General features: G+C 64.2%; 53 protein-coding genes and 3 pseudogenes (2 of these 56 running past the window's edge). 23 read left to right on the top strand and 33 right to left on the bottom strand.

The window, feature by feature from the left end:
• From ACQCSW_RS06525 to ACQCSW_RS06425, 21 genes are all read right to left on the bottom strand, one after another.
• On the bottom strand, positions 1–662 hold the beginning of the coding sequence (locus ACQCSW_RS06525; RefSeq protein ID WP_426990020.1) for an NAD(P)/FAD-dependent oxidoreductase. 838 nt of this gene lie to the left of the window's left edge; 662 of the gene's 1,500 nt are visible here — the first part of the coding sequence; its start codon is at positions 660–662; the stop codon falls past the left edge of the window.
• 38 nt (positions 663–700) lie between these two features.
• A complete protein-coding gene (locus ACQCSW_RS06520) occupies positions 701–2,074 on the bottom strand; it encodes a S8 family serine peptidase (RefSeq protein ID WP_426990019.1) in 1,374 nt (457 codons plus the stop codon).
• Positions 2,075–2,108: 34 nt separating this feature from the next.
• A complete protein-coding gene (locus ACQCSW_RS06515) occupies positions 2,109–3,056 on the bottom strand; it encodes an exopolyphosphatase (RefSeq protein WP_426990018.1) in 948 nt (315 codons plus the stop codon).
• Positions 3,053–3,724 (bottom strand): DUF501 domain-containing protein, encoded by a 672-nt coding sequence (locus ACQCSW_RS06510; RefSeq protein WP_426990017.1) that lies wholly within the window; start codon positions 3,722–3,724, stop codon positions 3,053–3,055. The genes ACQCSW_RS06515 and ACQCSW_RS06510 overlap by 4 nt, the downstream gene beginning before the upstream one ends.
• A gap of 28 nt (positions 3,725–3,752) precedes the next feature.
• Positions 3,753–4,418, bottom strand: a complete 666-nt coding sequence (locus ACQCSW_RS06505) for an FtsB family cell division protein (RefSeq protein WP_426990016.1) — start codon at positions 4,416–4,418, stop codon at positions 3,753–3,755.
• A gap of 134 nt (positions 4,419–4,552) precedes the next feature.
• A complete protein-coding gene (eno, locus tag ACQCSW_RS06500) occupies positions 4,553–5,833 on the bottom strand; it encodes a phosphopyruvate hydratase (RefSeq protein WP_056343550.1) in 1,281 nt (426 codons plus the stop codon).
• 131 nt (positions 5,834–5,964) lie between these two features.
• Complete coding sequence (locus ACQCSW_RS06495) at positions 5,965–6,534, bottom strand: MazG nucleotide pyrophosphohydrolase domain-containing protein (protein ID WP_426990636.1); 570 nt, start codon at positions 6,532–6,534, stop codon at positions 5,965–5,967.
• Between the two features lie 115 nt (positions 6,535–6,649).
• Positions 6,650–7,801, bottom strand: a complete 1,152-nt coding sequence (locus ACQCSW_RS06490; protein ID WP_426990015.1) for an adenosine deaminase — start codon at positions 7,799–7,801, stop codon at positions 6,650–6,652.
• Positions 7,802–7,828: 27 nt separating this feature from the next.
• On the bottom strand, positions 7,829–8,569 hold the full coding sequence (locus ACQCSW_RS06485; RefSeq protein ID WP_426990014.1) for a DedA family protein: 741 nt from the start codon (positions 8,567–8,569) through the stop codon (positions 7,829–7,831).
• Positions 8,570–8,675: 106 nt separating this feature from the next.
• Positions 8,676–9,305, bottom strand: coding sequence for a DedA family protein (locus ACQCSW_RS06480; RefSeq protein WP_426990013.1), 630 nt, complete (start codon positions 9,303–9,305; stop codon positions 8,676–8,678).
• A 5-nt stretch (positions 9,306–9,310) separates the two neighbouring features.
• On the bottom strand, positions 9,311–10,621 hold the full coding sequence (locus ACQCSW_RS06475) for a thymidine phosphorylase (protein ID WP_426990635.1): 1,311 nt from the start codon (positions 10,619–10,621) through the stop codon (positions 9,311–9,313).
• Complete coding sequence (locus ACQCSW_RS06470) at positions 10,621–11,037, bottom strand: cytidine deaminase (protein ID WP_426990012.1); 417 nt, start codon at positions 11,035–11,037, stop codon at positions 10,621–10,623. The genes ACQCSW_RS06475 and ACQCSW_RS06470 overlap by 1 nt, the downstream gene beginning before the upstream one ends.
• 5 nt (positions 11,038–11,042) lie before the next feature.
• Positions 11,043–12,368, bottom strand: a complete 1,326-nt coding sequence (locus ACQCSW_RS06465) for an ABC transporter permease (protein WP_426990011.1) — start codon at positions 12,366–12,368, stop codon at positions 11,043–11,045.
• Positions 12,365–13,732, bottom strand: a complete 1,368-nt coding sequence (locus tag ACQCSW_RS06460; RefSeq protein WP_426990010.1) for an ABC transporter permease — start codon at positions 13,730–13,732, stop codon at positions 12,365–12,367. The genes ACQCSW_RS06465 and ACQCSW_RS06460 overlap by 4 nt, the downstream gene beginning before the upstream one ends.
• A complete protein-coding gene (locus tag ACQCSW_RS06455; RefSeq protein ID WP_426990009.1) occupies positions 13,725–15,323 on the bottom strand; it encodes an ABC transporter ATP-binding protein in 1,599 nt (532 codons plus the stop codon). The genes ACQCSW_RS06460 and ACQCSW_RS06455 overlap by 8 nt, the downstream gene beginning before the upstream one ends.
• A gap of 175 nt (positions 15,324–15,498) precedes the next feature.
• The gene (locus ACQCSW_RS06450; RefSeq protein ID WP_426990008.1) at positions 15,499–16,608 is read right to left on the bottom strand and encodes a BMP family lipoprotein; all 1,110 of its coding nucleotides are present in this window, start codon (positions 16,606–16,608) and stop codon (positions 15,499–15,501) included.
• 295 nt (positions 16,609–16,903) lie between these two features.
• Positions 16,904–17,926 carry an NADP-dependent oxidoreductase gene (locus tag ACQCSW_RS06445; protein WP_426990007.1) on the bottom strand — a complete coding sequence of 341 codons (1,023 nt, stop codon included), beginning with the start codon at positions 17,924–17,926 and terminating at the stop codon, positions 16,904–16,906.
• Entirely contained in the window at positions 17,923–18,354 is a 432-nt protein-coding gene (locus ACQCSW_RS06440; protein WP_111906248.1) for an organic hydroperoxide resistance protein, read from the bottom strand. Before ACQCSW_RS06440 ends, ACQCSW_RS06445 begins: the two co-directional genes overlap by 4 nt.
• 46 nt (positions 18,355–18,400) lie before the next feature.
• Positions 18,401–18,835 carry a MarR family winged helix-turn-helix transcriptional regulator gene (locus ACQCSW_RS06435; RefSeq protein WP_426990006.1) on the bottom strand — a complete coding sequence of 145 codons (435 nt, stop codon included), beginning with the start codon at positions 18,833–18,835 and terminating at the stop codon, positions 18,401–18,403.
• Between the two features lie 206 nt (positions 18,836–19,041).
• Positions 19,042–20,241 carry an amidohydrolase gene (locus ACQCSW_RS06430; protein WP_111906246.1) on the bottom strand — a complete coding sequence of 400 codons (1,200 nt, stop codon included), beginning with the start codon at positions 20,239–20,241 and terminating at the stop codon, positions 19,042–19,044.
• A 77-nt stretch (positions 20,242–20,318) separates the two neighbouring features.
• Positions 20,319–21,452, bottom strand: a complete 1,134-nt coding sequence (locus ACQCSW_RS06425) for a mannose-1-phosphate guanylyltransferase (RefSeq protein WP_111906245.1) — start codon at positions 21,450–21,452, stop codon at positions 20,319–20,321.
• A 256-nt stretch (positions 21,453–21,708) separates the two neighbouring features.
• Between ACQCSW_RS06425 and sdhC the strand changes: the two genes are divergently transcribed.
• The 5 genes from sdhC to ACQCSW_RS06400 all read left to right on the top strand — a co-directional run bounded on the left by sdhC (position 21,709) and on the right by ACQCSW_RS06400 (position 26,116).
• Entirely contained in the window at positions 21,709–22,089 is a 381-nt protein-coding gene (gene sdhC, locus ACQCSW_RS06420; RefSeq protein ID WP_354249327.1) for a succinate dehydrogenase, cytochrome b556 subunit, read from the top strand.
• A 3-nt stretch (positions 22,090–22,092) separates the two neighbouring features.
• Positions 22,093–22,554: a succinate dehydrogenase hydrophobic membrane anchor subunit gene (locus ACQCSW_RS06415; RefSeq protein ID WP_354249328.1), complete on the top strand. Its 462-nt coding sequence runs from the start codon at positions 22,093–22,095 to the stop codon at positions 22,552–22,554.
• Between the two features lie 104 nt (positions 22,555–22,658).
• Positions 22,659–24,467, top strand: coding sequence for a succinate dehydrogenase flavoprotein subunit (gene sdhA / locus ACQCSW_RS06410; protein ID WP_426990005.1), 1,809 nt, complete (start codon positions 22,659–22,661; stop codon positions 24,465–24,467).
• A gap of 1 nt (position 24,468) precedes the next feature.
• The gene (locus ACQCSW_RS06405; RefSeq protein WP_058929685.1) at positions 24,469–25,251 is read left to right on the top strand and encodes a succinate dehydrogenase iron-sulfur subunit; all 783 of its coding nucleotides are present in this window, start codon (positions 24,469–24,471) and stop codon (positions 25,249–25,251) included.
• 94 nt (positions 25,252–25,345) lie between these two features.
• Positions 25,346–26,116, top strand: coding sequence for an alpha/beta hydrolase family protein (locus ACQCSW_RS06400; protein ID WP_426990004.1), 771 nt, complete (start codon positions 25,346–25,348; stop codon positions 26,114–26,116).
• Here ACQCSW_RS06400 and ACQCSW_RS06395 read toward each other — a convergent pair.
• The 5 genes from ACQCSW_RS06395 to ACQCSW_RS06375 are packed head-to-tail and all read right to left on the bottom strand — an operon-like array spanning position 26,073 to position 30,319.
• Positions 26,073–27,122 (bottom strand): YihY/virulence factor BrkB family protein, encoded by a 1,050-nt coding sequence (locus ACQCSW_RS06395; RefSeq protein ID WP_426990633.1) that lies wholly within the window; start codon positions 27,120–27,122, stop codon positions 26,073–26,075. The two genes, ACQCSW_RS06400 and ACQCSW_RS06395, sit on opposite strands and share 44 nt — an antisense overlap.
• A 37-nt stretch (positions 27,123–27,159) precedes the next feature.
• A complete protein-coding gene (locus tag ACQCSW_RS06390; RefSeq protein WP_426990003.1) occupies positions 27,160–27,777 on the bottom strand; it encodes a 2'-5' RNA ligase family protein in 618 nt (205 codons plus the stop codon).
• Between the two features lie 4 nt (positions 27,778–27,781).
• Entirely contained in the window at positions 27,782–28,894 is a 1,113-nt protein-coding gene (gene trpS, locus ACQCSW_RS06385; RefSeq protein WP_426990002.1) for a tryptophan--tRNA ligase, read from the bottom strand.
• A gap of 17 nt (positions 28,895–28,911) precedes the next feature.
• On the bottom strand, positions 28,912–29,745 hold the full coding sequence (locus ACQCSW_RS06380) for an exodeoxyribonuclease III (RefSeq protein WP_426990000.1): 834 nt from the start codon (positions 29,743–29,745) through the stop codon (positions 28,912–28,914).
• A 10-nt stretch (positions 29,746–29,755) separates the two neighbouring features.
• Entirely contained in the window at positions 29,756–30,319 is a 564-nt protein-coding gene (locus tag ACQCSW_RS06375) for a hypothetical protein (protein WP_426989999.1), read from the bottom strand.
• A 147-nt stretch (positions 30,320–30,466) separates the two neighbouring features.
• Here ACQCSW_RS06375 and ACQCSW_RS06370 point away from each other — a divergent pair, with 147 nt between their 5' ends.
• Entirely contained in the window at positions 30,467–30,907 is a 441-nt protein-coding gene (locus ACQCSW_RS06370; RefSeq protein WP_354249335.1) for a CHRD domain-containing protein, read from the top strand.
• Positions 30,908–30,999: 92 nt separating this feature from the next.
• Here the strand turns inward: ACQCSW_RS06370 and ACQCSW_RS06365 are convergent, their stop codons facing one another.
• A complete protein-coding gene (locus ACQCSW_RS06365) occupies positions 31,000–31,899 on the bottom strand; it encodes a bifunctional methylenetetrahydrofolate dehydrogenase/methenyltetrahydrofolate cyclohydrolase (RefSeq protein WP_426989998.1) in 900 nt (299 codons plus the stop codon).
• 3 nt (positions 31,900–31,902) lie between these two features.
• Positions 31,903–33,201, bottom strand: a complete 1,299-nt coding sequence (gene glyA, locus ACQCSW_RS06360; protein WP_426989997.1) for a serine hydroxymethyltransferase — start codon at positions 33,199–33,201, stop codon at positions 31,903–31,905.
• A gap of 257 nt (positions 33,202–33,458) precedes the next feature.
• On the opposite strand from glyA, the gene purU reads away from it, so the two are divergent.
• Positions 33,459–34,319, top strand: a complete 861-nt coding sequence (gene purU / locus ACQCSW_RS06355; RefSeq protein WP_426989996.1) for a formyltetrahydrofolate deformylase — start codon at positions 33,459–33,461, stop codon at positions 34,317–34,319.
• Positions 34,320–34,362: 43 nt separating this feature from the next.
• On the top strand, positions 34,363–35,049 hold the full coding sequence (locus ACQCSW_RS06350; RefSeq protein WP_426989995.1) for a class I SAM-dependent methyltransferase: 687 nt from the start codon (positions 34,363–34,365) through the stop codon (positions 35,047–35,049).
• 659 nt (positions 35,050–35,708) lie between these two features.
• Here ACQCSW_RS06350 and ACQCSW_RS06345 read toward each other — a convergent pair.
• The gene (locus ACQCSW_RS06345; protein WP_426989994.1) at positions 35,709–35,993 is read right to left on the bottom strand and encodes an SHOCT domain-containing protein; all 285 of its coding nucleotides are present in this window, start codon (positions 35,991–35,993) and stop codon (positions 35,709–35,711) included.
• A gap of 186 nt (positions 35,994–36,179) precedes the next feature.
• On the opposite strand from ACQCSW_RS06345, the gene istA reads away from it, so the two are divergent.
• The 4 genes from istA to ACQCSW_RS06325 all read left to right on the top strand — a co-directional run bounded on the left by istA (position 36,180) and on the right by ACQCSW_RS06325 (position 40,423).
• Complete coding sequence (gene istA, locus ACQCSW_RS06340; RefSeq protein WP_426989993.1) at positions 36,180–37,736, top strand: IS21 family transposase; 1,557 nt, start codon at positions 36,180–36,182, stop codon at positions 37,734–37,736.
• Positions 37,733–38,482, top strand: coding sequence for an ATP-binding protein (locus tag ACQCSW_RS06335; protein WP_160670425.1), 750 nt, complete (start codon positions 37,733–37,735; stop codon positions 38,480–38,482). Before istA ends, ACQCSW_RS06335 begins: the two co-directional genes overlap by 4 nt.
• Before the next feature lie 460 nt (positions 38,483–38,942).
• Positions 38,943–39,467 (top strand): RNA polymerase sigma factor, encoded by a 525-nt coding sequence (locus ACQCSW_RS06330; RefSeq protein WP_426989992.1) that lies wholly within the window; start codon positions 38,943–38,945, stop codon positions 39,465–39,467.
• The gene (locus ACQCSW_RS06325) at positions 39,464–40,423 is read left to right on the top strand and encodes a hypothetical protein (protein WP_426989991.1); all 960 of its coding nucleotides are present in this window, start codon (positions 39,464–39,466) and stop codon (positions 40,421–40,423) included. Before ACQCSW_RS06330 ends, ACQCSW_RS06325 begins: the two co-directional genes overlap by 4 nt.
• Positions 40,424–40,580: 157 nt before the next feature.
• Here the strand turns inward: ACQCSW_RS06325 and ACQCSW_RS06320 are convergent, their stop codons facing one another.
• Positions 40,581–41,723, bottom strand: coding sequence for an ISAs1 family transposase (locus tag ACQCSW_RS06320; RefSeq protein ID WP_426989990.1), 1,143 nt, complete (start codon positions 41,721–41,723; stop codon positions 40,581–40,583).
• Positions 41,724–41,858: 135 nt separating this feature from the next.
• Between ACQCSW_RS06320 and ACQCSW_RS06315 the strand changes: the two are divergent.
• Together ACQCSW_RS06315 and ACQCSW_RS06310 are read left to right on the top strand one after the other, a co-directional pair.
• Positions 41,859–42,230, top strand: a pseudogene (locus tag ACQCSW_RS06315) (integrase core domain-containing protein); the annotation flags it as partial.
• A 246-nt stretch (positions 42,231–42,476) separates the two neighbouring features.
• Positions 42,477–42,995, top strand: coding sequence for a gamma carbonic anhydrase family protein (locus ACQCSW_RS06310; protein WP_354249340.1), 519 nt, complete (start codon positions 42,477–42,479; stop codon positions 42,993–42,995).
• Here ACQCSW_RS06310 and ACQCSW_RS06305 read toward each other — a convergent pair.
• Positions 42,992–44,686 carry a flavin monoamine oxidase family protein gene (locus ACQCSW_RS06305; protein ID WP_426989988.1) on the bottom strand — a complete coding sequence of 565 codons (1,695 nt, stop codon included), beginning with the start codon at positions 44,684–44,686 and terminating at the stop codon, positions 42,992–42,994. The two genes, ACQCSW_RS06310 and ACQCSW_RS06305, sit on opposite strands and share 4 nt — an antisense overlap.
• Positions 44,683–46,221: an amino acid permease gene (locus ACQCSW_RS06300; protein WP_426989987.1), complete on the bottom strand. Its 1,539-nt coding sequence runs from the start codon at positions 46,219–46,221 to the stop codon at positions 44,683–44,685. Before ACQCSW_RS06300 ends, ACQCSW_RS06305 begins: the two co-directional genes overlap by 4 nt.
• Positions 46,222–46,320: 99 nt before the next feature.
• On the opposite strand from ACQCSW_RS06300, the gene ACQCSW_RS06295 reads away from it, so the two are divergent.
• Positions 46,321–48,012, top strand: a complete 1,692-nt coding sequence (locus ACQCSW_RS06295) for a PucR family transcriptional regulator (protein WP_426989986.1) — start codon at positions 46,321–46,323, stop codon at positions 48,010–48,012.
• Here ACQCSW_RS06295 and ACQCSW_RS06290 read toward each other — a convergent pair.
• On the bottom strand, positions 47,991–48,785 hold the full coding sequence (locus ACQCSW_RS06290; protein ID WP_426990632.1) for a nitrilase-related carbon-nitrogen hydrolase: 795 nt from the start codon (positions 48,783–48,785) through the stop codon (positions 47,991–47,993). The genes ACQCSW_RS06295 and ACQCSW_RS06290 overlap by 22 nt on opposite strands.
• Before the next feature lie 207 nt (positions 48,786–48,992).
• On the opposite strand from ACQCSW_RS06290, the gene ACQCSW_RS06285 reads away from it, so the two are divergent.
• The 8 genes and pseudogenes from ACQCSW_RS06285 to ACQCSW_RS06250 form a co-directional block, all read left to right on the top strand.
• Positions 48,993–50,183: an ROK family transcriptional regulator gene (locus ACQCSW_RS06285; protein WP_426989985.1), complete on the top strand. Its 1,191-nt coding sequence runs from the start codon at positions 48,993–48,995 to the stop codon at positions 50,181–50,183.
• Positions 50,184–50,312: 129 nt separating this feature from the next.
• Positions 50,313–51,869, top strand: coding sequence for a multiple monosaccharide ABC transporter ATP-binding protein (gene mmsA, locus ACQCSW_RS06280; RefSeq protein WP_426989983.1), 1,557 nt, complete (start codon positions 50,313–50,315; stop codon positions 51,867–51,869).
• Positions 51,870–51,916: 47 nt separating this feature from the next.
• Positions 51,917–53,200, top strand: coding sequence for a multiple monosaccharide ABC transporter permease (gene mmsB / locus ACQCSW_RS06275; RefSeq protein ID WP_426989982.1), 1,284 nt, complete (start codon positions 51,917–51,919; stop codon positions 53,198–53,200).
• Positions 53,201–53,247: 47 nt separating this feature from the next.
• Complete coding sequence (locus ACQCSW_RS06270; protein ID WP_426989981.1) at positions 53,248–54,345, top strand: substrate-binding domain-containing protein; 1,098 nt, start codon at positions 53,248–53,250, stop codon at positions 54,343–54,345.
• 306 nt (positions 54,346–54,651) lie between these two features.
• A pseudogene (locus tag ACQCSW_RS06265) lies at positions 54,652–54,927 on the top strand (FtsX-like permease family protein); the annotation flags it as partial.
• Between the two features lie 23 nt (positions 54,928–54,950).
• Positions 54,951–55,194 (top strand): annotated as a pseudogene (locus ACQCSW_RS06260) (ATP-binding cassette domain-containing protein); the annotation flags it as partial.
• A gap of 40 nt (positions 55,195–55,234) precedes the next feature.
• On the top strand, positions 55,235–56,305 hold the full coding sequence (locus ACQCSW_RS06255) for a Gfo/Idh/MocA family protein (protein WP_426989980.1): 1,071 nt from the start codon (positions 55,235–55,237) through the stop codon (positions 56,303–56,305).
• Positions 56,306–56,511: 206 nt separating this feature from the next.
• Positions 56,512–56,761, top strand: the 5' portion of a protein-coding gene (locus ACQCSW_RS06250) for a hypothetical protein (RefSeq protein WP_426989979.1). 482 nt of this gene lie beyond the right edge of the window; the window shows 250 of its 732 coding nt (coding positions 1–250); it begins with the start codon at positions 56,512–56,514; its stop codon lies off the right edge, out of view.

The following is a 56,761-nucleotide window of genomic DNA, read 5'->3' as shown; positions in this document are numbered from 1 at the left end:
TCGGGCATGATGCGGCCCATGGCTTCAACCAGGACGAAGCGTACTTCTTCCTGGCGGATACGGGGGTTGTTCTTGACCGCGGCGCGGGCCAGGTCTTCCATTTCGGTGATGCACTCGATGCCGGCGAAGCCGCCACCGACAACCACGAATGTCAGTGCCTTGGCGCGGGCAGCGGGGTCCGCGATGGTGGACGCGGCTTCGAGACGCTCCAGCACCTTGTTGCGAAGGGCCACAGCCTCTTCGATGGTCTTCAGGCCGATGCCCTTGTCCGCCAGGCCCTTGATGGGGAATGTGCGGGTGATGGCGCCTGCGGCCACCACGATGTCGAAGTAGGGGATCTCGATGTGCTCTCCGCCGTCCGCGGGCGCCACGACGGCGGTGCGGTTGGCGTGGTCGATCGAGGTGACGCTGCCCTGAATGAGTTCAGTCTGCTTCAGGTGCTGGCGGTGCGAGACCACCGCGTGGCGGGCCTCGATGTTGCCGCCGGCCACTTCGGGCAGGAAGGGCTGGTACGTCATGTAGGGCAGTGGATCCACGAGGGTAACGATGCCACCGGCATTCGCGATCTTCTTCTGCAGTTTGAGTGCTACGTACAGGCCGACGTACCCGCCGCCGACGACGAGTACCCTGGGACGGTCCTGGAGCTCTGGGGTGGTTGCCATGATTTAAGGATACAACAGTTTGTGAAAATCTTCACTAACTACGTTTTGCCTCCTGAATCAACGGTTTGAAACGCACCGGTATCGGGTTCCTCGCGCGCCGTTCCTGGGTTTCGGGCCGCCCGGCGCAACTGGAAGACAGCTGCCGCGATGATCACCACAAAGAGGGCCACTGAGCCGATCACGACGGCGGCGCCAACGGCACTGTCACGCTGTGAGGGCGCCTTCGCCGCGGGCACGGTGGGCTCGGGCAGCGTGGGAACGGCACTTGCCACTTCGTCAGTGGGCACCGGTGCCGGCGCACCAAGGTTTCCGCGGCGGTGCACCCGGATCCAGTCCGAGATGGAGCCGAGCGGGTTGGCAGCGGCTTCCGGGACGGAGTCCTTCAGGGCAGCCTCGGCGTTCAGCACGCCAAAGCCGTACAGCGGGTCTTTTCCTGCCGGACCGGCGTCCCTGGCGGTCGTGACGATCCGGTTGATGACCTGCTTGGCGCTCATCTCCGGCCACTTGGAACGGATGAGTGCGGCCACACCGGCAACGATCGGAGCAGCTCCGGACGTCCCCGCCCACTCTGCGTAGCCGCCGCCGGGCATCCCGCCCAGCAGGTTTTCAGCCGGGGCCGCCACGCCGATGCTGATCCCCTGCGAGGACGAGTCGACGCTCGCCACGCCCTTGCGGTCCAGGCCTGCGACAGTGAGGACGCCGGGGATGGTGGCGGGCGCGCCGACCTGGAGGTTGCCGCCTATCCGGTTTCCGGCGGCGGCCACGATTACCACATCCTTCTGTTCGGCATACAGGAAGGCCGCATCCCAGCTCTGGGGCCACTGCGGCGTGGCGCTGCCCAGCGAAATATTGATGACTTTGGCCCCGTTGTCCACGGCCCATCGGACCGCTTCCGGGATCTGGTCCTGATCGCTCTTGCCTGCGGGGTTGGCCGATCCGAGCCACGTTGACACGGACAGGATCTCGGCTTCAGGAGCCACGCCAATCATGCCGTCCGGTCCGGCAGCAGCCGGGCCCGGACTCGGCGAAGCGGTGGCGCCGGCCGGCTGGTGCCCGCGACCGGCCAGTATGGTCGCTACCAGGGTTCCGTGTTCCGGCTTGACACCCAGGCTTTTCTGCCCGTTGGGGCTGCCGGCCCCGGACGCGTCGAAGCCTCCGGTGACGGCGCCCTTCAGGTCAGGGTGCTGGGCATCCACGCCGCTGTCGATCACCGCGACCTTGACACCGGCGCCCTTGGAAACCCCCCAGGCCTTCGTAATTCCGGATTCGCCAAGCCAGTACTCTTTGTCCCGGTCAGCGTCGGCCGTGGCCGCAGGCGCCAGGATCAGTCCGGCGGCCAGGCTGATGCCTGCTAGGGTCATCGCCAGGAGAGCTGACGCGGCCCGGTGGAACCGTGCGGTTGCTCTGGTCATGTGGGTTCCCATGCTTGGTTGGCTGATGGCCTGGTTAGTGGAGGCTCAGGGCAATTCCGTCAAGAATATCGTGTTCGCTGGCCGTGGCCGTCACGATCCGGCCCGCGGTGAGTTCATTCAGCCGTTCGAGGATGCGCCGCCACACCAGCCCTCCGGCGCCCATAACGTCGACGCGGCCGGGGTGCATGTACGCCAGTTCGGCACGTTCGCCCCTGGTCATGTGGAGGAGGTCGGTGGCGGCTTCGGTGATGGTGCCGATGGGCAACTCCGTCCCGTGGATCGCCTCCGGCGAATACTTCGGAAGCCGCAGGGCATGGGCGGTGATGGTGGTGATCGAGCCGGCCACCCCGACGACGGCGGTGGCGCGGTCCAGCGGAACGTCCAGCCCCGCCAGGGTGATGGCGGCGTCGACGTCGGCTTCCGCGGCGGCGACCTGCTCCGCCGTGGGCGGATCGTCCTGCAGGTGCCGTTCGGTCAGTCGGACGCAGCCGACATCCACGGACTTGGCGGCCGTGACACCGCCAGCGGTACCGAGGACGAACTCCGTGCTTCCGCCGCCGAGGTCAACCACCAGCACTTGCTCCCCGTCAAGGATGGGCAGGACGCTGCTGGCTCCGGCGAAGGACAGGGCAGCTTCTTCGTCTCCCGAGATGACCTCCGGCTCAACGCCCAGGAGGTCCCGGATCCCGTCGACAAAGACCTGGCGGTTGCGTGCGTCCCGGCTGGCCGACGTTGCGACAAAACGGATGGACTCCGCACCGTGTTCGCGGATCATTGCCGCGTAATCCGCGGTGGCCGCGAAGGTTCGCTCCAGCGCTTCAGGGGCGAGTTCGCCGGTGGCGTCCACGCCCTGGCCCAGCCGGACAACCCGCATTTCCCGGACCACGTCGGTGAGCTTCGCTGTCCCGTTGCTGCGGTCGATGTCGGCGATGAGCAGGCGAAGCGAGTTTGTGCCGCAGTCGATGGCGGCGACCCGGGTCATGCCCCTGCCCCGTCAGTGCCGGCGGTCTTGCGGACCGGGGCGGGCCGGCCCACGATCTCCGGCAGGCCCTGGGGTCCGTGGCGGCTGAGATCCTTGAACGGGGCCTCCCCCGCGGTGTCCCAGGCGCCGTCGCAATAGCAGCGGTCCGCGGTCCACCATTCGCTGATGCCGGCGACGGCCTCATCCCCCAGCGGATTCACGCCGGGCCCTGCCGCGAGGGAGTGGCCCACCAGGACGTGGAGGCATTTGACCCGCGTAGGCATGCCGCCGGCGGAGATCCCGTCAATTTCCGGGACGGCGCCGATGCCGGAACGTTCGCCGATGGCCGCGCGGGCCCGGAGATAGTCCTCGTGCGCTGCACGGTAAACGGCCGCGAGCGGCTCATCGGCGATCAGGCGTTCATTCATGTCGTTCATCAGCCCGGCGGCTTCCAGCCGGGAAACCGCCGAAGTGATGACGGGGTGCGTCAGATAGAACGTGGTGGGAAACGGTGTCCCGTTACTCAGCCGCGGCGCCGTGGCGGCCACGAGGGGGTTGCCACAGACGCAGCGCGCCGGGATTTCCACCACATCGCGCACGGGCCGTCCCAACTGCCTGCTGAGTACTTCAAGATCATGTGCTGATGGCTGGCGGGACTTCTCCGGCGCAGTCGCCGTATTCTCTTCCACTGGCGCGGGCCATCCTTCCTCTAGCTGTTCAGTCTGTGGCCGCACGCCTGATGGACTCCCACAGGGAATCCACCCACGGCAGGTCGGCGGGGTCTTGTGCTGCTGTGGCGGTCAGGCTACTGCTTGTTCCGGCCGGCAGATCGCTGCCGAAGACCCAGTAGCCGGATTCACCCGGCATAACCATGTTAATGCGGTCGCGGGCCTGCTGTTTCACGTAGTTCGGATCCTGCCACCGCGAGATCTGCTGCCGGAGGCCGTCCTGCTCGGCCTGGCGCGCGGCAATATCGGCACTGAGGGCGTCGAGTTCGGCGCGTTTGTCGAAGAAGATCTTCACGGTGGGTGCCAGCATGATAGTGATGGCAATCATGACCACCGCCAGTGCCAGCATGCGGCCGGAGAACGCCTTGGCAGGTACGGGCTGGGTGTCATCCCGCGCTGGGCCAGGTTTCGGCGACTTGCCTGCGGTCTGCACGCTGTGCCCGCTCCCCGGCCCTTCGGTGGCCGGAGGCCTGGTGTCCGATGTGGACGTTCCGGCGCTGAACACCGGGCCGGTTTTGCCCTTGGTCCCGCCCTTTGTGCTGCCGGCTGTTCCGCCAAAATCCGCGCGGATGACGCCGCCGGCTTCCGTGGCTGGGTCCGTTGTGGCCTGATGCCTCGAAGCGGCCTTGGGAACTTTGGGACGGCGGGTAGCCATGACACTCCTGAAACGTGCGGCCTGCCTCTGGCCGCAACTCTGCGCTTGATGCCGGCTCGATCAATGCCAGCTAAACAAAAACCGGTGGCTATGGTCTTTCAACCATAGCCACCGGTTAGAGGTTTGCGCGGCTACTAGCCCTTGAAACGCGGGAAAGCGCTGCGGCCGGCGTAGCGTGCAGCGTCGTCGAGTTCTTCTTCGATGCGCAGCAGCTGGTTGTACTTCGCAACGCGCTCGGAGCGTGCCGGGGCACCGGTCTTGATCTGGCCGGCGTTGGTGGCCACCGAGATGTCGGCGATGGTGGTGTCCTCGGTTTCGCCGGAGCGGTGCGAGGTGATGGTGGTGTAACCGGCGCGCTGGGCCAGGCTGACGGCGTCCAGCGTTTCGGTCAGTGAACCGATCTGGTTGACCTTGACCAGCAGCGAGTTGGCGGTCTTGGTGTCGATGCCGCGCTGCAGGATGGCCGGGTTCGTGACGAAGAGGTCATCGCCCACGAGCTGGACCTTGTCACCGATGCTGTCGGTGAGGGTCTTCCAGCCGTCCCAGTCGTTCTCATCCAGGGGATCCTCGATGGAAACCAGCGGGTAGTCTGCCACGAGCTCGGCGTAGTAGGCGCTCATCTCGGTGGCGGACAGTGCCTTGCCTTCGAACTGGTAGGCGCCGTCCTTGAAGAACTCGGAGGAGGCGACGTCCAGCGCCAGGGCGATGTCCTTGCCCGGGGTGTAGCCGGCGTTCGTGATGGCTTCCTGGATCAGGTCCAGGGCGGCACGGTTGGACGGCAGGTTCGGCGCGAAGCCACCTTCGTCACCCAGTCCGGTGGACAGGCCCTTGGCCTGCAGGACGGACTTGAGGTTGTGGTAGACCTCAACGCCCCAGCGGAGGCCCTCGGAGAAAGTCTCGGCGCCGATCGGGACGATCATGAATTCCTGGATGTCCACGTCGGAGTCGGCGTGGGAGCCACCGTTGAGGATGTTCATCAGCGGAACCGGCAGGACGTGGGCGTTGGGGCCGCCCAGGTACTTGTACAACGGCAGGTCTGCGGAGGCGGCAGCCGCATTGGCAACGGCCAGCGAAACGCCCAGGATGGCGTTGGCGCCGAGCTTGGCCTTGTTGGGGGTGCCGTCCAGGTCAATCATGGCCTGGTCGATGCTGCGCTGGTCGGTGGCGTCGAAGCCGGTCAGTGCCGGAGCGATCTGGTCGATGACAGCGTCAACGGCCTTCTGGACACCCTTGCCGAGGTAACGTCCCTTGTCTCCGTCACGGAGCTCAACAGCCTCGTGCTCACCGGTGGAGGCACCGGAGGGTACTGCCGCGCGGCCGATCTGGCCATCGGAGAGCAGTACTTCAACTTCTACGGTCGGGTTTCCGCGGGAATCGAGGATTTCGCGGGCGTGGATGGCATCGATAAGCGCCATGGATGTGCTCCTTATGGGCGATTTTGGGGGAACGAACAGCTGGAAAAAGCGGAAAATCTGGGACGTCCTCGTCAGGACCAAGCCTAGTCGAGAGTGGTGCAGGTTACGGAACCCTATCCATCACCCGGACGTCATGATGGTGACGCGAACCGCCGCCGGATGGCGCCCCGAAGGGCACGTTCGGCGTCGAACCCCCTGGCACGTGCAGAGCCGACGACGGCGAGCAGCAGGTCGCCGAGCTCCTCTTCCGTTTCGACGTCCTGGGTTTCGACAAGCTCAACCACCGATCCGGCGCGCTCGGCCCGGTCGAGGAACTTCTGCGCCTTCGCCAGGGCCGGCAGGGCGTCCGGGATCCCTTCAAAGGGCCCCGTTCGCTCCGGACGTTCCGCAGTCTTCACGGCGTCCCACTTCCGGACAATCTCCGCCACCGAGGCAGGGAAGCTGTCCTGCAGCGTGCCGTCGGGCCGGAAGACATGGGGATTGCGGCGGACCATTTTGGCACTCAGCCCGCGTGCGACGTCGTCGAACGTGAACGTGCCGCGCTCCTCAGCGAGCCGGGCGTGCAGCACCACCTGAAGCAGCACGTCGCCCAGTTCGCCGCGGAGCTCGGCGTCATCCGCACCGGTCTCGATGGTCTCGGCGACCTCGAAGGCCTCCTCCAGGAGGTACTCCACCAGCGACGCGTGGGTGAGGGCGCCCATCCAGGGGCAGTGCTCCCGCAGCTGGGCTACGATCCCCAGCAGCTCCCCCAGCTCGCAAGCTCGCCCGGGGACCCCTGCTGCCGTGGGCCCAACCAGCCGATCGATGGAAGCCTGCTCAGCCAAGGTTGTTGTAGGCGTCGTTGATGTACTCCACCAAAGCTTCCTTCTCTTCAAGCGGCAGGAAGGATGCCTCGGCAGCGTTGAGCGTGAGCTCCAGCAGATCGTCGAGGTCGTAGTCGAAGCTTTCCACGAGGAGCTCGAACTCGTCCGTCAGGGTGACGCCGCTCATCAGCCGGTTGTCGGTGTTGATGGTGACGTTGAAGCCCAGCTGGTAGAGCATGTCCAGCGGGTGGCTCTCGATGCCCTCGCCGAAACCGGCGATCGCTCCGGTCTGCAGGTTCGACGACGGGCAGATCTCCAGGGCGATGCCGCGGTCGCGGATCCAGCTGGACAGGTCGCCCAGGGTCACCAGGCCGATGCTGTCCTCGTCGCTCACCGTGCTGTCGTCGTCTTCGTCGTCGAACTCCACCATGATGTCCTCGGCGATGCGGACGCCGTGGCCCAGGCGCAGTGCCCGGCCGTCAACGAGGGCAGACTGGATGCTTTCGAGTCCGGCGGCCTCGCCGGCGTGCACCGTGGCGGGGAAGTTGTGCTGGGCGAGATAGGTGAAGGCGTCCTTGAACCGGGACGGGAGGAAGCCGTCTTCAGCTCCGGCGATGTCAAAGCCCACAGCGCCCTTGTTGCGGTGGCGGACGGCCAGTTCGGCGATTTCCTGGCCACGGTCTGCGTGGCGCATGGCGGTGATCAGTTGACCCACCTGGATTTCGCGGCCGCTTTCGGTCACGGCGTCCACTCCGGCTTCGAGGCCTTCCTGGACCGCTTCAACAACCTCGTCCAGGGACAGGCCCTTCTGGAGGTGCTGCTCCGGTGCCCAGCGCACTTCGCCGTACACCACGCCGTCGTCCGCGAGGTCCTCCACGAATTCCTTGGCGACGCGGATGAGGCCTTCCTTGGTCTGCATCACGGCGACTGTGTGGTCGAACGTTTCCAGGTAGCGGACCAGCGAGCCGGAATCCGCGGACTCGCGGAACCACTCGCCCAGGGCCACCGGGTCGGTGGAGGGCAGCGTGTGGCCAACGGCCTCGGCCAGTTCGATGATGGTGGCTGGACGGAGACCACCGTCCAGGTGGTCGTGGAGCGAAACCTTGGGCAGGCTCTTCAGGTCGAAATCGATGGCAGGGGCAGCGTCAACAATAGGCTCAGTCACCTTCCAACCTTAGGGTCGACAGGCGGCTTATGCCAGCCGCTGCTTTCCGCGCTGCTCCGCCTCAGCCGGGGATGACGCCAGCAGCGGGGAAGCCGCAGTGTGCGCGGGCAGGGCACCTTCCGCGCCGCCGTCGAGCCATTCATCCACAGTTTCGGCGTCATTGCGGGCCAAGTGCTTGTGCCACCAGCGCAGGAGGTGGTCGATCAGGATGCCCAGCACGATGGCAAACACCACGGCAATGCCTGCGCTGAGCAGCGGGTTGTTGTGGAGCCAGGGGAAGGAACTGGCCAGGATCCCGATGCCGATGGAGTACCCCACCCACGTGATGCAGGCGAAGGCGTCCAGCAGGAAGAAGCGGCGATGCGCAAAGCCGGTGCTGCCGGCCACATAGTTGACCGCCACCCGGCCCCAGGGAATGTAGCGCGCCGTGAAAATCAGGACGGCGCCGCGTTTTTCGAGTTCATACCGCGCCCAGCCGAAGGCCTTCTGCACTTTGGGACGGCGCATCCACTTCCAGCGGTCAAGGCCGATCCTGCGGCCGAGCATAAAGGCCATGTTGTCACCGGCGATGGCCCCGATCAGTGCTGTCGCGCCCAGGATCCAGAGGTTCGGTTCACCGCTGTGCCGGGAAAACGCGGCCAGTGCCACAATAAGCGTCTCGCTGGGAAGCACCATGGCGAAGCCGTCAATGAAGAAGAACACAAGAAGGACCGGGTAGATCCACCATTGGCCCGCTGCATGGAGCACGGCCTCATTAATAAACTCCACGCGGGTCTTGCTCCTAGACGAAAATGATGCAGCCGGAAGTGACGTAAGTCGCTCTTCAGTGTCCCATGCCCGGGACCCCGCCCGCTACGCCCGGACGACGCAAACCCTAGGCGTCCGGATCCTTCAGCCGCTCCACCACAGGAACCTTTCCCCGGATGCGGTTAATGATCAGATCCACCACGATTCCAAGGCCCACGGCGCAGACGATGGCGATCGCCGCGCCGAGCAGGTGATTGTTTTCAAACCACTGGCCGAAGAACAGCCCGATACCCACCGAGTAGGAGGCCCAGAGCGTGGCGGAAAGGACCGTGAGGCCAACGAAACGCAGGTGCGGATAGTGGGTCACGCCCGCGGTGAGGTTAACGGCAACGCGGCCGATTGGAATGAACCGTGCCACGAGGATGAGCGACGCCGGCCGTTTCCTCAGCTCGTCTCCCGCCCAGCGGAAGGCACCTTGCATACGCGGTCCACGCATCCAGTGCCAGCGACGCGTACCCACCCGGCGCCCGATGAGGTAGGCGATGTTGTCGCCTGAGAAGGCGCCGAGGCCCGCGACGGCCATCAGCAGCCAGGGATTGGGGACGTCCGCGGTGGCGGCCACAGCGGCCAGGCCCACCACCACGGATTCGCTGGGGATCGGCGGGAAAAACCCGTCGATCACGCAGCAGGCCAGCACAAGGAAGAGCACCCACGGCTGCCCGGCGGCAGCGAGGATGAATTCGTTGATGGCCTGCATGATCCCTATGCTATTCGGTCGATGATGAGCCGCTGCGCCGGGCGCGCCCCTTCCGGGGCGATCGTGACGGCGTGTTCAAGGGCTTCCTTGGCGCGCGCGAACTTCTCCGGCGTGTCCGTGAGCAGCGTCATGAGCGGCTCACCGGCACGGACCATGGCGCCTGGCTTTGCGTGCATGCGGATCCCGGCACCTGCCTGGACGGCGTCCTCCTTGCGGGCTCGCCCTGCCCCGAGGCGCCACGCCGCAACACCGACGGCCAGGGCATCGAGCTCAACCAGGACACCGTCGGCCGGGGCGTAAATGACCTCGGATTCCTTGGCGACCGGCAGCTTGGCGCGCGGATCTCCGCCCTGCGCTTCGATCATCCGGTTCCAGACGTCCATGGCCCGGCCGTCCTTCAACGCGGCGCGCACATCGGCGTCGTGGACGCCCGCGCAGGCCAGCATCTCTTCGGCCAGCCGGACAGTGAGTTCGACGACGTCCTCCGGGCCACCGCCGGCCAGGACCTCCACGGATTCCTCCACTTCGATCGCGTTGCCCGCGGTGAGGCCGAGCGGTGTGCGCATGTTGGTCAGCAGCGCCACGGTGTTAACGCCCGCATCCTTGCCGAGGGCCACCATGGTTTCGGCCAGTTCGCGTGCCCGGGCCTCGTCCTTCATAAAGGCTCCGCTGCCCACCTTGACGTCCAGGACCAGGGACCCCGTGCCTTCGGCGATTTTCTTGCTCATGATCGAGGAGGCGATCAGCGGGATCGCCTCCACCGTGCCGGTAACGTCACGCAGTGCGTAGAGCTTCTTGTCCGCCGGCGCCAGCCCAGCCCCGGCAGCGCAGATCACGGCGCCGATGTCCTGAAGCTGCGCCATCATTTCGTCGTTGCTCAGTGCCGCCCGCCAGCCTGGAATAGATTCCAGCTTGTCCAGGGTGCCGCCGGTGTGGCCAAGTCCGCGGCCGGATAGCTGCGGCACGGCAACGCCGAACACCGCCACCAGGGGTGCCAGCGGCAGCGTGATCTTGTCTCCCACTCCCCCGGTGGAATGCTTGTCGCTGGTAGCCTTCACGCCGCCGTCGGGCCGCCGGAGCCCGCTGAAGTCCATCCGTTCCCCCGAGGCGATCATGGCGGCCGTCCAGCGCGAAATTTCGGCGCGGTCCATGCCGTTGAGCAGGATGGCCATGTTCAACGCGGCCATCTGTTCATCCGCGATGACCCCGCGGGTGTACGCGTCAATGGTCCAGTCGATCTGCTCAGGGCTGAGGACTCCCCTATCCCGCTTGGTGCGGATGATGTCGACGGCGTCGAATGCCTCAGTTGCCTGTATCACCTTGGATCCTCCAGGTTTTGGGGACCAAATGCGTCGGGCAGCACCTGGTCCATGGTTTTGATGCCTTGGGTGGTCATAAGCTCCATGTCAGGCGCGCGGAATTCATAGAGAAGCTGCCGGCAGCGGCCACACGGCATCAGAACGTTTCCGGCGGAGTCCACACAGTAAAAGGCGCGCAGCAACCCACCGCCGGTCATGTGCAGGTTTCCCACCAGGGCGCATTCAGCGCACAGGGTGAGCCCGTAGCTGGCGTTCTCCACGTTGCAGCCGCTGACCAGCCGCCCGTCCTCGGTGAAGGCCGCGGCCCCCACCGGGAATTTCGAATACGGGACGTAGGCCTTTTTCATAGCGCCTACGGCCGCGGCTTCGAGGGCCCGCCAATCGACGGGAGGCGAAACCCGATCCAGTTCCATGGCCGTCATCCCTTGACGTACGGGATGCCGCTGGCCGCCGGTGGCCTGGACCGGCCCACCAGCCCGGCCACGGCCAGCACGGTCACCAGGTAGGGCAGCATGGCCATGAACTGGCTCGGCACCGGGGTTCCGATGATGGTCACGATGCTCTGCAGGTTGTCTGCGAAGCCGAACAGCAGGGCAGCGAAGAATGCTCCGATAGGGTTCCAGCGCCCGAAGATCAGGGCGGCGATTGCGATAAAGCCTCGTCCGCCGGAGATCTCCTTGGTGAAGCTGTCGATCGCCACCAGGGTGAAGAACGAGCCGCCGATGCCAGCGACGGCGCCACCCAACGTGACGTTCCAGAAGCGTGTGGCGTTAACCTTGATACCCATCGTGTCGGCGGCCTGCGGGTGTTCACCGACAGCGCGGACCCGCAGGCCCCACTTGGTTTTGAACAGTCCAACCCAGACAACAATGACGGCAACGTACATCAGGTAGCCAACCACCGACTGCTTAAACAGGATGGGGCCGAGGATCGGGATTCCGGACAGGATGGGAATCTCGACAATGTCCAGGCCGGGCGGTGAGTTGAACTTGGCTTTGTCCGCCTGCATAACGGTGCTGAACAGGAAGCCTGTGACGCCGGAAACCAGTACGTTGAGCACTACGCCGACGATGATCTGGTTGACCAGGTACCTGATGCTGAACACCGCGAGCACCATGGACACCGCCGCGCCCGCCACAGCGGCCGCGAGCAGGCCCGCAAAGGGGTTCTGCGTAATGCTGGCCACGATCGCCGCGGTGAAGGCACCGCCCAGGAGCTGGCCTTCGATGGCGATGTTGACTACCCCGACCCGCTCGCACAGCACGCCGGACAAGGAGCCGAACACCAGCGGGACGGCCAGGGTGACCGAACCGGCGATGAGTCCGGCCAGCGAAATGCTGGGCGTCCGGGCACCGCCCACCACCCAGATGAGGAAGGCTGCCACAAACAGCACAGTAAAGGTGATGGTCAGCCAGGCCGGGGCCGGCCGGGCCTTGGTCTTCAAATAGACCGCATAGGCCGCCAGTCCAAGCATCAGGACCGAGAGGACGATGCCGCCCGGCATCGTTGGAACTTCAAGCGCGGGCAGCTGGAAAAAATCCCCGCCGGTGGAAATTCCGAACCTTGCGGTCTGCGCTGATCCCATCAGGCCAAAGAAAATGAGAGCGACGAGTCCCAGTGCCGATAGGAGGACTGGGGTTTTCCAGAGCACCGGTTTGCCGGATGTTGCCTGGGCCTCATCGGCCTCGGGCGCTGTTCCGGGCGTTCCGCGTCCCGGCAGGGGCGATGTTGCTGTTGCGCTCATGCTGCGCCTCCGGTGGTTGCTGCCTGCTGGGATTTTCCGGCCTTGGCCGGCTTCTTGCGGCGGGGGTTCAGCCCGAAGACTGCCCGCACCAGCGGAGGTGCCGCGATAAAGAGGACAATCAGCGACTGGACCACCAGGACAATGTCGATGGGGGTTCCGGTCTGGATCTGCATCTGCACGGCGCCGGCGCGGAAGGCGCCGAAGAGCAGGCCGGCAGCGAACGTGCCCCACGGCGTCGAACGTCCCAGCAGCGCCACCGTGATGGCGTCAAACCCGTATGTTGCCGCGACCCCATCCGTAAGGACCTTTTCCGTGCCCGCCACCTGGGCCACGCCGGACATTCCGGCGAGCGCGCCGGCTATTGCCATGACCAGGATGGTGGACCGCGAGACGTTGATTCCCGCGGTCAGCGCGGCCTTTGGGTTGGCGCCGACGGCCCGGAATTCAAAGCCGACGGTGGACCGGTTCAGCAGCCACCACACCAGGACGGTGGCCGCAATCGCCAGGACAAAGCCCAAGTGCAGGCGGTACTGGGAGCCGAAAATCTGGGGGTAGATGGCGGTGGGATCCAGGATGGGCGAGATGGGGTTGGACTCCCCCGGGCGCTGGAACGCCGGTGTGTTCAGCAGGTACCGCAGGAAGTAGAGCGCGATGTAGTTGAACATGATGGTCAGGATGACTTCGTGGGCACCTGTCCGGGCCTTAAGGAAACCAACCAGGCCACCCCAGATGGCGCCGCCGATGATCCCGGCCAGCAGGACTAACACCAGGTGCAAGCCCAAGGGCAGGTGCAGGGCGAAGCCAACCCAGGCCGCCAGGATGCCGGCCATGATGATCTGGCCTTGGGCGCCGATGTTGAACAGCCCGGCCCGGAACGCCAATGCCACGCCGAGGCCCGCCGTGATGAGCGGCGTTGCGATGGTCAGCGTTTCCATGAGCGGCGCGAACTGGACGGCGAGGCCGGAACCGCGGGGGTTGAAGACGGCTCCTTGGAACAGTGCGATGTATGAACGGGTGGCCGCGTTCCAGACAGCCGAGAGGAAGTCCGCGGGCCGGGCAAACAGGTAGCTGGAAGTGGTTCCCACTTGCTTGTCGGTGCTGGCGATCAGAAGGCCGCCGATGAAGAGAGCCAACAGTACGGCCAGGACTGAGACCATGCCGCTACCCGTGAAGATCTTCCGGACCAGGGTGTCCGGGCCGCCGGGGAGCTTCCCACTTTGGGCTGTGGCGGGTACTGCCGACGGGCTGATGGCCCCTCCAGCGGTATCCACGGCCACCACGGCGGCAGTTTCTTCGGCCGCTACGCTCGGCTCGTGCGGCTTGGCATGCGTCCCATCATGTTTGGGGGGATGCTCTTCACGCATGATCGCCTCCTTCGGCGCCGGAGGTCCCGCGGCTTTCTGCAGCAGCGGAGTCAGTCTTCTCTGCCGTGAACTTGTCTGCGCCCGCAGCGTCGGCCGGTGAGATTCCGGCCATCATCAGGCCAAGCACGTTCCGCCCGGTTCCTGCCGGCACAATGCCCACCAGCTTGCCCTTGTACAGGACAGCGATCCGGTCGGCGAGTTCCATGACCTCGTCCAGCTCAGTGGAAATGATCATGACGGGTGTGCCTTGATCCCGCTCGGCCACAATCCGCTTGTGCAGGAATTCGATGGATCCGACGTCCACACCACGCGTGGGCTGCGAGGCGATGAAGAGTCGAAGCGGCCGGGACAGCTCCCGTGCCATGACCACTTTCTGCTGGTTGCCGCCGGACAGGGTGCCGGCGGCAACCAGGCCCGACGGCGTCCGTACGTCGAACTCGTCGATCCGCGTTTTCGCGTTCTCCAGCACCTTTGCCGGGCTCATGCTGATTCCCTTGGCGAACGGTGGCTGATCATAACGGTCAAGGATCAGGTTTTCGGCGATTGAGAACGTGCCGATGAGGCCGTCAACAGACCGGTCTTCCGGGACGAAGCCGACGCCCGCGTTGAGAACGTCCTTCACGCTGCGGCCAACGAGTTCCTCACCGTCCAGCAGGATGGAGCCATGAACGCGGTCCTGCAGGCCAAGGATGGCCTCGGTGAGTTCGGTCTGGCCGTTGCCCTGGACTCCCGCGACGGCGAGGATCTCGCCACGGGCGATGTCGAAGGTGATGCCGTCGACGGTGTGCTGCCCGTTCGGGGCAATGACGGTGAGGTCTTTGACCTGGAAGGTGGTCTCCTGCGGTTTCGCGGGTGCCTTGTCCAGTGTCAGGTTCACGGCACGTCCTACCATCATGGAGGCCAGTTCCGTGGTTGAGGCGCCGGGGTTGGCGGACCCCACCACCTTGCCCCGCCGGATCACCGTGATGGTGTCCGAGACGGCTTTCACTTCACGCAGCTTGTGCGAGATGAAGACGATTGAAGTGCCGTTGGACTTGAGCTGGCGCATGATGTCCAGAAGTTCGTCCGTTTCCTGGGGAGTCAGGACGGCCGTGGGCTCATCCAGGATGAGGACCTTGGCGTCGCGGACCAATGCCTTGATGATTTCCACGCGCTGCTGGACGCCCACCGGAAGGTCCTCCACCAGCGCATCGGGATCGACGTCGAACGAGTAGCGGTCAGAAATCTCCTTGATTTTCCGGCGGGTATCGTCCAGGTTGAGGAAACCGCCGGCCGTGGTGGCCTCAGCTCCAAGGGCCACATTCTCGGCGACGGTAAAGACCGGAACAAGCATAAAGTGCTGGTGCACCATGCCGATGCCGGCCGCCATGGCGTCGCCGGGGCCGCGGAACGAAACGGGTTTGTCGTCAACGACGATTTCGCCCTCGGTGGGCTCGTAGAGCCCGTACAGCACATTCATCAGGGTGGACTTGCCGGCCCCGTTCTCGCCCAGCAGACAGTGGATCTGTCCAGGTTCAACCACCACGTCAATGTGATCGTTGGCGAGCAGGGAGCCGAAGCGTTTGGTGATCCCTCTGAGTTCAAGTTTCAAAACTCTGACCAATCTCGAAGCGTCCGTACACGAACCGGACGGGATATGAGGCTGCAGCACCAGCCTAGTGCCTGCAGTCCCGGGTGGGCGGTCTTGCTGGGCAGCGGACTCCAACGAAAAGCGCCACCAACCGGCCAGTCTGTGACCATCCGGGGGTGGCGCTTATCGAGGATGACTAAGCCTTGGGGCTCGCCGCAGACTCGACCTTAACCTTGCCGTCCATGATGTCCTTCTTGAGCTGGTCCAGCTCGGACTTCAGATCGGCTGAAACCTGGGAATCGAAGCTGTGGAACGGTGCCAGCTGGACGCCGTCGTTCGCCAGTGTGCCCACGTAGGGCGTGTTGGTGAACTTGCCTTCCTTGTCTTCCTTCACCACGGTCTCAACGGCCTCGCCCATGAGCTTCATGACCGAGGACAGCATGATGTCCTTGTATTCCGGTGCAGTCAGGAAGCCATCGGAGTCAACCCAGATGAGCTTGACGTCCTTGCCGGCCGCTTTCGCTTCGTTCAGCGCTGCGCCGGCACCCTTGCCCACCGGACCGGCCACGGGCATCACGATGTCCGCGCCCTGGTCCAGGAAGTTCTGGGTGAGCTGCTTGCCCACGTCCTGTTTGGTGAAGTCGCCGGTGAAGCTTCCGTCCTGTGCAGCCTTGTCCCAGCCGAGGACCTTGACGTTCTTGCCCTTTTTCTCGTTGTAGTACTTCACGCCGTCGGCGTAGCCGTCCATGAAGATGGTCACGGTGGGGATCTTGATGCCGCCGAACGTGGCGACGGTACCTGTCTTGGTGGATCCGGCCGCGAGGTACCCTGCCAGGAAGGCAGCCTGGGCGGTATCGTAGATGATCGGCTTGACATTACTGATCGGCGTCGCGTAGCCGAAGTCGATGATCGCAAAGTGGCTGTCCGGGTTTGCGGTCGCCTGGGCCTTGGTGGCGTCACCGAGGAGGAAGCCAACCGTGATTGTGAGGTCGCAGCCGGCGGTGACCATGGCACGGAGGTTCGGCTCAAAATCGTTGTTGGTCTGGGATTCAACCTGGTTGACCTTGATGCCCAGGTCCTTCTCGGTCTTCTTCAGTCCATCGTAGGAGGACTGGTTGAACGACTGGTCATCGAATCCGCCGGAGTCGGAGACGATGCAGCCGGTGTAGTCGCTCGCCGTGTTGGAGGCCGTCCCTCCGGCGTCGGGTGCCGCGCCGCAGCCGGTCAGCAGGAGTGCCGTGGCACCCACTGAGGCCACGCCGACCATTGAACCGCGCTTGAACTTAGCGCGCAGTGTGTTCTTCAAATTTCCTCCAGGAGAGAGTGGCGCTACGACTCGAATTCAATGAGTGTCCGTTTCTACACTGAAATTCTGTTTTCACTGACGGCTTCGCAGCACTGCGCCGAAGCGCACTGATACAAGCAACATTAGTGGGCTGCAACACGTCCGATACCACATCGGAGCCGGATCCTGAAGATTGTTGAGAATTTGTTACCAACCAGTAGAAGTCGGCCTGTCGGCACCCCTCCCATTAAGCGCGAACGGACACTTGGGGCATTCCGGGCGGGGCCTCAAGTGTCCGTTAGCGCTGGAGGGGAGGTTAGAGGCGCACCAGCATCTTGCCGGTGTTGGCGCCGTCGAGCAGATCCATGAAGGCCTGGGGCGCATTCTCCAGTCCATCCACCATGGTCTCGTCATACCGAACTGAACCGTCCGCCAGCCAGGCTGACATCTTGCCGAAGAATTCAGCGCTGTGCTGGCGCTGTCCGCTGACCAGGAACCCCCGCAGGGTGAGCTGCTTGCCGATGGCAAGCACGAGGTTCCGGGGCGCCGGCGTGGGTTCGGTGGAGTTGTACTGGGCTATCGCACCGCACATGGCCACGCGGCCGCCCACATTCAGGACCGCCAGGGCAGCCTCCAGATGATCGCCGCCCACGTTATCGAAATACACGTCAATACCTGCGGGCCCTGCGGCCTGTACAAGCTGTTCCCGCACGGGCCCGTCGTTGTAGTTGAACGCTGCGTCGAAGTTCAGTTCCAGGAGCCGCGCCACCTTCTCCGGGGTTCCCGCGCTGCCGATGACCCTGGAAGCGCCCATCGCCTTGGCGATCTGGCCCACAAGTGAGCCCACGGCACCCGCCGCACCGGACACGAATACGGCATCGCCGGGTTTGAACTCGGCCACTTTGAGCAGGCCGGCGAACGCCGTTAGTCCGGTCATGCCAAGCGCGCCAAGGAACGCCGACGCCGGCGCAAGGTCCGTGCGGGCAACCGCGGTTGCCTCTGCGTCCAGTACGGCATATTCCCGCCAGCCCAGTTGATGGACGACGGCGTCCCCCACCCTCCGCCCCTCGGCCCTGGACGCGATGACCTCACCGATGGCGCCGCCGTCGAGCGCTGCATCCAGCGCGAACGGCGCCGAGTACGACTTGATGTCGTTCATGCGGCCGCGCATGTAGGGGTCCACGGAGATGTAGAGGTTGCGGACCAGGATCTGGCCGTCCTGAAGCTCCGGCAGCGGTGACTCTGCCAGCCGGAAGTTTTCGGGAACGGGACGCCCTATCGGACGTGACACCAGGTGGATTTCCCGGGTGGATGTTGGAAGTGCCGTTGTCAGGCTCATGCTGCGAACTCCAGGATCTTGATGTCCACCGTCATGTTTCCGCGGGTGGCGTTGGAATACGGGCAGATCTGATGTGCTTTGGCCACCAGGGACTCGGCCGTGGCGAGATCCAGAGCCGGTACGGCGATCTCCAGTTCAGCAGCAAGGCCGTAGCCCGCGCCGTCGTTCAGCGCGCCAAAGTGGATCTTGGCCGCGACGGCTGAGTCGGTCAGGTCTGCGCGCTCCTTGCGCCCCACGAGGCGGAGCGCCGAGTGGAAGCAGGCCGCGTAACCGGCGGCAAATAACTGCTCCGGGTTGGTGCCCTGGCCGTCACCGCCCAGCTCCACAGGGCTGGCCAGGCTGACATCCAGCTTGCCGTCGTTGGTGCGTGCGTTGCCGTCCCGGCCTTCGCCAGAAGCCAGGGCCTCGGCAGTGTAGAGAGTCTTCATATGTGGTCCGTCCTGTTGGATTTGGAAAACGGAAAATCTTGGGCGCTCAGTGCGCGCGGTGAAGGGCTTCGGTGAGCCTTTCCAGAGTGGTCCGAAGCTGTTCCAGCTCATCGGCTGACAACCCGGCGGCGTCCGCAAGGTGCCGTGGAATCCCGCTGGCCTTGCTGCTGAGCGAGCGTCCGGCCGGCGTCACATGGACTGCAACACGGCGCTCATCCTCCCCGGACCGGCGGCGCTCCACGAGCCCCATGGCCTCAAGTCGCTTGAGCAGCGGCGACAGCGTGCCGGAGTCAAGGCCCAGCTCGTCGCCGAGCTCCTTGACTCCCTTCGGCTCTGATTCCCAGAGGACCAGCATCACCAGATACTGCGGGTACGTCAGGCCGAGGTCGTCCAACACGGGGCGATAAACCGCTGTTGCCGCGCGGGAGGCGGAGTACAGGGCAAAACACACCTGGCGGTCGAGGCGGGGGGCTTCAGTCATATCTTAGACGGTAGTCCACAATTCAATTGTGCACAACTTAACTGGCCAAAGTGATGCGCGAACTGGCAGGTAACACCCTCAAAACCGGGATTTGAGGGTATTTGCTGCCAGTTCGCGCGCGAGGGTGAGGGCTTAAGTGTCCGTTCGCGCCAGGGGCCAGGGGCCAGGGGCCAGGGGCCAGGGGCCAGGGGCGCGGGGCGCGGGGGCTAGAGGTCGCGGATGGTCCGGAGGGCTGCTGCCGTGAGGACCTGGATACCCAGGCCCAGGGCGCGTTCGTCCAGGATGTAGTCACCGCGGTGCAGGTCATACTCTTCGCCGCCCGGGGTCTTGGTGCCCAGGCGCATCATCGCGCCGGGACGCTCAGCCAGGAACCAGGCGAAGTCCTCGCCGCCCATGGACTGCGGCGTCAGCACTACGGCGCCCTCACCAATTTCGGCGCGGGCTGCGGCCTCAATGAGCGCAGTCTCGTGCTCCGAGTTGACCACCGGTGGCACTCCCCTGGTGTGTTCCAGATGGACGTCCACACCATAAGGCGCGGCCACCTGCTGCACCACCTCGTCCAGGAGCTTGCCGGCATCATGCCAGGCGTCGCGGTCAAGGCAGCGCATGGTGCCGGCCATATAACCCGTGCCGGGAATGGCGTTGGGTGCCGAACCTGCGTTGATCTGCCCCCAGACCACGGACACCCCGCTGCGGACATCCACCCGGCGGGACAGCACGGCGGGGACATTGACGGCGATCTGCGCCAGGGCGAACACCAGGTCCTCGGTGAGGTGCGGCCGGGAGGTGTGGCCGCCGCGGCCGCTCAGTTCGATCTTAATGGTGTCCGAAGCAGACGTAATTGCGCCGATGCGCGTACCGATGCGTCCGACGTCGATCCTCGGGTCACAGTGCAGCGCAAAGATGCGCGGCACACCCTCCAGGACGCCCTGCTCGATGCAGGAAAGCGCGCCACCGGGCATGGTTTCCTCGGCCGGCTGGAAGATAATCCGGACGGACCCACCGAGCGGTGACTCCTGGTGCATGTTCTGCAGGACCAGGGCAACGCCGAGCATGGTGGCAGTGTGGACATCGTGGCCGCACGCGTGCGTGACGCCATGGTTCTTTGAGGCAAACGGCAGGCCGGTTTCCTCGATGATGGGCAGGGCGTCAATATCGCCGCGGAGTGCAGCTGCGATGGGCCCCTCGCCGATATCGACCGTGAGGCCGGTGCCTTCAAGCCTGCGGGGCGCGAGGCCCGCCGCTTCGAGCCGCTCCACGAGCTTGTCAGTGGTGCGGAATTCCTTGAAGGAAAGCTCTGGATGCGCATGCAGGTCCCGGCGGAAGTCGATCAGTTCCGGAAGGAGCGGCTCCAGCCATGGACCCACCAACGCGGTGGGCTCAGTTTCAGTAGTGTAGTTGCGCACAGATTTACTCTAGCGAGGGTCCACGGAATAGCGGCATCACGGTCGGCGCGTTACGGTTTGACAGCGGTCCGCGCTTGCTAGAGGACGTCTGTATCGCCGCTTGCCTTCAGAGCGTCCACTGCACCCTTGACGCGCTGGGCATGCTGCTTGGTAGTCACCAGGAGGGCGTCCCCGGTGTCCACAATGACAACGTCCTTGATGCCGATCAGCGCAATAACGCGCTTCGTGTCTGAAACCACCACGCCGCTGGCGTTTTCGGTGAAGACGCGCGCGCCTTCGCCGATGACAGTGACATCGTCCACTTCACGGGCGCTGTTGAGGCGGCCCACCGAAGCGAAGTCCCCGACGTCGTCCCATCCGAAAGTGCCAGGCACCACGGCGACGTCGCCCGCGGCGGCGGCAGGTTCGGCCACCGCATAGTCGATGGCGATCTTGGGCAGCGTGGGCCAGACCCGCGCCGTGACTGCATCGCGCTCGGGGGTGTCCCAGGCCTGGGCGATCTCCTGCAGGCCCTTGAACAGCTCCGGCTGGTTGGCCTCGAGGTGCTTGAGCATCAGCGCGACGGGAGCCACGAACATGCCGGCGTTCCAGACATACTCACCGCTGTCCACGTACTGCTGGGCATCTTCCTCGTCCGGCTTCTCAACGAACTCCACCACGGCCTGGGCGCTGGGCGCACCTTCGATGTGGAGTTTCTCGCCAGCGCGGATGTAGCCGAAGCCGGTGGACGGGTGCGTCGGCTTGATGCCGATGGTCACGATCTTGCCGGCGGCGGCCGTGTGGATCGCTTCGCGGACCGCTTCCTGGAACAGGTGGTCCGGGCTGATCACCTGGTCAGCGGCGAAGGACCCCATGATGGTGTCCGGATCCCGCTCGTGCAGGATGGCGGCGGCCAGGCCGATCGCGGCGCCGGAATCCTTCGGCTCGCTTTCCAGGACCAGGTCCGAGTCCTGGACCTCGGGCAACTGGCGGCACACGGCAGCGCGGTGCGCAGTGCCCGTGACCACCAGGACGCGCCGGCCCGCGAGGGGCTGCAGCCGGTCATACGTGGCTCGCAGCAAGGTGCTGCCCGACCCCGTGAGGTCGTGAAGGAACTTGGGAGCTGCTGCGCGTGACAGGGGCCAGAGGCGGGTCCCCACTCCGCCTGCCGGAATCACCGCAATAAAGCGGTTCAGGGGTGAATCCGGGCTTGTCACTTTGTCTGTACTCATCACGGCTACTTTAGCTGACGAGCGGTGAACTGCCCTTTCGGAACCTTCCGCCAACTCCCGCAGGCGCGCCATGGTGTGGTGTTCGTCTCATCTGCAGTCAAAACGCGGGGATTGCGGGGTCACCAAGGAGTTCCTAAATTGAATAAGCTGTGAGCGAAGCCTAGATTTAGGCCTGAGCTACGAGTTGCTCTCGCAGCAGGCGTTCCCCCCGCGTGGATCTCATGCCAGCGCCGCTGTGTTGCAGGGAGGTTTATCAGTGCCGACAAAACCAGCTGGCACCTTGTACCGCGGCCGTGAAGGCATGTGGTCTTGGGTAGGACACCGGATTACCGGTGTAGTGATCTTTTTCTTCTTGTTGGTCCATGTGCTGGACACCTCATTGGTGCGAGTGTCCCCCGAGGCCTACACGGCCGTCATCGGTGCCTACAAGAACCCCCTCATGGCCCTGGGTGAAACGGGCCTGGTTGCCGCGATCGTCTTCCACGCCTTTAATGGTTTGCGGATCATCGCCGTCGACTTCTGGAAGAAGGGCGCCAAGTACCAGCGCCAGATGCTGTGGACCGTCCTGGCCCTGTGGGTAGTTGTAATGGTCGGCTTCTCCATCCGCCACCTTTCCCTCGCTTTCGGAGGTCACTAAGCCATGACTGCAACAATCGACAGCCCACGCAGTGGGAAAAACTCCCCCCAGTACCGCCGCACGGGCGCAAGCCGGGGCAACTTCGAAATGCTGGCCTGGCTGTTCATGCGCCTGTCCGGCGTAGTGCTGGTGGTGCTCATCTTCGGGCACCTCTTCGTAAACCTCCTGATGGGCGAAGGCGTCCACGCCATCGACTTCGGCTTCGTCGCCGGCAAGTGGGCTGACCCGTTCTGGCAGATCTGGGACCTGGCCATGCTGTGGCTGGCCATGCTGCACGGCACCAACGGCGTACGCACCATCATCAACGATTACGCCGAGAAGGATTCCACCCGCCTCTGGCTCAAGATCGTCCTCTACGCGGCCACCACCGTGATCATCGTCCTTGGCACCCTGGTGATCTTCACCTTCAACCCGTGCCCCGTGGTTGACGGTGTTCCGCTGCCCGGCGGCTTCTGCCCCGCGTAGCCCGTTCATCCGCTGCCCGCGGTGAGCCGCAGGCTGTATTTTGCGGTGCAGGCAACGCCCGCCCGTTGTTTTATAGCGAATTTTGAGAGAAAGAGCGCCCAAGTATGCAGGTCCATAAGTACGACGTCGTCATCGTCGGTGCCGGTGGCGCTGGCATGCGCGCCGCGATCGAGTCCGGTCAGCGCGCGCGCACAGCAGTACTGACCAAGCTCTACCCCACCCGCTCGCACACCGGTGCGGCGCAGGGTGGCATGTGCGCGGCCCTTGCCAATGTCGAAGAAGACAACTGGGAATGGCACACGTTCGACACCATCAAGGGCGGCGACTACCTGGTTGACCAGGACGCCGCCGAGGTCATGGCGAAGGAAGCCATCGACGCCGTGCTGGACCTGGAAAAGATGGGCCTGCCGTTCAACCGCACGCCCGAAGGCCGGATCGACCAGCGACGCTTCGGTGGCCACACCCGCGACCACGGCAAGGCACCCGTCCGCCGTGCCTGCTACGCAGCAGACCGCACCGGCCACATGATCCTACAGACGCTGTACCAAAACTGCGTCAAGCACAACGTGGAGTTCTACAACGAGTACTACGTCCTTGACCTCCTGACGGTCGAGGAAGACGCTGTCCGCGAGGACGGCACGCCGTACAAACAGAAGCGTGTTGCCGGCGTCGTGTCCTATGACCTCGCCTCCGGTGAGCTGCACGTGTTCCAGGCCAAGTCCGTGATCTTCGCTACCGGCGGCGCCGGGAAGGTCTTCAAGACCACCTCCAACGCCCACACCCTGACCGGCGACGGCATGGGCATCGCGTTCCGCCGTGGCATCCCGCTGGAGGACATGGAGTTCTTCCAGTTCCACCCGACAGGCCTCGCCGGCCTGGGCATCCTGCTTTCCGAAGCCGCACGCGGTGAGGGCGCCATCCTGCGTAACTCTGAGGGCGAGCGCTTCATGGAGCGCTACGCCCCCACCATCAAGGACCTCGCACCGCGTGACATCGTGGCCCGCTCCATGGCCAACGAAGTCCGTGAAGGCCGCGGCTGCGGCCCGAACAAGGACTACGTCCTCCTGGACCTGACCCACCTGGAGCCGGCTCACATCGATGCCAAGCTCCCGGACATCACCGAGTTCGCCCGCACCTACCTGGGTGTGGAACCGTACACGGAGCCGGTTCCGGTGTTCCCCACGGCGCACTACGCCATGGGCGGCATCCCCACCAACATCACCACCGAAGTCCTGCAGGACAACGACACCGTCATCCCGGGCCTTTACGCCGCCGGCGAGGTTGCCTGCGTTTCGGTCCACGGCTCCAACCGCCTGGGCACCAACTCACTGCTGGACATCAACGTGTTCGGCAAGCGCGCCGGCATCGCCGCCGCGGAGTACGCCAAGACTGCCGACTTCGTGGACCTCCCGGAGGACCCGGAGGCCTACACCATCGAGCTGCTGGACATTGCCCGCAACGGCAACGGCGACGAGAAGGTGGCGGTAATCCGCAAGGAACTCCAGGACACCATGGACGCCAACATGCAGGTCTTCCGTACGGCTGACACGCTGAACCAGGTCCTGACAGACATCGAGTCCTTCGAGGCGCGATACAAGCGCATCAGCGTCCAGGACAAGGGCAAGCGCTTCAACCTGGACCTGCTCGAGGCCGTTGAGCTGGGCTTCCTGCTGGAACTGGCCAAGGTCATGACCGTGGCTGCCCTGCACCGTGAGGAATCCCGCGGCGGACACTTCCGCGAGGACTTCCCGGAACGCGACGACGAAAAATTCATGAAGCACTCCATGGCGTACAAGGATGACCACGCCCCGGCCGACGGCACCGCGGGGACCGCGGAAACAACAGCCGGCATCCGGCTGGGCACCAAACCGGTTGTGTTTACCCGCTACGAGCCGATGGTGAGGAAGTACTAAAATGACCGCTGAACTTGCTGAGCCAGCCTCCAAGATCGAACTGCCCGCACACATCGGAGGCGGCGGAGAGATCCCCACGTTCGACGTCACCCTGCGCGTACGCCGTTACAACCCTGAGGTGTCCGAGGACGCCACGTGGGACGACTTCAAGGTGACCATGTACGGCACCGACCGTGTGCTGGACGCCCTGCACAAGGTCAAGTGGGAAATTGATGGCAGCGTTTCGTTCCGCCGTTCCTGCGCCCACGGTGTCTGCGGTTCCGATGCCATGCGCATCAACGGCCGCAACCGCCTTGCCTGCAAGACGCTCCTGAAGGACTTGGACACCACCAAGCCCATCACCGTTGAGCCCATCAAGGGCCTGCCGGTGGAGAAGGACCTGATCGTGGACATGGAGCCGTTCTTCCAGTCCTTCCGCGAAGTCATGCCGTTCCTGATCAACAAGGGCCACGAGCCCACCAAGGAACGCCTGCAGTCCGCCGAGGACCGTGAGCGCTTCGACGACACCACCAAGTGCATCCTCTGCGCGGCGTGCACGTCCTCCTGCCCGGTGTTCTGGACCGACGGCCAGTACTTCGGCCCGGCCGCGATCGTCAACGCCCACCGCTTCATTTTCGATTCCCGTGATGATGCCGGCGACATGCGCCTGGAAATCCTGAACGACAAGGAAGGCGTGTGGCGCTGCCGCACCACCTTCAACTGCTCCGAAGCATGCCCCCGAGGCATCCAGGTGACCCAGGCAATCGCCGAAGTCAAGCAGGCAATTCTCTCCCGCAAGATCTAATCCAGGTTTTTGCGTACGACGGCGTCGCTCACCTTTAAGGTGTGTGGCGCCGTCGTGGTTTAACACCTCACGGCAACAACGAAAGCAGGCCGCGATGTCCCGTTCCGAAAGAGTCAGCTTCGAAGGATCCACCGGCGAGGTCCTGTCCGGCATCCTGGACGTCCCTGAGGGGCCCGTCAGGGGTTGGGGCGTCTTCTCCCACGGCTTCACGCTGGGCAAGGACAGCCCGGCCGCCTCACGGATGTGCAAGGCCCTGGCTGACACCGGCATCGGCATGCTCCGGTTCGACAACCTGGGCCTGGGTGATTCCGCCGGCCTCTGGTCCGAAGGCTCCTTCAGCCACAAGGTGGCCGACACCGTCAAGGCGGCCGAGTTCATGCGCGCCGAGGGCAAGGCGGTCTCGCTGCTGGTGGGTCACTCGTTCGGTGGGGCCGCTGTGCTTTCAGCCGCGCGCCAGATCCCGGAGCTCGACGCCGTTGCCACCGTGGGTGCCCCGTTCTCGCCCAAGCACGTGGCGCACGTCTTTGACGCCGCCCTGGACAAGATCCTCAGCGAAGGCAGCGCCGAAGTGGACCTCGGCGGCAAGCGGGTGGAGATCCGCAGGCATTTCGTGGAGGACCTGGAGAACGCAGACCTGACGGACTGCATCAAGCAGCTGCACAAACCGCTGATGGTGCTTCACTCCCCCACGGACAACACCGTGGGCATCGAGAACGCCAGCATTATTTTTCAGACTGCCAGGCATCCACGGAACTTCGTTTCGCTCGAGGGCAGCGACCACCTGCTGACCGGCAAGGGCCAGGCGGCCCGCGCCGCCAGGATCATTTCTGCCTGGGCCGACCAGTACCTCGACGCCGGGCGGTAGCCGCCGCGGGTCCGTCGCCGTGCACCGGGACTTTGCCCGGCTGGACCTGGCGCGATCCCCGCCGTGCTTTTTCGTGCTCACCGGGAGCGCTCCTGAGGTCTTCCTCGCGGATCGCGGACCAGCCGGCGGAGACGAGGTAGACCTGGCTGACCAGGTTGAACCAGATCAGCAGGCCGACGATGATGGCGAACGGTGCCAGGATGGGGTTCCGGCCTGCCCCGGCGAGCAGCTCGGTGCTGAAGACCTGCAGGACGGTGGTGCCCACCGCAGCCAGGATGGTGCCTTCCAACAGCGCCCGTTTGGACAGCTTGAGGCCGCCCGCGAGCCGGAACATGATGAGCACTGTGACCCAGTTGAGCGCCAAAGGCACACCGATTTTGATGAGCGTGGTCAGCGGGCCCGCCACCGCCTGATCAAGCCGCAGGAAATCAGAGACCCATCCGGCCGCGGTGCCAAAGATCAGGGAAGCTCCTGCGCTGATCACCAGGGCGACGCCGAGCAGCAGCAGTGTTCCGGAATCGCGCAGTTTCAGCACGATGGGGTTGACCTTCAGGGGCGGCAGCTGCATCACGCCGCGCAGGCCATCACGCAGGCCGGCAATCCAGCCCAGCGAGGTGATGACCGTGACAACTGCGGCGATGACAGCCGTCCATCCCAGTCCGTCAGGATCCAGCAGGTCCTGCGGATCCACCAGTCCCTCGCGGCCGTCCACCTTCAGCAGCCCGGGCGCACTCTGGGACACGCTGCTGATGATCGTGCCCAGGAGGGCAGGCTGGCCGCGGAGCGCAAGGCCGGCAAGGGAGAAGCCCGTGGCCAGCAGGCCGGTGATGGAAAAGAACATGTTGAAGCCGATGCCGGCGCTCATCAGCGGGCCGTGCTGGAGGGCGTAGTGCCGCCACGCCCGCATCGGACGGAAGGCGCCAAGCCGGGCCAGCAGCCACCGGAACATGGCCAGCAGGCTGGCTACGGGGCCGCCGTCGGATCTCCGCGCCTTGCCCCACTCCATCCGCTTCTGGATGACGGCAAGGTCCAGGCGTGCGCGTTCAGTGGGAAGAGGTTGATCCGCCGGTGTTGGCGGCTGCGTCCGCTGCTGCGTCCGCGGCGATGGAACAGGTGTCGTTGTCACTTTCGGTCCCAAAGTCCAGCTCTTCCCGTAGCTGCCAAATGCCATCGGCATCGTGCTCGTAAAGTCCCATGCTAACCACCGGGAACCTGGCCCTATAGTCCTTGAGCACCGTTTCGGCTTCGTCCAGGCTTTCCGGGGCGACATCGTGGGCGATGGTCACATGCGGATGGTAAGAGAACGGCAGGTCGCGGTGGAGCGGGCCGGTCTGGAGCTTCTCGTGCAGGTCAACGCAGGCGTCGAAGCCGTCCTCCACGTTGATAAAGACCACAGGGGATACCGGCCGGAAGGTGCCGGTTCCGGCGATGGTGACCATAAAGGGCGCCTGGTCGCGGGCCACCTCGCGGACGTGCGCGCGTGTTGCCTCCCAGTCCTGGGCTGGAGTGGTGGTGACCAGCGTGATGTGGGCTGGAATGACCCCCGCCATGGGATCCCCGAACGAAGCCCGCCATCGTTGGAGTTCCTCGGCGATGGCAGGGGGGAATCCCAGAATGACGCCTACGCTCATTCCTTCACTGACACTGCTGGCGGCCGCCATCGGGTTAGCGGGCTCCGGGGGCGCCGCCGTAGGGCAGGAACCCCACCTTGGCAAAGACATCGCTGAGCGTGGCGCCCGCAATCTCCCTGGCCTTGTCCGCACCGTGGGCAAGCAGCCGGTCCAGTTCTGCGGGGTCAGAAAGCAGTTCGTTGGCGCGCTCACGGATGGGGGTCAGGTGGCCCACCACCGCCTCGGCCAGGTCCACCTTGAGGTGTCCGTACATCTTGCCCTGGTAGGCGTCAACGAGTTGCTCGACGCTCTGGCCGGTCACTCCGGAGAAGATGGTGAGCAGGTTGGAGACGCCTGGCTTGGCCTCACGGTCGAAACGGATCTCCGTCTCGGCGTCGGTCACAGCCGATTTGATCCGCTTGGCGGTCACCTTGGGATCATCGAGCAGGTTGATCAGGCCGGCCGGTGATTCAGCCGACTTGGACATCTTGGCCGTGGGGTTCTGCAGGTCGTAGATCTTGGCGGATTCCTTCTGGATGAAGGGCTGCGGAACCGTGAAAGTCTCGCCGAAGCGCGTGTTGAAGCGGTGCGCCAGGTCACGGCTCAGCTCGATGTGCTGGCGCTGGTCCTCACCCACTGGAACGCCGTGCGGCTGGTAGAGGAGGATGTCGGCTGCCTGCAGGATCGGGTAGGTGAACAGGCCGACGCTAGCGTGGTCCGAACCGTGTTGCTGGGACTTGTCCTTGAACTGGATCATGCGCGAGGCCTCGCCGAAGCCGGTGATGCAGCCCAGGACCCACGCCAGCTGGGCATGTTCGGGCACCTGGGACTGGACAAAGAGGGTGCACTTGTTCACGTCCACGCCGCCGGCGATGTACTGCGCGGCGGTCACCCTGGTGCGGCGCGCCAGCTCCACGGGATCCTGGGGCACGGTGATGGCATGCAGGTCCGGGATGAAGAAGATGGCATCGTATTCGTCCTGCATCCGCACCCAGTTCACCAGCGCGCCGAGGTAGTTTCCGAGGTGGAGCGAGTCTGCGGAGGGCTGCATTCCGGACAGGACACGGTGCCGCAGCCCGGTGGCGGGCTGGCTCTCTGGTGCCGGCGCGGCGACGGAGTCCGTTGCTGCCGACGCGGCGGGGCCGGTCACGGTTGAAGAAGAGGTCATTCGTTGAGGCCTTAAGACTAGAGCCGGTAGTCCACTACCAGCGGGGCATGGTCAGAGAAGCGGGTGTCCCACGACGGCGCCCGGTCAACCACTGCGGAGAACGCGGAAGCAGCCAGTGCCGGAGTGGCCATGTGATAGTCGATCCGCCAGCCCGTGTCGTTGTCGAAGGCCTGGCCACGCTGCGACCACCAGGTGTAGGGGCCATCGATGCGGCCCGCCAGGCCCCGGTGAACGTCCCTCCAGCCGATCTCCTCACCGAAGAAGCGGTCAAAGTAGGCGCGTTCCTCGGGCAGGAAGCCGGCCTTCTTGACGTTGCCCTTCCAGTTCCTGATGTCCAGTTCCGTGTGGCCCACGTTCAGGTCACCCACCACGAGTGCGTGGTCGCTGTGCTTGGTCAGTTCGGGCAGCCTGCTGGTCATGACGTCCAGGAAACGGTACTTGTCCACCTGTTTCGGGGTTCCCACCTCGCCGGAGTGCACGTAGGCGCTGGCAACGGTCAGCTGCACGGGGTTTCCCCCGGCGTCGGCCACCCTGAAATCAGCCTCAACCCAGCGGCCGGCGGTGGCGAAGTAGTCATCACCGATGCCGTTGCGGGTGTCCAGCGGCTCTTCACGGGACGCAATGGCGACGCCGGCGCGGCCTTTGGCCTCGGCTTCGGCGTGCAGGATGTGCCAGCCATCGCCGAGCAGCTGGCGCACGATCGCGTCAGGCGCCCTGACTTCCTGGAGGCAGAGAATGTCGACCTCGCGGGGCTCCAGCCATGCCGCCATACCGTTCTTGTAGGCAGCCCGGAGGCCGTTAACGTTGACTGATGCGATGCGAAGGTGGTCCTTCTTCAATGCCGAGCTCACCCGCTCTACTCTAGTCGATGATGGTTCCGCTGACCGGGTCCCCGGTGCCGCCGCCGGCACGGATCATGTCGCGGGCGTTCGTGGCGGTGATCTCGATGGTCTCCAGCGCGCGGCGGATTGTATCCTGGTCCGCGGTCTCCCCCTTGGCGCGCTCCTTCTCCACCACGCCCACCTGGACCTGGACGATCTTGAAGGAGTGGTCCAGCTTGAGGTCGCGGACCTCGTCAGCTTCAGTCCGCTCGTACACCACCCGGGTGCCGCCGTGGTCGGCCGAGGACGACGATGGTGCGCGGCCGGCTGCGCTGTTGAAGGCGTTCTGGGCCTCGGCCAGCTTGGCGCCGGCTTTTTTGGCGGCCTTCTGGATGCTGAACACCACGAACGCTGCGAGGGCCAGCCAGAAGGCGGCGATGATGGCGACAACCCAGCCCACGACGTCGTTCTGGTTGGCGGCAAAGATCACGGCAACGAGGAAGGCGATGACAAAGACCATCATTCCCGGGCCACTGATCCGGAGCATGGAGAAGCCGCCCTTGGACCGGCCGGACGTGGATTGAGGAGTACCCAGAGATCGCATGGGTCCATTGTCTCAAACGCTGCGGCACCCTGTGGCCCCTTCCACCCCCGGCGAACAGGAGCCCGGACGCCATTGTGCCTGATCAGGCCGCGGCGTAGCGTGAATCGAGCTAGGGGTGGAAATTCATCTTCTATCTGAGGACACATCATGAAAAGTCACGGGTTCAGGACAGCCGCGGTGGCCACGGCCATCGTCTCCCTCTTGGGAATCACCGCCCCTGCGGAGGCAAAACCGGGCGGCAGTCCCGCCATTCCGCTTAACACGGGCCAGGAAGCCGCAGCAGTCCACACCGGGGCAGGTGGATCCTTCAGTTACACCATCGACGACGACGAGCTCTGCTATACGCTGACGGCCCGTAATCTGTCCGCTCCTGCCACGGCGGCCCACATCCATCTCGCTGCACGCAACGTGGCCGGCCCGGTTGTTGTTGCGCTGCAAGTGGTCAGCGGCACCGACTGGACGATTGATGCCTGCACTACGGCGTCCTCGGCCGTGCTGGCCGCCATTGAAGCCAACCCAGGCGCCTATTACGTCAATGTGCATAACGCTGACTTCCCTGCCGGGGAGGTCCGCGGCCAGCTGAAGTAGGTTGTGGTTTCACTGTAAATAGCCCGACGACGGCCCGCACCTTTCACTCTAGGTGTGGGCCGTCGTCGGGCGTTCCTGGTACTTCGGTGGGACTAGGCGATTCCTGCCTGGCGCTCGGCGGTTTCCACCACGTTGGCCAGCAGCATGGCGCGGGTCATCGGACCCACACCTCCCGGGTTCGGCGAGATCCACGCGGCGACGTCCGCTGCCGCGGGGTCCACGTCTCCGGTGACCACGGCCTTGCCGTTGCCGTCATCCACGCGGCTCACGCCGACGTCGAGCACAATGGCGCCCGGCTTGAGGTCCGCTGCCTTGATCATGTGCGGCTGCCCGGCGGCGGCAATCACGACGTCGGCCTGCCGGAGTTCAGCGGCCAGGTCCACCGTGCCCGTGTGCGCCAGGATGACTGTTGCATTGACATCCTTGCGGGTCAGCAGCAGGCCCACGGGACGGCCGATGGTCACGCCGCGGCCCACCACCAGGACTCGCTTGCCCTTGAGGTTAATCCCGTGCCGGGTCAGCAGTTCCACACAGCCCTTGGGCGTGCAGGGCAGCGGGGACGTCATGGGTCCGCTGACGTTGGCCACCAGGCGGCCCAGGTTCATCGGGTGCAGGCCGTCGGCGTCCTTCTCAGGGTCCATGGCTTCCAGGATGACGTCCTGGTTGATGTGCTTCGGCAACGGCAGCTGGACGATGTAGCCGGTGCATTCCGGGTTCTCGTTCAGCTCGCGGACCACGGCCAGGAGTTCGTCCTGGGTGGCGGTCTCGGGCAGGTCGCGGCGGATGGACGTGATGCCCACCTCGGCGCAGTCCTTGTGCTTGCCGCCCACGTACCAGGTGCTGCCGGGATCGGAGCCCACCAGGATGGTGCCGAGCCCGGGGGTGATGCCCTTGGCCCGGAGTGCGGCCACGCGTTCGGTCAGCTCGGCCTTGATGGCAGCGGCGGTAGCCTTGCCGTCGAGGATCTGTGCTGTTCCAGTTTCAGTGGTCATGGATTACCACTGCTCGTGCTGCGGGTACAGCGGGAAATCGGCGGCGAGCTTGTCCACGCGGGACTGGAGTGCGTCCACGTCCGTGGCGGAGCCGGACTTCAGCGCGGTGGCGATGATGTCCGCCACCTCGGTGAATTCCTGGGCTCCGAAGCCGCGGGTGGCCAGTGCCGGGGTGCCGATGCGCAGGCCGGAGGTGACCATCGGCGGGCGGGGGTCGAACGGCACGGCGTTGCGGTTCACGGTGATGCCCACTGAGTGCAGGAGGTCCTCGGCCTGCTGGCCGTCCAGCTGGGAGTTGCGCAGGTCCACCAGGACCAGGTGGACGTCGGTGCCGCCGGTGAGGACGGAGACGCCGGCGTCGGCGACGTCGGCCTGGTTGAGGCGGTCGGCGATGATCTTGGCGCCTTCCAGGACGCGCTCCTGGCGCTCCTTGAATTCATCGGTGCCGGCGATCTTGAAGGCCACGGCCTTGGCGGCGATCACGTGCATGAGCGGTCCGCCCTGCTGGCCCGGGAAGACGTTGGAGTTGATCTTCTTGGCCCACTCCTGCTTGGCCAGGATCACGCCGGAGCGCGGCCCGGCGAGGGTCTTGTGCACGGTGGAGGTGACGACGTCGGAGTACGGCACCGGACTCGGGTGCAGGCCTACTGCAACGAGTCCGGCGAAGTGTGCCATGTCGGTCCAGAGCAGCGCGCCCACTTCATCGGCGATGGAGCGGAAAGCTGCGAAGTCCAGGTGCCGCGGGTAGGCGGACCAGCCGGCGATGATGACCTGGGGCTTCTCGGCGATGGCCTGCTCGCGCAGCTTGTCCATGTCCACGCGGAAGTTGTCCTGCTCCACCTGGTAGGCAGCAACTTTGTAGAGCTTGCCGGAGAAGTTTAGCTTCATGCCGTGGGTCAGGTGGCCGCCGTGGGCGAGGGACAGACCCAGGATCTTGTCACCGGGGGTGATCATGGCGGACAGCGCCGCCGCGTTGGCCTGCGCACCGGAGTGCGGCTGGACGTTGGCGTACTCGGCGCCGAACAGTTCCTTAACACGGTCGATGGCCAGCTGCTCGGCGATGTCCACGTACTCGCAGCCGCCATAGTAACGGCGGCCAGGGTAGCCCTCGGCGTACTTATTGGTCAGGACGGAGCCCTGGGCTTCCATCACGGCGCGCGGGGCGAAGTTTTCGGACGCGATCATTTCCAGGGTGCCGCGCTGGCGGCCAAGTTCCTGGTCGAGGACTGCGGCGATTTCGGGATCGAGCTCGGCCAGCGACTGGTTGCTGACTGCGGCTGTTGTGGTGGCGGTAGTAGTCACGAAAAACTCCTGGCTAGGGATACGGGCACTGCTAAGGTCAGGCTACCGGCTGGCGCACATCACCGCCCGTTGATGACAGGACGTGAAAGTGAGCCGCATCCTAAAGGGTGCAGCTCCGGTAAGACATGACCCTCGGCCCAGGCGTACGATCCGTGGTCTTCGTGATTGCCGCTCCCTGGTGGTTAGCCACCCAACGCCAGTTGCAACCCCACCAGACTACCAAACGCGGGCGTGCCGGCGCGGGTAGGCTGGTAGGCGTGAGTGACGAGCAGCTGAACCAAGCGTATGTAGTAACCCTGTCCTGCCCGGACCGCCCCGGAATCGTGCACGCCGTGGCCGGAGCACTGCTGGTGGCGGGCTGTAATATTTTGGACTCGCAGCAGTACGGCAGCCCCGCAACGGGCAACTTCTTTATGCGGGTGGAAGCAACGACGACGGCCGCCAAGGCTGAGCTTCAGGCTGCACTTGAGCCGGTGGTCGAGGCCTTTGGAATGCAGTGGAGCCTCAACGCCGTGGGCCAGAAGGTGAGGACCCTGCTGATGGCCAGCACGTCGGCGCACTGCCTCAACGACATCCTGTTCCAGCAGCGCTCCGGCACCCTGCCCATCGAGATCCCCGCCATCGTCTCCAACCACAATGACCTCGCCGGGCTGGCCGAGTTCTACGGAATCCCTTTCCACCACATTCCCGTCACGCCGGACACCAAGGCCCAGGCCGAGGACAAGCTCCGCGCCATCATGGCCGAGCACGACATCGAGCTGACGGTCCTGGCCCGCTACATGCAGATCATTTCGGATGACCTCTGCGCGGAGCTGACCGGCAAGGCCATCAACATCCACCACTCGTTCCTGCCGTCCTTCAAGGGCGCACGGCCGTACCACCAGGCCCACGCCCGCGGCGTGAAGCTGATCGGTGCCACTGCCCACTACGTCACCGCAGCCTTGGACGAGGGCCCGATCATCGAACAGGAAGTGATCCGGGTGGACCACGCGCGCACGCCGGAGCAGTTTGTCCAGATGGGCCGCGACGTTGAAGGCCGCACGCTGGCCCAGGCCGTCCAGTGGCACGCAGAGCACCGTGTTTTGCTGGACGGCAACCGCACCGTGGTCTTTAACTGACGGCCTTTTACTGACCGAGTTCAACTCACGGAAGGGGACCTGCATGGGCGCGGCATTTGAGATCGGGGCGGAGGAACACGGCAGCGAGCAGCGTCTCGCCGAGTTCTACAACCGCCGCGCCGCGTCCGGCTGGGACCATCCGCTGGCTCTCAGGCGCGTGGAACAGCGTGCGCGGTTCATTGCGCTGCTTAAGGCCGAGAGCCGCCACAACATACTGGAGATCGGCTCCGGCATGGGGCTCGATGGCCTGCAGTTTGTCCGGGCAGGCATCCATTACACCGGCGTGGACCTCTCCGAGGAGCACGTCCGTCACGCCCGCTCCAAGGGCCTCGACGTCTCCGTGGCCAGCGCCCGGCAACTGCCCTTCGCGGACGGAACCTTTCCGGCGGTCTGGACCATGAGTACGCTCCTGCACATCCCCGCCACTGATATCGACAGCGTCCTGCGCGAGCTGGTGCGCGTCACGGCACCCGGCGGGCCCATCGCCGTCGGCCTTTGGTCAGGTGAGGATGACGAGGTCCTGAACCCCGAGGACGACGTCGAACCCCGCCGGTTCTTCAGCCGCCGCAGCGATGCGACGGTAAGCCAGGTCTTTGGCCGGTATGGTGCCATCGAGGACTTTGTCACCTGGCCGGAAGGCACCGGCGCAGAGTCTGGACCGGGCGCGGGGAACTGGACGCAGCACTACCAGTTCCTGATCCTCCGCAGCCCCGCCTCCCCAACTGGGTAGTACTGGTGGACCTCCAAGTAGCATTCCGACGAGTTCGGGCCATCTTGAGCGACGTTTGGCCTGGCACTTTAACCGCAGACTCCGGTTGTGATTGGCGTGCCTCAGGGCGCCCCTTCACCGGATCGGTCTTACGGGATGGCCAAACACGGCAGCCGGCTTCAAATCTCCGTCGCTCCCTCTGTTGGCTTGTTGCTGAGTGACTGACGGACGTAGACAATACTGATAGGAGGCAGTTATGCCAGAAAAGGCAATCGACGATCGGCGAGCCGCAGAGCTCGTCATTGTTCCCGACGTTGTTGGGGAGCGATTCATCCCAGCTCGGGAAATCGCTATGTTGGCTGGACTGACTTTGGCGAATCCCGATCCGGACGGACCCCCGATAAGCGGGATCGCTTGGCCCAACAACCCAGTTATTCAAAGTCAGTCTCCGGCGCCAGGCAGCATCCTTTATAGGAACGACTCGCTGCGAGTTTGGCTGCGCTTAGACCGTGAGCCGGACATGGCGCGCAAACTCGATGAGCCTCCGCCGTCCGTGGATCGGGAGCACGCGACTCCAGATAAGCCCACCCAAGAAATCGAGCTGAGCAGCGACAACCCTGGAGACGAACCCGCCCGCTGACGGTTGCCCAATCGGGACGAGGCTGATGAGGCTTGGAATATCAGCTTCCAAGGATGCGACGCTTGGCGGCGCTGAATTCCTCATCAGAAAGCGCGCCCTTCGTATGGAGCTCTGCAAGGAGGGCAAGTTCTGCGGCCAAGGACTTTTCGCCCCGCATCTTGCCAGCCCTTACCTTATGCCCGCCGGCGCGGGCTGCGGTCGGCGCTGGCTCCGGCTTCTGCCGCCGTGATGAGCTGCTGACGGCGTACGCGATTAGCAGTGTGATTGCGAGGACGCCCAACGCGATTCCCAACGGGCCGCGGAACCGCTCCGTTGCGTTTGCCACGACAGTAATAACTACCCCGGCCACAATTGTGAATATTGGCTTTCAGGGGGTCCAGAGGTGGTGCGGGTGAGCGCCGTGGTCGGAATCCCGAATGGCGTGGGTGAGCGCCAGTGTCGGTGTGTGTGAGCGCCATCTGTAAGGCTCCTTCCACCACGTGAGGGACACGTGGCGGAAGGATTACCGGCAATGGTACGGAAGATCAAGGCGAAACTGGTTTTGCAGTTTCGCAATCAAGGCCTATCGGGCAGGGCTATCTCGTCTGCTCAGGGCATGTCTCGGCACAGCGTTCAGGCGGTGATCGAGGCTGCTGATCGGGCAGGGCTCGGCTGGGATGACGTTGCTGATTTGTCTGATGGTGAGGTTTATCTGGCGCTATTTCCCGGCCGCGGGGTGCGCGAGAGCGTGTTTATGCAGCCGGACTGGGGCCAGGTGCACCGGGAGCTGGCCAGGGTTGGGGTGACGTTGAAGCTGCTGCACCAGGAGTATGTCGACGCATCCGGTCGGGCGGGGCAAGCGGCGATGAGTTATGACCGGTTCTGCAGGCTTTATGGCGATCACGCGATGGTCACTGGCGCCTCGTCCCGGGTCGGACACAAGGCCGGCCGCAGCATCGAGGTCGACTGGTCTGGGCCGACGATGCAGCTGGTCGATCCGGCAACGGGAGAGGTCTCGAAGGTGTATTTGTTCGTCGCGTGTCTGCCGTTCAGCAGGTATGCGTTCGTGGAGGCCTGCCTGGATATGCGGCAGGATTCGTGGCTGCGCGCGCATGCGGAGATGTTCGCGTTCTTCGGCGGCACGGTCCCGCGGCTCGTGCCCGACAATCTCAAGACCGGGGTGATCTCTCATCCGCGCGAGGGGGAGGTCGTGCTCAACGACGCGTATCGGGAGATGGCGGCGCATTATTCAGCGGCGGTACTACCGGGCCGAGTGAGGCACCCGAAAGACAAGGCGAGCGTGGAAAACACTGTCTCGCACGTCGCGACCTGGGTGATTGCCGGGTTGAGGAAAGAGGTGTTCACGAGCCTGGCGCAGTTGCGGAGGCGGATTCGGGATCAGATCGATGCCTATAACAGGCAGCCGTTCCAGAAGCGGGAGGGCTCCCGGCTGAGCGTGTTCACCGCCGAGGAGAAGCCGGTGTTGCAACCGCTGCCGGCGGTGGCGTTCGAGATCAGCAACTGGACCTATGGGCGCAAAGTTGGGCGCAACGGCCACGTGGTCTGGGCGAAGAACTTTTACTCCGTGCCGTTCGCCCACATCGGCTCGAATGTTGATCTTCGTGTCACGGAGACCATGCTGGAGATCTATCGCAGCGATGAGCGCCTCACCAGCCACCTGCTGCTGCCAGCGACGACGGCGAACCAGCATCAGACGAACGAGGCGGACCTTCCGGAGGGTCGCAGCTGGCAGGCGTGGGACCGGGCCCGGATCGATGAATGGGCGTTACGGATGGGCCCGGCAACCGTGACGGTGATCAGCAAGATCTTCGAGTCCGTGCCGGTCGAGGAGGCCGGCTACGACCCCGCGCTGGCGGTGCTGCGCCTGTCCCGCCGGTTCTCCCCGGCCCGGGTGGAAGCGGCCAGCCAGCTCGCGCTGCGGGGGCCGATACGATCGCCCCGCTACGCCCACCTGCGGCCGATCCTGGATACCGGGCAGGACAAAACCGGGATCGTCCCTGATGAGCCGGAGGGAGACGATGGCGGATACGTGCGGGGCGGCGCCTACTACGCCGGAGGGGCTCGATGAGCCGCCTGGATGCGGAGACCAAACGCAAGCTGCGCGAGATGAACGCGGGCGAGTTGCTGGAGGCCATCGATACCCAGGACGAGAGGCTGAGTATCAGCTTGCCGTTCGAGGATCGTGTCCGGCTGGTCGTCGATGACGCCTATTCGTCGTTTACGCATTCCAAGGTGACCGGCTTGATCCGGCGGGCAGGACTGCGTTATCCGAACGCGGATTTGCGCCGCATCGATCTTCTCGACGAGCGCGGTCTTGACCGGCAGCTGCTGACCCAGCTGGGCACCTGCTCGTTCGTGGGCAGGCAGCAGAACGTCGTCTTGCAGGGGTTCACCGGGTCGGGGAAGTCGTATCTGGGATGCGCGGTCGCCAAACGCGCCTGCGAGCACAGAATCCGCGCACATTACGTCCGTATGCCGGACCTCGAGGAAGAATGGGTCGCCGCGCAAGACAGGCCCGGCGGTTCCGGTAAATTCCTGCGAAAGTATGCGGCATTCACGCTGCTGGTCATCGACGAGTGGCTCCTGGATCGACCCACGGAACCGATGCGAGGCATGCTGCTGGAACTGATGGAGCGCCGCTACGGCGAGACCTCAACAGTGTTCTGCACGCAGTATTTGCAGAAGGACTGGCACCAGCGGCTCGGCTCCGGCGTCCATGCGGACGCGATCATGGACCGGATCATCCACAACACGATCTGGGTCGAGACCGGCAACTACAACATGCGCGAACACGCAGCACTCGTGAGCGCCTAATCCTGTGCCAGGGAGCGTCAGCGGCGCCAAGCCAGGCGACTGCTGGCGCTCTCTGGCACGACCCCCGGCGCTCAACCGCACGAATGGGTGGCGCTCAGGGCTTCAAATACTCAATTGCACAGAACCCAGCTATCCGAAGCGACATCCGGCTGATGCTGAACGCGAATATGTACCCGCCGGCCTCGGTCGAAACCGCATGTTCGTTCATTTGCCGAGAATAGCCCTGCGAACGCTCATTGAACATCCCGTCAGATGCAACACGGTGGAGAAATATGGGTAACTTGCGGTGTAGCTTTTGAACGAATTGCCCTCGAAATCGACCGCGCCGGAACATCCAGACTGACCGGCCAGGTATTGGTAGGAGGTGATCACGTCCCGTGGAGGGTCATGGGAACGAACATCTTTCTGTTTTTCTTTCCAGACCTCGTTACACTTTGGGTCCTGCCGGACATTAATAGGCATGGGCGTGCAGGCGCTCCGGAAGGAACGTGGGGATTTGAACCGGGAGCAAAGGTTTTTGGCAGTGCATGCGGCCACACATGACCGCATTTACCGCTACTTCCGCCGCAGAACAGATGGTCCTGCAACCGCCGAAGACCTTTGTTCGGAAGTCTTCAAGATCGTGTGGGAAAAGTCGACACAGGACGACAGCCTTTCGGTCATGGTCTTGTTCGGTGTAGCGAAAAACGTTCTCCGCAACCATGACCGGTCCCTTGCACGGGCCGCGAACCTCTTGGGGATACTCCGGCGGGAACGAAACACCACTGAGACCGAACCGCCGGAGACACCTCTGCTGGAAGCCTTAGGCCATCTCTCCCCTGGTGACAGGGAGGTGCTGCTCCTGAGCTATTGGGATGGTCTTTCATCATCAGAAATATCAGATCTCCTGGATACCAGCGCGACGGCGATCCGTATGCGCCTTCATAGGGCACGAAAGGTACTGAGCAATGTAATACAGGCCGAGAAAGAGGGCGTAGAGAAATGAACCCGGGAAATAACGTCTGTGATGACCTCGGCAGGGAACTCGCCGCTATCGACCCCGCTTCTGCCGTCACCGAATCTGAGCTGGCTCGGAGCCGGGCGAGATCTATCGCTTCCGTCACCACGGAGGCCTCGCTCGCTCCTGGTTTGGATTCATCGAAGAAGTCCGAGGCTCCAGTGGTCCGTCTGGAACTTCGGCGCAGGCCCTTGCCTGTTGTTCGGCGACGGGTGGTGTTGGCCGCTGCCGCCGCCGTGCTGTTTGTGGGCGGCATCGTTGCAGCGGACGTCATTCTGCCCGGCTATTCCGGCATGCCCAAGCCTTTCGATCACGAGTCAAATCAGCAGGTGGGACAGGCTGCAACAGCGAATTCTAATGATGCATACGCCAACATCCCAAGTGACCAAATTCAGCACGCCGGGACCGACGTCGACTTTCTTTGGGACGCGAAGGACCCGTATTACGGATACAACAAATATCCCATCGTAGCCCGCGTGCACATCGACTCGATCGACGGCGGTCGCACCTACAGCCCCATCTTTAATCAATACGCCTTCCCGCAGACCATCGGAAAAATGACCATCCAAACGGTATACAAGGGAGACGTGAAGCCCGGCGCTCAGCTGACTTACAACAAGGGTGGTGGAATCGTCTCCTTCGATGAGTACTGGATGAGCCTCAATCCCCAGCAGCAGGACAAGTTCACGCACCTCAACGGCGGTCAGAAGCCAACCGGAAGTCAGTACGTCAAAAAGATATATTCGGAGGATGCTGAAATTACGGTCGGGAAGGATTACATCGCACTCCTGTTGCCCCAGCAGTACAAGGATGGAACGGCCGAGGAATATTCCATCCAAGGGTTCCAGTATGGCTTCCGAGAAGTAAGAGGATCCGGCGCCGAGACGACCGTGCTGAACAACGAAACCAAAGAATGGGAGAGCCTTGGGAGTATCGTCCCCTAACCTCAATAACGTTTACTTAGCGGCGGTTCTGTTAATGTTGAGATATGACTCCATTGGATGGATTAACGTCATCGATGAATACACGCGCCCCGCGCTTGCCATCATCCCGCGCAGGTCGTTCAAGGCCTCGGACGTGGCAGGGCGTCTGCAAAGTCGTTCAGCTGGTAGTGAGGCCAGCGAGGTGTAGGGCTCGGTTGGGGTAGTTGCGTGCGCCTCGGGTTGCCTTGGCGATGTTGGGCTCGCCGTGGAGCCGCAGGATGCTGATCGCGATGTTGCGCAGGGATGCCATCACGCGGGGCGCGTTGCCCGTTCGGATCTGGCTGAGGTCCTCTCGATACGTCACGTCTCGGCGCCAGTGGAGGCCGTTTTCGATGGCCCAATGGCCACGTACCAGGGCGCCGATGTGGGCTGGTTTTCCGGCCGCCGGTTCGAGTGAAGTGACGACGTAGACGGTCTCGACGGACCATTTGCGCGTCCCTATCGGCCGGGATCTCCGGGTGATCTGGCCGGCTTGGGCGGCATGGGGAAAGTTGATCCCGCCGACCAGGCTGACGCACTTTATGGTGCGTTCGATCTCGCGTCCGTTGGCGGTTTCCAGGGTCTTGTTTCCTGACCGGACGCGGTTCCACGGCAGTGAACGCAGCTGGTCGTGGAGCTTGGGTTGGTTGGCCTTCACGGTGAGCACGTAATGGGCGCCTCGCCCGCGCAGGTAGTGGGCGTGTTCGCGCTGCGTATGAAGAGCGTCTGCCGTAACGGTTACCCCCGTCAGTTCCTTGACGCCGTCCAGGAGGGGCTTGAAGTAGGTGATCTCGTTATGTTTTTCGGACACGTTCTGCTGCACGAGGACGGCTCCGGTGGCCTGGTCGATGCCGGAGAGCAAATGGACCCTTGTGCCGCCGCCGTTCTTGGCGCCGCGGACTTCCTTCCCGTCAATGGCCACGGCCGTCACCGTCGTGGCAGCCTGCGCCCACGCCCCGGCCAACCGGTCCAACATGTCCGCATCCAGGCGTTCAAGGACCCGGCCCAACGTGGTCGCGTGCCGAGCGCCGATGCCCAAGGCAGCCAACTGGTCCCTTGCCGTATCGGCGGCCCACTCAGCCATCTCCACCAACGACGTTGCCCCCGCCAATACTGAGCACACCATGATGACCAGCAGGTGCGCGAAACGATGCCGGACCCCGCGCCTCTTCCGTGGATCCGGCATTGAGCACAACGCGGCAAGAACCTTGCCAGGATCAACCTCCACCGCACCTGCCACAGCGAATTCGTCAATGAACAAAGCAAGGTGAGAAGATGACATGCGAGAACTCCTGGCAATCCAGCGGCTTAGACACCATCTGGATTAACAGGAGTTCTCACCTTTTAACAGCCACGACCCAGTTCGTCTCACATCTTAAGACGCGGCCCACTCACAAAAGACTTTGCAGACGCCCTGTCGGACGTGGACACCGTGCTGGAGAACATCATCGCCGAAACCGGCACCGCCCCGGCCTACGTCCGGTGCGACAACGGGCCGGAGTTCACCGCCGCGGCACTGATCGACTGGTGCAACACCGCCGGGGTGGACACGGCCTTCATCGACCCGGGATCACCCTGGCAGAACGGCTTCATCGAATCTTTCAATGCCCAGTTCTGAAGGGAACAACTCACCCGAGAAATCATGGACACCATGGCCGAAGCGAAGTATTTGGCCGAAGAATGGAAAGCTATCTACAATCATGAACGGCCCCACGGATCCCTGGACGGCATGACGCCGAAACGCTACAGGGAAAACTGGACGCAAAAGAACCAATTAGCTATCGCATAGACGCTGGACTGCTAACGGGGGCCCAACCAGCGCCATTGAAGGTCAGCCGGTCCACGATCGCCGCGCAGAACCGGGGGTCGTTGAAGGTTTTGGTCCAGCCGGAGAACGTGTCCTAGGGCGGCGTTCGGAACGTGGAGCCAGGGGAGCGGTGCATCCCGCAAAGAGTGCAGCCGATGTCGTTTTCGGCGTCCATAACGACACTTACTTTCGTATTAGTTGGGTAAGGGGATGTCCTAGGCTTGGCCCATGGCTCCTCTTCACACTTTCGCCGGCAACACTCCGGCTGTCCACGCATCCGCCTTTGTCGCCCCGACGGCGTCGATCATCGGCAAAGCTACGCTCGCTGAGGATTCGAGCGCCTTCTATGGTGTGTCGGTCCGGGCGGACACGGCGGCCATCAGCGTCGGTGCCGGCAGCAACCTGCAGGACAACGTGGTGCTCCATGCAGATCCTGGCTTCCCCTGCACGGTCGGGGCCGGGGTCAGTGTGGGGCACGCCGCCGTCGTCCATGGCTGCACGGTGGAGGACGACTGCCTGATCGGCATGGGGGCCACCGTGCTCAACGGCGCCGTGATAGGCACCGGCTCGCTCGTGGCGGCCGGTGCCGTCGTCCTGGAGGGCACGGTAGTGCCGCCCCGGTCACTCGTGGCAGGCGTCCCCGCGAAGGTACGGCGGGAACTCACCGACGAGGAGTTCGACGGTGTGAAGGCCAACGCGACCCGCTACGTCGACCTGGCACGCGCACACCGCGAACTGCATGGCTAGTCCAATGAGATCGGCCCGATGGCGTCCAGGAGTTCGCCCGGACCGGGGTTGCCCGGCGCCGACGAACCGCCCAGGTGGTTCACCACACCCCACACGGCGTTCAGGCCCGTGGTCACGGCGCCTTCGGCCCAACCCGCGGTGAAGGACACGTCGTCGCCCGCGAGGAAGATCCCACGCTGGCTATCGGGCAACTTGTCCTGCTTGAAGTGGGTGAACAACCGCTGCTGGTAGCGGTAATGCCCCGGCAGGTTCGCCTTGAAAGCACCCATGAAGTTGGGGTCCGCTTCCCAGGAAACCGTGATGGGCTGGCCCACGATGTGGCTGGCGATGTCCACATCCGGGTAGATCTGCTCCAACGAGTGCAGCATCAGCTCAACGCGCTCGTCGGCGTCCAGCGACAGCCATTTGAGCGCGTCATCGTTCCAGGTGTAGGACAGCAGGATCACGGCTGGCTTGTCCGGTCCGTCATCCAGGAGGTAGGTGGCCCTGTTCAGCCGGTCCGTCAGGGTCATGGACAGCACCTCGCGGCCGGTGTGCGGATCGATGTCCTTCCAGAACGGCCGGTCCACCATGACAAACGTCTTGGACGACTGCATGTAGTGCGAGCGCTCGATCGCAGTCCACAGTTCGGCCGGGAACAGCGCCTCCTCAGTGTGAATGCGCGTGGACAGCAGCCAGGACTGGCACGTGGTCACCACGGCAGGGTAGCTGGCCTCACGGCCCCAGCGCTCCCTGATCCGGAGGTCGCCGTCGGCATCGCGGCTGATCTTGCCCACAGCCCCGCGGGGCGAGCCGGAGTGGAGCGACGCCAGGGACGTTCCGTCCGGCCAGTGGGACATGCCCGACGGCGCGTGCTGCCACAGCGCCTCGGGAAGCCTTTGGGCTCCGCCACTGATGAGCCGGTGCTGGTCATCGGCGTCGGTGTAGACCACGCGGAGGATTTCCAGGATGGAGTTCGGGAAGTCTGTGTCCCAGCCGCCTGTGCCGAATCCCACCTGGCCGAAGGCCTCACGGTGGGCAAAGCCGGCTTCCTTGAATGACTCGCTCCCTGCGATGAACCCGTAGAACGTCTGCTCGTCCATGAGCGGCAGCAGCTCGTTCCACAGGTCCTTGATCCGGCCGGTGTCCCGGGCCCGGATGGCCTCCTGCATTTCAACGAACTTCGCGCCATCGTTCACGGCGGCCTTCCAGGCATCGGCCACCTCGCGGAAGAACGGCGGCAGGTCCTGGGCGGTCTCGGCGTAGTGCTTCTGGCCGGCCAGTTCGATCACGGTGCTCGAGGTGACGGGTGCCAGCGGGTTGGGGAAATCCTGGGTGTCCAGGCCCAGCAGGTCCACGTAGTGGTAGAACGCCCTGCCGGACACCGGGAACCGCATACCGCCCAGATCAGCCACCACGCCGGGAGCGGACGGGAAGCTGGCAGTGCGCAGGCGGCCGCCGATCTGGTCCGCTTCATAGACGACAGGTCGCAGGCCCAGCTTCATCAGTTCGTAGGCCGTGACGAGGCCGGAAAGACCCCCACCGACAACTGCCACCTCAGTGCCGTAGAGCTCCGGCGGAACCGCCCCGAGCCCTGCGGGATTGGCGAGGTAGTGGTCGTAGCTGAACGGAAAATCTGGGTTCAGCATGGTGACGGGGCCAGCTTGGGTACTGGACGGGTCGGAGGCCGGGAGTTCGGTGGCGACGGTCATGAAAGCTCTGCCTTCGTTTGTTCGGTGGTGGACAGCGTTGAAGATTCCGGCCTGCTCAGCTCACGGTATTCCTCGTGGCTCAGCGCCGCTACCCTGGAGTTCCGGCGTCCGTAGCCGAAGTAGGCCGCCAGGCCCACCAGCATCCAGACTCCGAAGGTCACCCAGGTATCGGCACCGAGGTTGGCCATGAGGAAGGCGCACATCAGCGCACCGAGGATCGGGGTCAGGGGGAAGAACGGGACGCGGAACGTGCGCTCCAGCTCGGGCCTGGTGCGGCGCAGGAAGATCACGGCCACGTTGACGAGGGCGAAGGCGAACAGAGTTCCGATGCTGGTGGCGTCGGCCAGGGCACCGAGCGGGACCAGCCCGGCGGTGAGGGCGACGGCGGTGCCCACCAGGAGCGTACCGGCCGCGGGGGTGCCGGTCCGGCGGGAGACGCGGCCGAAGATCTTCGGGATGAGGCCGTCGCGGGACATGGAGAGCAGGATGCGGGTCTGGCCGTAGAGGACAGTCAGCACAATGCTGGCGATGGCCAGGACTGCGCCGACGGCGAAGACGAGGGCGATCCACGGCTGGCCGGTGGTTTCCTCAAGGATCTTCACCAGGGCGGCTTCGGTACCGTCGAACCACCCCCACGGGCGGGCGCCGATGGCGGCGACGGCCACCAGGACGTAGATGGTGGTGACGATGACCATGGAGAGCATGATGGCGCGGGGAAGGTCGCGCTTGGGGTTGCTGGCCTCCTCGCCGGCGGTGGAGGCGGCGTCGAAGCCAATGTAGGAGAAGAACACCCGGGACGCGGCAGCGGAAACCCCTGCGGCACCCATGGGCAGGAGCGGTTCAAAGTTGCCTGCGTTGAAGGCGGTGAAGGCCACGGCGCAGAAGAAGAGCAGGATACCCACCTTGATCACGACGATGGACGTGTTGATCCAGGCGCTTTCCTTGGCCCCGCGGACCAGCAGGATGGTTGCCAGCACCACGATGACCATGGCCGGGATGTTGACCAGGCCGCCGTCACCCGGGGGCTGGGATACGGCGTCGGGCAGTACCTGCCCGAACACGGCCAGGGCCTCGTTCACGTACTGGCCCGCGCCCACGGCAACGGCCGCTACCGAGACGGCGTACTCAAGGACCAGGCACCAGCCGCAGATCCAGGCCATGCCTTCGCCCATGGTGGCGTAGGTGTAGGAATAGCTGGAACCTGCGACCGGGACCATGCCCGCCATTTCCGCATAGGACACTGCGGAAAGGAGCGCGGCGAACCCTGCGATGGCGAAGGAGATCCAGATGGCGGGCCCGGCCAGCGGAACGGATTCACCGAGGATCACCAGGATCCCGGTCCCCAGGGTAGCGCCGACGCTGATCATGGTCAGCTGCAGGACTCCGAAGCTGCGGACCAATTTCGGTCCGTCATGGCTGCTTTCCGCTTCGCTGACCATCTGTCCGATCGGCTTCCGGCGCAGCAGTTGCGCGCCCAGCCCGGGACGGCCGGCAGTCCGGCCCGTGGCCGGTCCGGAGAGTGTTGGCACAGTCATCGTTGACGTCCGTTCGTGAGTAGTTGTGGGTTTCCCCCACTAGCGTAGGCGTGTGAGCCGCATCTCAGGGATGTGCAAAGTGACCTATAGTTTTCTATCATGAGACGTAATGCACCAAGAACGGGCAGTGCTGAACACGCCGGCCTGGGTCCCTCCGTGCAACCTGATACGGCGGAACACCTGGATGCGGTGACCCTGGGCCAGTTTCTGGCAGCACTCCCCCGGGACCTCACCGTCCTGCACGACGCCGGCAACACGGGCGTGCCCTTGCGCTGGGTGGAGCCCAGCGAACTGGAGGATCCCACGCCCTACCTGCTGGACGGGGAGTTCGTTCTCACGGCGGGACTGCCGTTCCAGAACGACGGCGGAACGAAGGAGAGGGCGGAAGCCTACGTCCGGCGGCTGGTCGGTGCCGGCGTCGCGGCCTTGGGATTTGGCCTGGAGCCCTACTTCGACGCCGTCCCGGACCACGTGCTGTCGGCGTGCCAAACGCATCAGCTCACTCTGGTCCAGATCCCCAGCAGCGTCCCGTTCGCCGCCATCGGCCTCGAGTTCTCCCAGCTCCTGGAATCCGGCAACGCCCGGGTCTTCCGTCAGCTGGCGGACACCAACCGGCAACTGATGCGGGCGGTGCTGTCGGCCAGGCCCGAGCACGAACTCCTTTCCGCCTTGGCGCAGCATGTTCCGGTATGGGCCCAGCTTTTCGGGGCGGACGGCCGAATGCGTGCCCGAGCCGCAGCAGCCGGGACCAACGGGACCAGCCCTGCGGCCGCCGTCGAGCCTTCCGCCCTGCAACCCATGCTGAAGCGGCTGCTGGCTGGCAACGGCCCGCGCGTAGAGACTGACTCGTTGCCCACGACCGGTTCGGCCCTGGTCGTCGGCCACCCCCTCCGGAGCACCAAGGACGCCACCCTTGGGGCACTGATCCTGGGCACGGACAAGCCGCTGACCGCGGCGCAGAACAGTGTGGTGTCCTCGGTGGTGGGTCTGCTGGAACTGCTGGTGCGCCAGCGCACAAGCGGGTCGCTCGCCCCCAGCCAGCTGGCAACGGCCCTACTGCTGCACCCTGAGAGCCTGACCGACGGCTCAACCCGGCAACTGAACGTCCTCAGGGACCTCCTGGCGCAAAGCGTTTCCGGAACCCGGTCCGGTGCCCTCCGGGTGGTTCAGGGCGTCCGAGCGGACGCGTCGGCGCCAGCGTCCGCGGATGGCCCAGTCCGGGAACTACTGCAGTGGCGCAGGCTGTTCGACACGAAAATGGTGGAGCTGACGGACTACGGGTTTGCCGCCGTTACCCGGCTCAAGGTGGACGACACGCTGCTGCGTGAAGTGGAGGGACTGGGCTGGCGGCTGGTGGTGGGCGATCCCACCGAAATGGCCGGCCTTCCTGCCGCCTACCAGCGCGCGGCGTCACTGCGGTCCCGCGTCCAGGCAAGCGGAGAAAGTGTGCGCGTGGATGACATCACGTGGTCAGTCGCGGGGCTGTTGGGCCGCAGCGCCGGCACCATGCTTGCCGCGCGGCTGCTGGAACCGGTCCTCGCGCAGGAGCCTGACCGCCGCAGCTCCCAGCTCAGTGTCCTGAAGTCATGGCTGGGCGAAAACGGCAACTGGGATGCCACTGCCAAAGCCTTGGGGATGCACCGGAACAGCGTGCGGCGCCAGATCAATGCACTGGCCGAGCTACTGGCCATGGACCTTGGCTCCGCCCAAGAGCGAGCTGAACTGTGGATTGCCCTGCAGTACGTGGACGCCCTGGAGGACGCGGTGCCTCAGATGCCCCAGGACCGGTAGAGCTCCGGGCGGCGTTCACGGAGATAGGGCACCAGATCACGGGCTACTCCGGCGGCGTCCGAATCCACCTCGGCGTACAGGATTTCGGCTACCGGTCCCGCCGCGGCCAGCAGCGACCCATCCGGTCCGGCGATGACGCTGCCGCCGAGGAATTCGCAACCGTCCTCGGTTCCGGAGTGGTTGGCATAGGCGATGGTCAGCTGGCTCTCCAGCGCGCGGGCCCGGAGCAGCACCTGGGGGACGGTTTCGAATCCGTGCGCCAGCGCGGTGGGCACCAGGAGCAGCTCTGCCCCAGCCAGCGCCGCCGCCCTGACTGTTTCCGGAAATTCCACGTCGTAGCAGATCACCATGGACGTCCGGAACCCGTTGAAGTCGACGACGGCGGGACCCGCCTCCGCGGGGCTGAACGCCGCGCGTTCGTCATCACCAAAGAGGTGCACCTTGGCGTAGTTGAGAAGCTCAGCGCCCGTGGCGTCCACCAGCGTGGAGGTGATGCGCCAGCTGCCCCCGTCCGTGACTGACGGCAGGCTGTAGACCAGTCCGATCCCGTGGCGGCGCGCGATCCCCGACAGCGTTTCCCTGATGGCGGGAAGCCCTGAGGGGTCCAGCTCCGCGCGGAGCCGCAGCGGGGCGTATCCCACGGGAAACAGCTCCGGGGTGACCAGGACTGCCGCGCCCTCCGCGGCGGCCGCCCGGGCAGCCGCATCCAGGGCGGCGCAGTTTGCATCCGCGTCGAGTACGCGGGCGTTTGCCTGCAGCAGGGCCAGCAGCACCGTTTCCACCTCACATAATCGGGACGGCCACAGGAAGTATGCGTCCGCTTATTCCAGCCTAGCCACGGGCCCTGAACGGCATCCGGGGCCAATTGCACCGGCCAAAGCCACAGGATGGACGGATCGTCCCATCATTTTGTCTCATCCGACAGACTCTTTGCGTTAACTTCTTGACTACAACGGTCAAAGTAGGGCAATCTTCTTCTCATGTCCGCTACACCGCGCTCGACGAAGAGTAAGCCAAAGAATCCGGGATCCCAGTCCGCCCTCCGGCAACTGAACCAGCAACGGATCATCGAGTCACTCATGAGCGGCCCATCCACCCAGGCCGAGCTTGCACGCCAGACCGGACTCTCCACTGCCACGGTGTCCAACATCGTCAAAATCATGCAGGACGCGGGCCTGGCGTCAACCGAACCGATCACCAGTTCCGGGCGCCGGGCGCTCAACGTGAGACTCAACAGCAACGGCGCGGTGGCGGTGGGAATCGACTTCGGCCGACGGCACCTGCGAGTGGTCCTGGCCTCCTTGAGCTACCACGTGATCGCCGAAGAATCCGTCCTGCTGCCACTGGGCCACCAGGCCGAGGAAGGCATCCAGGCAGCTGTTGCCCTGCTGGAAAAACTGCTGGAGCAAAGCGGTGTGGACCGGAGCCTGGTGGTGGGCGCCGGCGTCGGAATTCCCGGACCCATCGACCGCCGGACCGGCACGGTAGCGCAGGGCGCCATCCTCCCCGAATGGGTGGGCATCAACATCCTCCAGCATCTGGAGGAAAAGCTCAATATCCCCGTATTTGTTGACAACGACGCCAATCTTGGAGCCTGGTCCGAGGTCACCTGGGGACCGCATACCGGGGTCAGCAACCTGATGTTCCTCAAGATCGGATCGGGCATCGGCGCGGGCCTGATCCTCAACGGCGCGCCCTACTACGGCACTGTTGGCATTACCGGCGAAATCGGCCATGCAACTATCCACGAGCACGGACTCGTGTGCCGATGCGGCAACCGTGGCTGCCTGGAAACCATCGCCTCCACCACCACCATGATGGAGCTGCTCGGCCGTGGGGAAGACCCGCCGCTCACACCCGCGGACATCGTGCGGAAAGCCCTCGCCCGCGACTCTGCAACGCTCAGGGTGGTGGACGATGCCGGCCTGGCTGTCGGACGCGCCCTGGGGAACGTGGCCAACCTGATCAACCCTGAAGTCATTGTGGTGGGCGGTCCCCTCGCGGGCCTGGGCGACCTGCTGCTCGATCCAATTCGGCGGGGGCTTATCCGGCATGCCGTGCCGGTGATCGGCGAGACCACCACCCTGACGATGTCCTCACTTGGGGACCGCGCGGAGGCCCTGGGGGCAGCCGCACTGGTGTTCCAGCACGCCGGGATCCGGCGCACGTAGCCGTAATGTTATCCGGCAATTGCGTTAAAGACTTGACGGCAATGGGTGTGATCCAGTTTACTTTTTCATCAGACGACCCTGCGCTTGCTGGGCGGACAACGAAGTCATGCATTGGAGGCGTAAGGGCAAATGACGTCCCAAACCACGCACACTGAGCCGGTCATCCTGGAGATGCGTTCCATCACCAAGGAATTCCCCGGAGTCAAGGCACTCGACCAGGTCAGCCTCCGGGTCAAGGCCGGCGAGATCCACGCGATCTGCGGCGAAAACGGCGCCGGCAAGTCCACGCTGATGAAGGTGCTCTCCGGCGTTTACCCCTACGGCAGTTACGACGGCGACATCGTCTACCAGAATTCTGCCCAGCAGTTCAAGGACATCAGGGCCAGCGAACACGCGGGAATCGTGATCATCCACCAGGAACTGGCCCTGATCCCGGAACTGTCCATCATGGAGAACATTTTCCTGGGCAACGAACCCACCAAGCGCGGCGTCATCAATTGGGCGGAGGCGCGCCTCCGGTCCACCGAACTGCTGGCACGGGTGGGGCTCAGGGAAGACCCGGACACCCCCATCAAGGAGATCGGCGTCGGCAAGCAGCAGCTGGTGGAGATCGCCAAGGCGCTGAACAAGTCGGTTAAGATCCTCATTCTGGACGAGCCAACCGCAGCGCTGAACGAATCCGATTCCCAGCACCTCCTGGACCTGATGCTGGGCCTCAAGGGCAAAGGCATCACGTCGATCATCATTTCCCACAAGCTCAACGAGATCGAACAGATCGCCGATTCCATCACGATCATCCGGGACGGCAAGTCGATCGAAACCCTCGATGTCAAGGCCGACGGCGTCGACGAGGACCGCATCATCAAGGGCATGGTGGGCCGGGCCCTGGAGTCCCGCTTCCCCGACCACACCCCCCAGATCGGCGACGTGTTCTTCGAGGTCAAGAACTGGAACGTGGCCCACCCGCAGATCCAGGACCGGATGGTCTGCAAGAACTCGAACTTCTTTGTGCGGCGCGGGGAGATTGTGGGATTCGCCGGACTGATGGGTGCCGGGCGTACCGAACTGGCCCGTTCCGTCTTCGGCCGGTCCTACGGCCACTTCGTCTCAGGCCACGTCTACGTGGACGGCAAGGAAGTGACACTCAAGAGTGTCCACCAGGCCATCGACGCCGGCCTCGGCTACGTAACGGAGGACCGGAAGTCGTTGGGACTGAACCTCCTCGACGACATCAAGACCACCACGGTCTCGGCCAACCTCGAGAAGATCAGCAAGCGCAGCGTGGTGGACACCAACAAGGAGTTCGCGGTCGCGGAGCAGTACCGGAAGTCCCTGCGGACCAAGGCCCCCTCGGTTCAGGAAGGGGTCGCCAAGCTCTCCGGCGGCAACCAGCAGAAGGTGGTCCTGGCCAAATGGATGTTCACCGATCCTGAACTGCTGATCCTGGACGAACCCACCCGCGGTATCGACGTCGGAGCCAAGTACGAGATTTACGGCATCATCCAGCAGCTCGCCAACCAAGGAAAGGGAGTCGTTGTGATTTCCTCCGAGCTCCCTGAACTGCTGGGACTCTCGGACCGCATCTACACGATCTTCGAGGGCGCCATCACCGGTGTCCTCGACAAAGAGGAAGCCAGCCAGGAAAGCCTGATGAAGCTGATGACCTCCGCCCGAAAAACCGCCTGATCCACTGCAGGCTTCCAGAACCTTCCAGATACAAGGACTGAAAAACAATGAACGCGCTCAAGAAACTCTTCGGTGGCGACACCCGCCAGTTCGGCATGATCTTTGCCTTGGTGGCTCTGATAGTTCTCTTCCAGTGGCTCACAGGCGGCATCACGCTCACCCCGGGCAACGTCATCAACCTCTTCAACGGCAACTCCTACATCCTCATCCTCGCCATCGGCATGGTGCTGGTCATCATCGCCGGACACATTGACCTGTCGGTGGGCTCCGTGGCCGCCTTCGTGGGCATGGTGGTGGCCATCGCCATGCGGGACTGGGACATCCCGTGGTTCCTGGCGATCCTGCTGGGACTGGGACTGGGCGCACTGATCGGCGCATGGCAGGGTATGTGGACCGCATACGTCGGCATTCCGGCGTTCATCGTGACCCTTGCAGGCATGCTGATCTTCCGCGGGGCCCAGCAGTTCGTTGGCCAGTCCAACTCGATTCCTGTCCCGCGGGAGTTCCAGTACATCGGTGCCGGGTACCTCCCCGAAATCGGGCCTGCCACCGGGTACAACAACCTCACGCTGCTCCTCGGGCTCGCCGGCGTTGCGTTCGTGATCTACAGCGAAGTCCGACGGCGGCGCACCGCCAAGGCGCTCGGCGCTGAGGTCTCGGAAACGTGGATCAGTGTCCTCCGGCTTGTACTGATCTGCGGCGCGATTCTCTACGCCACCTACCTGTTTGCCACCGGCCGCCCGGGCACGTCCTTCCCGATCCCCGGCCTGATCCTCGCCGTGATGGTCCTGATCTACGGCTTCATCTCCTCCAAGACCGTGGTGGGGCGCCACGTCTACGCAGTGGGCGGCAACCGCCACGCAGCCGAGCTGTCCGGTGTGAAGTCAAAGAAGATCAACTTCCTGGTCATGATGAACATGTCCATCATCGCCGGGCTCGCTGGAATGATCTTCGTTGCCCGCTCAACCTCTGCCGGACCCTCGGACGGTACCGGCTGGGAACTGGATGCCATCGCCGCTGTCTTCATCGGCGGCGCCGCCGTGACCGGCGGTGTGGGTACCGTCATCGGATCCATCGTCGGCGGCCTTGTCATGGCTGTCTTGAACAACGGCCTGCAGCTCCTCAGCGTCGGTGCCGACTGGCAGTCCATGATCAAGGGCCTGGTGCTGCTGGTGGCCGTGGCCATCGACGTCTACAACAAGTCGCAGGGCCGGGCATCGATCATCGGACTGATGATGAAGAACTTCAACCGTCCGTCCGGCGGCCCGGGCACACCGCTGCAGCCGGATGAGGTCACATCGACCAGAGAAACCATTGCCCGGGAAGCCTGAGCAATTCAGGTTCCGGAACTAAACCCCAAAAGAAAGTGGACTAAGAAATGCGAATGTTTGGTAAAGCAGGAAAGGCAGCAGCGATAGCTGCGATCGCGGCACTGGCGCTGACGGCCTGCGGACGGGCCGAACCCGGCACCTCCAGCACCACCGGTGGAGCCGGCGGCTTCGCACAGGACTCCGCCATCGGCGTCGCGCTTCCCGAGAAGACCAGCGAGAACTGGGTGCTGGCGGAGAAGCTGTTCAACGAGGGACTCACCAGCGCCGGTTTCAAGCCGACGGTCCAGTTCGCCAACAACGGCGTGGCTGAGCAGCAGAACCAGATCAGCGCCATGATCGCCAAGGGCGCCAAGGTGATCATTGTGGGTGCCCTCGACGGCTCCCAGCTGGGGACCCAGCTCCAGCAGGCCAAGGACGCAGGCGCCACCATCATCGCCTACGACCGCCTCCTGCTGAACACGGCAAACGTGGACTACTACGTGGCTTACGACAACTTCAAGGTGGGCGAGCTCCAGGGCCAGGCCCTCCTGGACGGCATGAAGGCCAAGAAGCCCTCCGGCCCGTACAACATTGAACTGCTGGCGGGTTCACCGGATGACGCCAACGCTAAGGTCTTCTTCGACGGCGCCATGAAGGTCCTCAAGCCGAAGATCGACGACGGCACGCTGAAGGTGCTCTCCGGCCAGACCACCTTTGAAAAAGCCGTCACACTGAAATGGGCTGCTGAGAACGCCCAGCGCCGGATGGATACCATCCTGACCGGTTCCTATGGAACGGCGTCGCTGGACGGCGTCCTGTCACCGAATGACAAGCTCGCCGGGGCGGTCATCACCTCCGTCAAGGCATCCGGCAAGCCGCTTCCCGTCATCACCGGCCAGGACTCCGAGGTTCAGTCCGTCAAGTCCATCATGGCCGGCGAGCAGTACTCCACCATCAACAAGGACACCCGCAAGCTCGTTGAGCACGCGATCACCATGCTCAAGGACCTGCAGGCAGGCAAGACGCCCGAGATCAACGACGACAAGTCCTACAACAACGGCACGAAGGTTGTTCCGGCGTTCCTGCTGGAGCCGGTCATCGTGACCGCCGAAAATGTCAAGACGGCCTACACCGACGATCCGGTACTGGGCCCGCTCACCAAGTAACGAGGTCTAAGTAACGAGGTCCGCCGGACACCACCGGTTCACACTGAATGCCCTGGCTCCCCACGGAGCCGGGGCATTCCACGTTTCACAGCCCAAACACAGCTTCGGCCGTCTTCCTGCACAGGCCCGTCCGCGAGTCTGGGATCCGGACGCCAGCCTTCCACCGGCCCCAGATCCTAGGAGTACAGTGAGCGTCCTTGCCCGGAGAGTTGGCACGCCTTCAGAAACAAGGTCCGAACAGCTGCAGTGGTGGCAGTTCTGGCCGTCGCGATCGGACTGGCGCTGGCCATCCTGGTCGCCAACCAGGCCAAGACCGCGCTTGAGTCCGCCCTCGGCACAGACAAGGCTGATGTCACCCAGGGCCAGAACCTGGAGTCGGCCGTCAGCTCGTTCGGCAGCGTCAAAAACATCTCCTTCATCGCCTTCGTCGCAGCCCTGGGCACCGCCGGACTGATCATCCTGCTGATCATGGTCATGCTGGTCCGCGAGCGCCGCCGGGAAACCGGTGCCCTGAAGGCGATCGGAGCACCCAACCGCACCATCGGCCTGCAGTTCGCGCTGGAGGCGTTGGTGCTGGTGGCCAAAAGCGGCAGCGGCACGAGCACAAGCTGACCGAGTACCGGCGCCGGGATATCGGGTTCGTTTTCCAGCAGTTCAATCTGATCCCGAATCTTTCTGCGGTGGACAACGTTATGCTGCCCATGGAGTTCGCGGGGGTGGCAGGGCACAGCGGCGGCTGCGGGCAACGGACCTTCTCGAGCAGTGCAGCTGGATCCGGAGAAACAGGTGCGGCGCATCAACCGGCTGTCCGGTGGCGAGCAGCAGCACGTGGCGATTGCGCGGGCCTTGGTCTGACGCCCGCACTGGTCTGAATGAGAGGATGGGCACCATGAGCGCGCCCATTGCCACCCCGTGGCTGTCCAGCCAGTCCGACCAGGATCCCCGGTCTGCCACCGGAAAACGTCTGCAGTGGGGCGTCATAGCCACCGGCGGGATCGCGCGATCGGTGTCGCAGGACCTGGCACTGCTTCCCGACGCCGAGCTCTATGCCGTCAGTTCCCGCTCACAGGGCACTGCGGAGAGTTTCGCGGCCGACTACGGTTTCGCCAAGGCCTACGGGGACGACGACGGCGTGCCCGGCTACCAGCGGCTGCTCGCCGATGACTCGGTGGACGTTGTCTACGTCGCCACGCCGCACGCACAGCACCACAAGATTGTGCTCGCGGCGCTCAATGCGGGCAAGCACGTCCTGTGCGAAAAGGCGTTCACCATCAATGCCAGGGAAGCGAGCGAACTCGTCGCAAAGGCCCGGGAACGGAAGCTCTTCCTCATGGAGGCAGTGTGGTCCCGCTTCCTCCCGGGCATGCAGCGGGCGTTCGAGATTGCCGCGTCCGGGGAGCTCGGGGACGTGCACTGGGTGACCGCTGACCTGGGTTTTCCCGCGCCCTATTCCCCGACGTCCAGGCTGTGGGCCAGGCAGGACGGTGGCGGCGCCCTCCTGGACATCTCGGTTTACCCGCTGCTGTGGGCAGTGGGAACGCTGGGGTTCCCACAGACCGTCAGCGCCACAGGCTTTATCAACGACGACGGCGTGGACGCCCAGAATGCTCTGACGCTCGGCTACAACCATGGTGCCCAGGCTCAGCTGACGTCCTCACTCCTGGCGTACGGTCCTCGGACGGCCACCGTGGCGGGCAGCCTGGGCTACCTCCAGAGTGTCGGTTCCATCAACAATCCGCGGGAGTTGGTGATCGGCGTCGGACGGGAAGGGCTACGCACGGAGACGTTCGACATCGTCGGCATCGGCTACTCCTACGAACTGCGCGAGGTGACTCGCTGCATCCAGCACGGTCTCACAGAGAGCCCGGTCATGCCGCTGGAGGATTCCATCAAGACCATGCGGCTCTTCGACGGAGTGCGCGGGCAGCTGGGCGTCAGCTACCCGAATGATGCCCACTGAAGGGCAGAATCTTTCCGTTCAGGATCTTTCCGTTCAAGCCTATGACTTTTTTGTAAATAGGTTTGACACTCTACTTTGGGTTATTGATGGTTGAGTGACAAATTGGTAAGTTTGCTGGATTTATTTTCCGTTTCCCTAGACTTGCTCCACGCGAGAGTCTTACGCTGATGAAATCGTAGGTCTCAACGGGACTGGGGGTGGTACGCATGGCTAAAGTTGGATCGCTGTGGCGTGCGCTCCGGCCGCTTCTGCTCGCAGGTGCGGTGACTGCTACTTGGCTGACACTTTCCGCTTCCGCCGCAACGGCAGACTCTTCAAGCGATTCAGGATCCCTTCTGGGCGGCCTCACTTCGTCGGCTTCCTCCCTGACTGTGAAGAGCGTGGTCCCGGCGGGCACCGTCACCGACGTGGCTGTCCCCATTGCCGCAGTGGTGGATACCGCTGCAGATGACCTGA

The sequence above is a fragment of the Pseudarthrobacter sp. Y6 genome, from assembly GCF_050156205.1.
Taxonomy (GTDB): domain Bacteria; phylum Actinomycetota; class Actinomycetes; order Actinomycetales; family Micrococcaceae; genus Arthrobacter.
The sequence above is the reverse complement of the archived record's forward strand: the minus strand, read 5'-3'. Positions and strand labels throughout refer to the sequence as shown.

Bases quoted from the DNA above. Each gene is read 5' to 3' on its own strand.
- ACQCSW_RS06495 (WP_426990636.1), bottom strand. From the start codon at position 6,534: ATGGGCGCCCTCACCCACGCGTCGCTGGTGGAGTACCTCCTGGAGGAG.
- ACQCSW_RS06460 (WP_426990010.1), bottom strand. From the start codon at position 13,732: ATGCGTGAAGAGCATCCCCCCAAACATGATGGGACGCATGCCAAGCCG.
- ACQCSW_RS06480 (WP_426990013.1), bottom strand. From the start codon at position 9,305: ATGCAGGCCATCAACGAATTCATCCTCGCTGCCGCCGGGCAGCCGTGG.
- ACQCSW_RS06350 (WP_426989995.1), top strand. From the start codon at position 34,363: ATGGGCGCGGCATTTGAGATCGGGGCGGAGGAACACGGCAGCGAGCAG.
- ACQCSW_RS06365 (WP_426989998.1), bottom strand. From the start codon at position 31,899: ATGACCACTGAAACTGGAACAGCACAGATCCTCGACGGCAAGGCTACC.
- ACQCSW_RS06395 (WP_426990633.1), bottom strand. From the start codon at position 27,122: ATGGAGTGGGGCAAGGCGCGGAGATCCGACGGCGGCCCCGTAGCCAGC.
- ACQCSW_RS06400 (WP_426990004.1), top strand. From the start codon at position 25,346: ATGTCCCGTTCCGAAAGAGTCAGCTTCGAAGGATCCACCGGCGAGGTC.
- trpS (WP_426990002.1), bottom strand. From the start codon at position 28,894: ATGACCTCTTCTTCAACCGTGACCGGCCCCGCCGCGTCGGCAGCAACG.
- ACQCSW_RS06465 (WP_426990011.1), bottom strand. From the start codon at position 12,368: ATGAGCGCAACAGCAACATCGCCCCTGCCGGGACGCGGAACGCCCGGA.
- ACQCSW_RS06515 (WP_426990018.1), bottom strand. From the start codon at position 3,056: ATGACCCGGGTCGCCGCCATCGACTGCGGCACAAACTCGCTTCGCCTG.
- ACQCSW_RS06255 (WP_426989980.1), top strand. From the start codon at position 55,235: ATGAGCGCGCCCATTGCCACCCCGTGGCTGTCCAGCCAGTCCGACCAG.
- ACQCSW_RS06295 (WP_426989986.1), top strand. From the start codon at position 46,321: ATGAGACGTAATGCACCAAGAACGGGCAGTGCTGAACACGCCGGCCTG.
- ACQCSW_RS06505 (WP_426990016.1), bottom strand. From the start codon at position 4,418: ATGGCTACCCGCCGTCCCAAAGTTCCCAAGGCCGCTTCGAGGCATCAG.
- ACQCSW_RS06310 (WP_354249340.1), top strand. From the start codon at position 42,477: ATGGCTCCTCTTCACACTTTCGCCGGCAACACTCCGGCTGTCCACGCA.
- sdhA (WP_426990005.1), top strand. From the start codon at position 22,659: ATGCAGGTCCATAAGTACGACGTCGTCATCGTCGGTGCCGGTGGCGCT.
- ACQCSW_RS06440 (WP_111906248.1), bottom strand. From the start codon at position 18,354: ATGAAGACTCTCTACACTGCCGAGGCCCTGGCTTCTGGCGAAGGCCGG.
- ACQCSW_RS06415 (WP_354249328.1), top strand. From the start codon at position 22,093: ATGACTGCAACAATCGACAGCCCACGCAGTGGGAAAAACTCCCCCCAG.
- ACQCSW_RS06320 (WP_426989990.1), bottom strand. From the start codon at position 41,723: ATGTCATCTTCTCACCTTGCTTTGTTCATTGACGAATTCGCTGTGGCA.
- ACQCSW_RS06405 (WP_058929685.1), top strand. From the start codon at position 24,469: ATGACCGCTGAACTTGCTGAGCCAGCCTCCAAGATCGAACTGCCCGCA.
- istA (WP_426989993.1), top strand. From the start codon at position 36,180: ATGGTACGGAAGATCAAGGCGAAACTGGTTTTGCAGTTTCGCAATCAA.
- eno (WP_056343550.1), bottom strand. From the start codon at position 5,833: ATGGCGCTTATCGATGCCATCCACGCCCGCGAAATCCTCGATTCCCGC.
- ACQCSW_RS06285 (WP_426989985.1), top strand. From the start codon at position 48,993: ATGTCCGCTACACCGCGCTCGACGAAGAGTAAGCCAAAGAATCCGGGA.
- ACQCSW_RS06270 (WP_426989981.1), top strand. From the start codon at position 53,248: ATGCGAATGTTTGGTAAAGCAGGAAAGGCAGCAGCGATAGCTGCGATC.
- mmsA (WP_426989983.1), top strand. From the start codon at position 50,313: ATGACGTCCCAAACCACGCACACTGAGCCGGTCATCCTGGAGATGCGT.
- ACQCSW_RS06425 (WP_111906245.1), bottom strand. From the start codon at position 21,452: ATGAGTACAGACAAAGTGACAAGCCCGGATTCACCCCTGAACCGCTTT.
- ACQCSW_RS06300 (WP_426989987.1), bottom strand. From the start codon at position 46,221: ATGACTGTGCCAACACTCTCCGGACCGGCCACGGGCCGGACTGCCGGC.
- ACQCSW_RS06325 (WP_426989991.1), top strand. From the start codon at position 39,464: ATGAACCCGGGAAATAACGTCTGTGATGACCTCGGCAGGGAACTCGCC.
- ACQCSW_RS06390 (WP_426990003.1), bottom strand. From the start codon at position 27,777: ATGGCGGCCGCCAGCAGTGTCAGTGAAGGAATGAGCGTAGGCGTCATT.
- ACQCSW_RS06330 (WP_426989992.1), top strand. From the start codon at position 38,943: ATGGGCGTGCAGGCGCTCCGGAAGGAACGTGGGGATTTGAACCGGGAG.
- ACQCSW_RS06370 (WP_354249335.1), top strand. From the start codon at position 30,467: ATGAAAAGTCACGGGTTCAGGACAGCCGCGGTGGCCACGGCCATCGTC.
- ACQCSW_RS06445 (WP_426990007.1), bottom strand. From the start codon at position 17,926: ATGAGCCTGACAACGGCACTTCCAACATCCACCCGGGAAATCCACCTG.
- ACQCSW_RS06305 (WP_426989988.1), bottom strand. From the start codon at position 44,686: ATGACCGTCGCCACCGAACTCCCGGCCTCCGACCCGTCCAGTACCCAA.
- ACQCSW_RS06375 (WP_426989999.1), bottom strand. From the start codon at position 30,319: ATGCGATCTCTGGGTACTCCTCAATCCACGTCCGGCCGGTCCAAGGGC.
- ACQCSW_RS06335 (WP_160670425.1), top strand. From the start codon at position 37,733: ATGAGCCGCCTGGATGCGGAGACCAAACGCAAGCTGCGCGAGATGAAC.
- ACQCSW_RS06435 (WP_426990006.1), bottom strand. From the start codon at position 18,835: ATGACTGAAGCCCCCCGCCTCGACCGCCAGGTGTGTTTTGCCCTGTAC.
- mmsB (WP_426989982.1), top strand. From the start codon at position 51,917: ATGAACGCGCTCAAGAAACTCTTCGGTGGCGACACCCGCCAGTTCGGC.
- ACQCSW_RS06470 (WP_426990012.1), bottom strand. From the start codon at position 11,037: ATGGAACTGGATCGGGTTTCGCCTCCCGTCGATTGGCGGGCCCTCGAA.
- ACQCSW_RS06520 (WP_426990019.1), bottom strand. From the start codon at position 2,074: ATGACCAGAGCAACCGCACGGTTCCACCGGGCCGCGTCAGCTCTCCTG.